We start from the raw sequence: 57,671 nt of genomic DNA, 5'->3' as shown, positions 1-57,671 counted from the left end.
TCCGAAGTATGTCTTTGTGCCAGGAGGAACGGAATTACTTGTATTGGTAGATCGAAAAAATGGATTAGAGATTGATGTACAAGCTACTACTACTGAAACCAATTTTAATTGGAAAGAAGTAATTCCTGGCCAAGATTTTTCGGAGTTTTTGGAGCAAATAAAATTCCCATCTCATGCCCTCATTGTAAAAAATAGTTCACCAGATTTTTCCCAATTGGAGAAGGGGATCAATAGTTATGAAAGCTTGTATATGGTAGTCGATCAATTTCTCCAAAAGTATGGCAAATGTATATTAGAAACGGATATGAGGGCAATGCATAATCCAACTCGGATGAAGCAAATAGAAAAATTGGCCCATCAGTTGGTTGAAAAAATGAAGGTCCTTTGTCCTACTTGTGCGTTTCCAGGATACTCTATTACCGATTTTCAATCGGGTCTACCGTGTTCACTTTGTCAAAAACCGACATCCTCCATTTTGAAAGTGATTCGCCAATGTAAAAAATGTGGTTATCAAGAGGAGAATTTATATCCAGATTTGAAAGAGTTTGAAGATCCGATGTATTGTGATTTCTGCAATCCATAAGTAGATGTATTGGTAAGTTTAAACTCAATTTTTCTAAACATTTTGGACAATTTGTACGTTGCTTTTATTATGGAAAATCAACTACTATTTCTTAAGCAAGAATTGGAAGAGGAACGAAATAAGCTGCTTTCTCATCCGATATACTCAACCATCAATGACATAGAAAGCCTACGAAAATTCACACAAATTCATGTGTTTGCTGTTTGGGACTTTATGAGTTTGTTGAAATCACTTCAAAATAGTTTGACTTGTACTCAAGTCCCGTGGCTTCCTGTTGGTTCAGCTGATACTCGATTTTTAATCAATGAAATCGTGTTGGGAGAGGAATCGGATGTGGATGAATTTGGCCATAGGATTAGCCATTTTGAACTTTATAAAAACGCGATGAATCGCCTTGGGGCATCCACCGAGTGGATTGATGCCTTACTTACGTGTATCCAAGAAGGGAATAACATTGAGGAGGCAATTCAATTAACAGCTTTACCACCACAGGTTAGAGCTTTTTTAGTGTACACTTTTGAGATTGCCATACATGCACCCGTTCATGTGAAAGCAGGAGTATTCACTTTTGGCCGAGAGGACTTAATTCCTGATATGTTTCATCAATTGTTGAAAAACTTGTATGAAGTTTCTCCTGAGCAAGTATCAACTCTTAGATATTATATGGAAAGACATATAGAGGTTGATGGAGATCATCACAGTCATTTGGCCATGGAAATGCTTAGTCATTTATGTGGAGATGATGACTTTAAATGGAATGAAGTGTTGGAAGCCTCGAGGAAAGCTTTGCAAATGCGGGCTGTACTCTGGGATTCTTTGCTTTAAGTCCTGAATGCTATTTTTTATATGAAGGGATAAGGGGAATTATTGAATTATTTCTCCTAATTTTAAACCTATTGAATCTTAATGATTCAATAATAAAAATTGACCCTACCAAGTTAAACTATGCTCTATTTTCAAAAGAACGCACTGAAATTTGGAGAATCAACGGCTTTGTTGTCCGGTTCCCAATCCCATACTTATACCACACTCATTGAGCATTCAGAAAAAGTCGCTAGTGTTTTACTTGAAAATGAGTCAGATTTAAATCAATCTCCCGTAGCTTACATGGTTGAACCGGGTTTGGACTATGTGGTTTCTCAGTGGGGTATTTGGTTAGCAGGTGGGATAGCGGTTCCCGTGGCATTGGCTCATCCTTTAGAATCCATCAAATACATTTTGCACGATACGGGCGCCAAGACCTTTATCTGTTCCGCAGCATATAAGTCCCTGCTTAAAGATTTTTGCGAGGCATCGGGCATTCGATTATTGGTTTGGGGAGAAATGCCTGCATTACATCAGAGAAGCTTACCCACTATTGATGCAGAAAGGGGAGCCATGATTTTATACACTAGTGGTACTACCAGTCTACCTAAAGGTGTATTGAGTACCCATCATGGGATAGAAAGTCAAATAAAATCCCTGGTAGAGGCCTGGAAATATACTGCTCAGGATCATACTTTATGCGTGCTTCCCTTACACCATATTCATGGAATAATCAATGTGATATCTGCCACTTTATATGTGGGAGGCAAAGTGGAGTTCCTAGCTCAATTTTCGGCAGAGGCTATTTTTGAACTATTCAAAAAAGGAGATTTAAATGTCTTTATGGCTGTTCCTACCATCTATTTTAAATTGATTGCCTATCTAGAAACTAGGTCAGAACAAGAGAGAATGGAATTAAAGAAGTACATGCAGGCATTTCGACTCATGATTTCGGGATCTGCGGCGCTACCAGTTTCGGTCATGGAAAAATGGGAGGCATTAAGTGGTCAGCGCTTGTTGGAAAGATATGGGATGACAGAAATAGGCATGGCAATCAGTAATCCGTATGAGGGAGAAAGACGGGCTGGACATGTGGGTATGCCTTTGCCTATGGTACAGGTGCGGCTTGCCAATGAAGAAAATATGGAAGTGGTGGGTGAGCCAGGAGAAATTCAAGTAAAAGGGCCAACAGTTTTTAAAGAGTATTGGGGCAAACAGCAGGCCACCGAAGAAGCCTTTACTTCCGATGGTTGGTTTAAAACCGGCGACGTGGCAGAGGTCCAGGATCATTATTATCGCATATTGGGCAGAAACTCTACTGATATTATTAAATCAGGAGGCTACAAATTATCAGCTTTGGAGATAGAGGAGGTTTTACGGACTCATCCAAACGTTGACGACTGTTCGGTGGTAGGTTTGCCAGATGAAGAATGGGGTGAGGTTGTAGCTGCGGCTGTGGTATTGAAGGTGGAAACTAGTTCAGAGGATTTAAATACATATATGCGAAGTAAAATGCCTGCTTATCGTGTTCCTCGAAAATATGTATTCTTGTCTGAGCTGCCTAGAAATGCCATGGGTAAGGTGACCAAAAACGACTTGAAACCCTTGTTTATAAAATAGCTTTTAGTAACAGGTAAAATACGCTAGGACAAAGCAAGCAGCCTAAACCCGTGTAAAAAGTCGCTGTTAAGGCTCCATAAGGGACTAGTTTTTGGTCTGTGGCGGCTAAACCCGCGGCTACTCCGCTGGTAGTTCCCATGAGTCCTCCAAATACCATGGCGGAATGCGGATTATTTAATTGAATTTTTGAGGCAATGAGCGGGGTGAAAATGGTTACGGCAATGGCTTTTACTACACCTGTTGCCACGCTTAATGCAATTACATCGGAGCTTGCTCCTAGGGCGGAGCCTGTCACGGGACCTACAATGAAAGTCAATGTTCCTGCACCAATGGTACTTAAACTTTCTGCATCATGATAATCAAATGCCCAACCCACCAAAACTCCTAGTACAAATGAAACCACTAAACCTAAAATCAAAGAAATTACACCTGCTTTTCCAGCTTGAATAATGACAGGAAAACTTACACCGAGTGCCGTAGCTACAATGCAAAAATCACGGAACATGGATCCTCCGACTAATTTAAAACCACTGAAAAATGCAATATCGGCAATTCCTTTTTCGCCCCCACTTTGCACCCCCCCATAATAAGCTAAGATTAATCCTATTAAAATGGCGATGGCAGATCCTGGGATTTTTTTTCGAAGAATTCTTGTGGAAATTTGTTCTGAAATGAGCATGATGATGGCAATCACCATGAAACTGGTAATCATACCATTTTTTTCGAAGAAAGAAATGATGTTCATTCGTTGGTAGTTTTAATGGTGGAAATGAGCGGGACTAAAGCAAATCCTAGCACCACGATGAGAATTCCAGCCACGAGGGGAAGAATACCATGATTAAATGCCAATAATGCATTTTGGCTGGCCGACATGGCTACAATAACAGGAATATATAAATTACTCCAAAAGCCAATTCCGTCATCAAAATTACCTTTAATCCAATGCTTTTTTTGAAAATAATTATGGAGTAAAACTAGTGTTAACATCGCGAAGCCCACTCCACCGACGTTGGCTTGAACCCCAATAAATTCTCCGAGAAAATCTCCAAATAATTGGCCAGCTAGATAACTTAAAGCCAATAAACCTAAACCATAAATAAGCATCATCAATAGGGTATAAAAACGAATATATGAAATTTTGTAATAACCTTAAACTATCTGTTTTTGCTTATTTGAATTGTTGCAACCATTGAAGAGCGCTTTCCTCCCGACTAAAGCTTTTGATAGGAATTGGTGGTTTTTGGAATTGAAATACCATTTTCATGATTAATTGTGAAAGCCCAGGTGCAGAAACCATGGCCATAGCTTTATATACTTGGGATAATTGTTCTCGGGAGAATTGACGGGTTTCTTTGTCGGGTACAGGGGATTTACACAAATATATCAGCAAAGGCATGGCTTGGTTTTGCGTAATCTTTTTAACTAATTCAATATTTTCTTGAATCAATGGTACCGTTCTTTTGATAGGTTTAGATTGAGAAAATAGAATGCCGTCTTCAATCCAATAGTCTGCGATTTCGCCAGAAAAGATATGTATATGGTCTTGTTGATTTTTCATATGTATTCAGGAGAATTTATTCCTGAATATAAACAACTTTAGGAAATTAAATATTGGCTAAATATTCCTTAGGTAATAAGCCTGTTCTTTTCTTAACAGCGGAAATAAAAGAGGTTCTTGAGCCAAAACCCAAAGAATTTCCAATGTATTCAATGGAATATTTATCGAAATTTTGATCGGTTAATCGCATGATTTTTAAATACTCAAAGCGGGCATCATTCACGAATTCATTAAAATTTTTATCAAATTCCTGATTTATCACAGTTGAGACTAAATAAGCGGGAACGTTGATTTCCCTAGATAAATCAGCTAGACAATAACCGATAGTAGTAAATGGGTGATTTTCTCTAAAATGTGTTTCTATGGAATTTAATATACTGATTCCATGATAATGGCTCACATAAGTAATATCATCATTTTCAACGCTTTTTTGATCAGTGGTGAAGGTAGTATTTTGTAAAGACTTAACAGGTTCATCCATTTGAATCCAGCCAATCATCCCATATAGAATTTTAGGCTGGGTAAACAAATAAATGCATATGAATAGAATTTCACAGGAAATCACAAAAACAATCATTTTTGCCAAGAATATACCTTTGATAAATTGAAGAAATGTGATGATAGCTACCAACAATGTACCAATAAAAATAAGACCCATACTTACCCATAAAAACCGGTAAATTTGTTTGTTTCTTTCAATTTGAATTTTTGATTCAAATATTTTTTTGCGTCTTCTTAATAATAAAATTAATGCAGCAAACATACTGATTAGTAATACGAGGATTCGTATTATGGGTAGCCATCCTGGAGGCAATAGACCTTCTGCTTCTTGTATAAATTCAATGCGATTACTCAACGCTCTTTTTACAATCACAAGTTTTTCCGCTCGACTTAAAATATCAAATGGAAGGCGATGAACCTGATATAATAGGGCAGGAATAAACATAAATGAATCTTTCCAGTAGAGCTTGTAAGATTGATTTAAAACTGTTCTTACATATAAATAAAATAATGGTCCTATGCAGAATGCGGCCCAAGTATATGTTTTAAAGAATTGTGGGTAATCATACAAGATAGTAGATAAGGTTAGGCTATTACCCACGGTTAAAATCACCAAACAAAACAAAATGGCAGATAGAATTTTTGAGCTTAAAGTTGCAATGTCTTGTCCGAAAAATAATATTATACTAACGACTAGCCCAATACTAGACGATAATATGGTAAAAATAAATAGTGGTAAATCAGCCATTGGTCGACAAAAAATGCGTTGCAAAGATCGATGCTATTTTAGTTTTTAGTGGCCAAATAAAATATTATTAAGTATAGCTTTTCAAAGGCTAGATATGTTTTTCCCTTTATATTAATTTTTCAGTACGACTAAATAAGTACTGAAAAACAAGTTTAAACAGGTTATTGCTTGGGTAAATTTAACATGTTCTGATTTTCAAATTTTTCTTTATGTTGTTCATAATCCTGAAAGATGAACATGATGAATTTTTACACCATATATTTTTCAAACAATTTTGTAATTCGATAAGTTATCAAGCTTAATGAATTTTTAGGCTATCTTAAAATTGTGTGTCATTATTCAGCAAACTAGAAAAAATATCAAGGGCATATGAGCTTAAAAAGCCCTAATCAATTAATCACATTATAATTATAGAACACAGGTTTGGAAATCCTTTGGCTAATAGCTGAGGGGTTTTTGGTTTATAAGGATAATAGATTTTATTGTCGTTTTAAATAGATTTTTTGGTAAAAGAAATTCAAGCTTTTAAAATCAGGTAATTTTATCATGTTAACTTCTTTGTCAAGCCGTATAATATCAAGGTTTTGGCTGCTAAATCTTTGCCAACTGGGTAAATTTTTAGAATTAGGATTAGCAAATTTTGCAAAGTTGATCCAGTAGGAAGACATGGTTTTTTCCAATTGGAAATCGGCTTTTTCCCACGGACGATTCACCAGATGTAAGGTGCTCAAGGCGTAGGGGACTTCAGCTGTGTGAAATGCTTTGAATTTTTTATATTCTCCGTAGGCAGGTACCACCCTCGTGAATCTGTACACATATACGGGGTTTCCATGATTACTTTGGAGTGTAGCAAGTATGTAATTAGGGGCACCAAATACTAAGTCCCTGGATAAGTTTAGTTGGGATTGCACTGCTATGGAATCATTACTGCCAGGATAATGTGTCAATAGTTCTTGGGCTAAAGAGCCGTATTGTTTTTCTATATCTGAACGGTATTCCTGGGCTTTTTTAATTGGTCCCATAACTAGTCCTTCATCCTCATTCCAGCCTGTAAGCAAAGGAACTTGGTGCTGTTTTTTCTGATTGAATATCTGTTCGATACTTTCAGGCATGAAATATCCATCCACGATAATGACATTTCGTGCAGATGCTTTTTTTAATAATTCTTCGGCTGGAATGGCTCTCATTTGATCTATTTGGAATAAACCTAAATTGTCCATCGTTTTTTTACCTATTTCCTCTGATTCTTTAAGGCTAGGCATAGCTTGGCTTGAGCTAAGTGGATTTCTGGGCAATAAGCCCGCACCACTTTCTGCAATGGCCTTGTGAAATAGGCCTTTCGCCAGTGGTGATGCCATTAAGCTAACAACAGCAAAGGAACCGGCAGATTGACCTGCAATGGTCACATTAGTAGGATCACCTCCAAATTGAGCTATATTATTTTTAACCCATTGTAATGCGGCGATTTGATCTAATAGACCATAATTACCCGATGTTTTCATGGGCGACTCTTGGCTCAGAGCAGGATGAGAAAAAAAACCGAAAATCCCCACTCGATAATTAATGCTCACATACACGACCCCCTTTGAGGCTAAATTTATCCCATCGTAAATTGGAACCGAACTGCCGCCAGAAGAAAATCCACCCCCATGTATCCACACCAACACAGGTTTTTTATCTGTCTTTTTTTGTGCATTGGTCCAAACGTTTAAATAAAGGCAGTCCTCTTGTATGGGTTCTTTAGGTATTAGAAATTCCTCTGACCACATGTAAAATGGGCTGGGTGTTCTTTGCATGGCACTAGGACCAAAGGCTTGGCATGTTTTTACTCCTTCCCAAGCAGCCACTGGCATGGGGGCTTTCCAGCGTAAAGGGCCTACAGGAGGAGCGGCAAAGGGTATGCCCTTAAAGGATTTAACCCCATTTTTCTCTACGGTTCCTTGTATATAGCCAGGTGCAATCTTAATTTTTGTTCCCACCGGTTCATCTTTAAACGAAGCATGTGTTTTGGAGAAACAAACTGACAGGAAATAGAAGAATAGTAGAGCAATTTTTTTCATACGAATAGTTCTTTGGGGGCTTATTGTAATTGAATTTCTAATGGAATGGCTAAATGAGAATTTCCCCATTAATTGAATTCAACAAAGCTTTACACACTTATATATTATCTATAAAAGGCTGGCTGTAATGACGTTTTCCAGTGGCTTTATATAATGCGTTTGCTAAGGCCGCAAAAACAGGTGGATAAGCAGGTTCTCCCATACCACTAGGATCTAGTTCATTTTTGACAAAATGGATATTCATGGCTCTAGGAGCTTCATTCATACGAATCATGCGATAAGTATCAAAGTTTTTATGTTGGGGAACACCATTTTCCAGGGTCATTTTTCCAAATAACGCCGTCCCTATTCCGTCTACAACACCTCCTTCTACCATATTTAATGCTCCCGTAGGATTAATGATGATACCGCAATCAATGGCACTGTGCACTTTCTGAATAATAGGCAATCCGTCTTTTATTTCTAATTCAATGACGTTTGCGGCATACGAATCATGGCAGAAATATGCAGCCACCCCCACTTTTTTAGTGGATTTTATACTATCCCAATTGGACTTTTCTTTCACTAATTTTAATACCCCTGCATATCTTTTTGGTTCATATTCGTTATTTTTTCCAACAGGTTTTTCCTCGGCACGTTTTAGCAATTCCAATCGAAAATCGATAGGATCCTTACCTGCTAATTCTGCTACTTCATCTAAAAAGGATTGTTCAGCAGCAGCCATAAAATTTGATCTTGGTGCTCTGAAAGAGCCAACGGTAATATTGGAGTCAATCGTCCAATCTTCTGCTAAATAATGATCTACGGCACCAGCGGGGAAACGATTGGGGTAAAGAGGGGATTCTGGAATTCCACCCGCTTTCACATGGAAAGCAATCAGGTTATTTTGTGCATCCAAACCAGCTTTAAAAGTAGCAGAGTAGGTGGAGCGATAAACCCCAGAAGTCATATCGTCTTCACGGCTATACATTAATTTGACAGGCGCTTGTACCTTTTGAGAGATTAATGCGGCTTCTATCATCCAATGCGCATAGGAGCGTTTACCAAATCCTCCTCCCAAACGAGTCATTTGGATATTGATTTTCTCTAGCGGAAGACCTATTCGAGCAGAAAGAGCCTGTTCTGTTAATTCAGGTTTTTGAAGGGGGCCAGATAAATGAGCGGAATCCGCTTTTACATCAGCAAAAAAATTCATTGGCTCCATGCAATTATGTGCCAAATATGGCCCATAATAGGTTCTTTCTACGATTTTTGCTGCTAGTTTAAAGGCTGATTCTACATCTCCGTCTTTTCGTCTCACGGTGGCAGCTTGATCTTTTTTAGCTGCCATTTGGGCCAGATGCTTCGTGGTATTTTCTAATCCAGCAGGAATGTTTTCAACCATTTTTCGACCCAGCATATTTCTGTTTTGAGAATACGCTTTTGCTTCTTGCCATTCTACCTGCAAGACTTTTTTAGCTTGCATTACTTCCCAAGTGGAGTTCCCCACGATGGCAACCACCTCATTGAAACTGATGGTATCAAAAAAGGCCTTTTCATAGCCGTCTTGGAACACTTTAATGGGGAATATATCTTTGATTCCTCTCATCTTACGCGCCTCGGCATCTTGTATGGATTTTAATTCCAAACCAAAAGCCGGTGGATGAACAATCATGGCATAGAGCATACCTTTTACTTGCGTGTCAATTCCAAACAAAGGCTTTCCTGTGACAATCTTTTTTAAGTCGACATTTTGTTTGGATTTCCCTATGATGGAAAAATCTTTGACCGACTTTAAAGGTATATGTTTAGGGACAGGGATTTGGGCCGCAAGACTAGCCAATTCACCATATTTCGCGGATTTCCCACTTTTTTTATGTTGTAAATAACCAAGGGAAGTACTTATTTCTTCTATGGGTACTTGCCATTGTTTAGCAGCAGCTTCCATCAACATTCGTCGGGCTGTCGCACCTGCTTGTCGGAGAGGCATCCAGCCTTGATGAATGGCTTGGCTACCTCCGATGTATTGTCGAGTAAAATGTTTGGTATCTAAATCCGCTTGAATGACTTGCACCTGTTTCCAATTCACATCCAATTCCTCTGCTACAATCATGGGCATGGAGGTTTTTACCCCTTGGCCACCTTCAGGATTTGGTGACATGATTTGAATGATGTTATCTGAAGTGATTTTTACAAAACCGTTGATTTCATGCGGAGTTTTTGGCGTATCAATGGTAGATTTTCCTGAGGAGGCAAAACTAGAAAAATGGGTAAAACTTAACATGAATCCTCCTCCGCTTAGAGCGGCAGATTGCAAAAAGGATCTACGGTTTAGTTTTTCCATGATGTCAAGTCGGTTAATTTGGTAAAATATAAAGGAATGTAAACGGGTAATCAACGCTTAATTTAACCCTTTATTTTTTAGAAAATTATGTAAAAGTTCAGCTATTTCCACATTATTCAAATCAGAAAAAGGGAAGTGGTTTTTTCAAAATTTTTAAAATAAAATTTAGAGTGTTTCATACGATTAATGTTTGATTTGGTGAGTATCCCGAACACTACTAAATGTTAAGGCTAAAAGCTTCCAATCTTGCCCATTTTTTTGATATACTTCCGTTACGGTAAATTCATTAACTGCAACTTGTTCCCTGACTACCGCATCTAAGGTAATTCGATTCCATACGATGGCAGTATTACCAAAAAGCTCCACAGCGGTATCTTTTACGGTAACTTTTTTATACCATATTCTACCTGTTTTGATGATATCTAATTCTTCTCCTTTTTTCCAGGTACCACTCATGTGTACGAATTTTGACTTTTCATCAAATAATTGGCTCAACTTTTCGACGTCTTTATCAGCCATCCATTGCCATTTATCAAGGGATAGTTTAATAAGATTTTGTTCTTCATTACTTTGCTGTGCCATGGCTAATTGTGTAAATAAAACGACAAAAGAGAAGGTAAATACGATTGATTTCATAAGATTATGTAGATAGATGTTAACTGAATATTTCAATACAAATTTCCATGGAATAATTATTAATTAAGGATATAAACTACTGAATTTTCTACCATTTTTACTCATTCTGATTTATAGTGAAATCAGCTATATATGAAACAGTTACATTTGGAATAAAATTGAAAAATATGGAAAAGGTATATGCCATCAATCAGATTAGTCAGTACAATTCAGATAATAATCACGTCACATTACATCCTTTAGTGAGTGTCATTGATTTTTCTAAAGCTAATCTTCGCGATTGGGGTCCAGATGTTACCCGAATCAAATTTCAATATGGCTTATATTGCATTTATTTAAAGGATGTTAAATGTGGAGATATTGTGTATGGTCGTCATACTTATGATTACCAAGCTGGAACTCTCGTCTTTTTTGCTCCTGGCCAAGTATCTGAATTTGAAATTCCTGGAGGTCCATATCAACCTAAAGGCTATGGATTGATTTTTCATCCTGATTTGGTTCATGGAACGTCTTTAGCTAAGTCCTTACCTTTATATCATTTTTTTAGTTATCAATCCAATGAAGCCTTGCACATTTCCGATGCGGAAAGACAGGTTGTACTTGATTGTTTATCCAAGATTGAGTTTGAATTGAATCAAAGAGTAGACAAACACAGTAAGAAATTAATTACTGCGAACATTGAATTGTTTTTGAATTATTGTGAACGTTTTTATGATCGCCAATTTATTTCCAGAGAGCACGTTAACCAAGGGATATTAGCCAAATTTGAGGAGCTATTAAATACGTATTTCTTATCGGAAAAGCCACAAATTTTCGGTCTTCCATCGGTGGCCTATTTTGCGGATCAATTACATCTTTCCGCGAATTATTTTGGCGATTTAATTAAAAAAGAAACGGGGAAATCTGTAAAGGAATTAATACAAAATAAATTAATTGATGTGGCCAAAGAACGAATATTTGAAGGAGAAAAGTCCATCAATGAAATTGCGCATGATTTAGGATTTAAATATCCACAACATTTTACTCGAGTATTTAAACAACATGTGGGAAATACACCATTACAATTTCGCCATTTGAATTAATTAACACATATGTCTGTTGTAACCTTAAACAATGGAGTTAAAATGCCCATATTAGGTTTTGGAGTATTCCAAATACCTGATGCATTCACTTGCGAAAAAAGTGTCAGTGAAGCTATCGAAGTGGGTTATCGCTCCATCGATACCGCAGCGTCCTATGGAAATGAGGTCGCTGTGGGATTAGCTATTAAGTCGGCAGGAGTGCCCCGCCTAGATTTATTTATCACTACCAAACTTTGGATTCAAGGAAATGGCTATGAAGGTACATTAGCGGCTTTTGAAAAATCTATGCAAAAATTGCAGCTTGATTACCTCGATTTATACTTGATTCATCAACCTAATGGGGATGTTTTTGGCGAGTGGCGAGCCATGGAAAAGTTATACCACGAAGGACGTATCCGAGCGATTGGAGTTAGTAATTTTCAGCCAGACAGAATCGTGGATTTAATGAACCATACCGATGTGGTTCCAGCCGTTAATCAGGTGGAAACGCATCCATTTCAACAACAAATTGCGAATCAACAATTTTTAAATGAGTGTCAAATTCAAATAGAATCTTGGGGGCCATTTGCCGAAGGGAAAAATGGGATATTTGAAAATCCACTTTTGGCTTCCATTGCACAAGCTCATGGGAAGTCGATAGCCCAAGTTGTTTTGCGTTGGCTCATTCAAAGGAGTGTGGTGGTCATTCCTAAAACGGTTAATCGAAATCGGATGGAAGAGAATTTTCAAATTTTTGATTTCAGTCTGACGGATGAAGAGATGGTTTTGATCCAGTCTTTAGATACTAAGACCAGTAGTTTTTTCGATCATCGCGATCCAGCGATGGTTAAGTGGTTAGGCACGAGGAAAATTGAAAATTAAGTTGTTTGATTTCTGTAATTATTACACGTTCCAATTGAATACATTTGTACACTTTTTATACATATCAAACCATGATAAAGAAATTCACCTTACGAATTAACAAGAAAACCTACACCGTTGAGGCAGATGAAAATATGCCACTTTTATGGGTATTGAGGGATGTATTAGATTTAAAAGGAACCAAATATGGTTGTGGTGTCGGTTCCTGTGGAGCATGTACGGTACATTTGAATGGAATTGCAGTTCGTTCCTGTCAATTACCTATTTCATCATTAGCCAACCAGAATATTACAACCATCGAAGGTTTGGCTGAAAAAGGAGATCATCCTGTACAAAAAGCATGGTTGGATTTGGACGTAGCTCAATGCGGTTATTGTCAAGCGGGTCAAATCATGAGTGCGGCCGCTTTATTAAAAAGCAATCCACGTCCTAGTGAAGAGGATATTGACAATTTTATGTCAGGTAATATTTGTCGATGCGGTACCTATACGCGTATTAAAAAAGCTATTCAACAAGCAGCAGCTAAGAAATAATATGAAAAAGACAGAAAATACATATAGCAGACGCTCGTTTTTGAAAGTTTCTTCGCTTACGGGTGGCGGATTCATGTTAGGAATCTCTTGGATGGCTAGTGCCAAGCCAGAAGAAAAATTAGCGGTCATGGAGGTTGAACCTATCTGGCAAGAGTTAACTAGTTACATTAAAATTACGCCAGAAAATGTGATTAAGATCTACTCTCCTAACCCAGAGTTTGGGCAAAACGTGATGACGTCTATGCCCATGCTAATCGCAGAGGAATTGGACGTTGATTTTAAAAGTATTATAGTCGAGCAAGCCAGTTATAATCCGGCGCTTTTCAACCGTCAATTTACAGGAGGAAGCCAGTCGATCCGTTCCGCATGGAAATTATTACGTACGGCGGGGGCATCGGCACGACAAATGATTTTGACTGCAGCTAGTCAGGCATGGAATGTACCCGTATCGGAATTGACTACATCTAAAGGACAAGTGAAACATGCGTCAAGTGGGAAAACTGGAAGCTATGGGTCATTTTCTACTGCGGCATCCAAATTACCTGTGCCTAAGGATATTGTATTAAAAGCAAATAAAGGCTTTAGGCTTTTGGGTACTCCTCAGAAAAATGTGGAAGGAACTAAGATAGTTCATGGCAAACCCTTGTTTGGTATGGATTATACAGAAGCGGGCATGCTCATTGCCATGACGGAGCGTCCGCCGGCTTTTGGTATGCGCTTGAAATCGTTTGATGCCACAGCTGCCAAAAAAATGCCTGGTATAGTTGATGTATTTACCATTCAGGTTTATGAGCCTAATCAAAAATTGGCCATGTTTGATACTCGTTCGTTCAATGAGGTCATAGCGGTGGTAGGCAAAACTACTTGGGATGTTATGAATGCCCGTAAAAAGTTGAATGTAGTTTGGGAAAATGCCCCAGAAACCAAAGAAATAGTGAATAACCGGGAGACTATTGTTCCAGGGGGCTTGGAAAGTTCAGCAAAACACTATGCCGATATGTTGGCTATGGATAAAAAGCCAGGTCGTGTAGAGCGTAAAGATGGAGAGCCTGAAAAAGCATTTGAGGCCGCCAAGCATATCATTGAACGTACCTATACAGCTCCATTCTTGGCCCATAACATTATGGAGCCTACCAATACTTTTGCTCATTTTCAAGGAAATAAAGTGAGGTTTGTGGCACCAATTCAAGGCCCAGATTTTATCGCTAATACGATAGCAACTCGTTTAGGTATTCCTAAGGAAAACATAGAGATAAATTTGGCTCGTATGGGTGGTGGATTCGGACGTCGCGCTTATGGACATTATATGGTGGAGGCAGCCTTAATTTCCAAGCAAGCTAATGCCCCCATTAAATTAGTGTATAGTCGCGAAGATGATGTAAGCGGTGGTATTTATCGTCCAACTTACCAGTTGACATACCGTGCAGCATTTGATGAAAACAAACGATTAACGGCAATTCACATCAAAGGAGGGGGTATTCCAGAGTCCCCTTTGCATGCTAATCGTTTTCCAGCTGGAGCTTTGGACAATTACTTGGCAGAAAGTTGGTCCATTCCTTCCAACATTACCATTGGAGCATTTCGTGCGCCCCGCTCGAACTTCAACGCCGCAGCGGAGCAGTCGTTTTTAGACGAAATTTCTGAATACATGGGTAAGGACCCCATCGCTTTTCGATTGGAATTATTACAAAGAGCCAAAGATAAGCCCGTAGGTAAAAACAATGATTATGATGCATCCCGTTACATGGGAGTATTAGAATTGGTACGGGATAAGTCGGGATGGGGAAAACCAGAAAATGCAAATAAAAAACGTGGTGTAGCGGCTTATTTCTGCCATAATTCTTATGCCGCACAAGTGATAGACCTGCATGTTAAAGATGGTCAGGTGATTGTGGACCACGTAATTTCTGCTGTAGATTGCGGAGTGGTTGTAAATCCCGAAGGCGCCAAAAATATGGCAGAAGGTGCAGCGATTGATGGGATTGGGAATGCTCTATTTGGGAATTTAACTTTTACAGAAGGTCGTACGGATCAAAAGAATTTTGATACGTATCGGATGATTCGCCATCATGAGGCTCCAAAGAAAATAGACGTACATTTTGTTGCCAATGAGGTAGACCCAACAGGTCTGGGAGAGCCTCCTTTCCCTCCAATTTTTGGCGCAATGGCAAATGCTATCTATCAAGCCACGGGTAAGAGATTGTACAAACAACCTTTTGGAAACCAAATTGGATAAAAATAGAAAAATTGAAAGCCCGTCAAACTAAAATTTGACGGGCTTTTTTATAGCTATTTTGAATCGTCTAAAAATTGAAAATCAACAAGAATATGGTATTATCGTAATCTAGATCTACGATTATGATTAAACTACCAAAGAAATGCATGCATTGGGCTTTATGTCTAGCCCTAATTTTGGCCTCTCATTCTCTACTTGCTCAAGCCAGTAATCCTGTTCTAAAGCTTTTTCCCGCAGGAACAGTGCTTCATGCAAACATCCCATTTGCGAAGGATACCTTGAAAAAACATTTACTCGATATTTATTTGCCTGCAAATTCCACAGGTAAAATTCCCTTGGTGGTCTTCATTCATGGAGGCGGCTGGTTGGTCAATGATAAATATGCGGACATGGGTTATATGGGCAATACTTTAACCGCATTGATTAATCGAGGATTTGCTGTAGCTTCCATCGATTATCGTTGGGCTAGTCAAGCCATCTTTCCTGCTCAAATTCAAGATTGTTACCAAGCCTTGACTTTTTTGGTAGAGCAAGCTGATACATACCATCTGGATAGGAATAAAATAGCTGTGATGGGATTTTCTGCGGGGGGGCATTTGGCTTCCTTAGTAGGTTTAGCCAATAACAATAAGGTCTCCGAGTTTTTTATGGATGGCAAAGCAAAGAAATTCAATATCAAAGCCGTGGTAGATTTTTATGGACCATCAGATTTAACTAGCTTGGAAAGTAGCGATGACTCTAAAGCTCCTGAGGCTATATTATTAGGAGCGGTGCCTGTGGAGAGACCAGATTTAGCCAAAAAAGCTAGTCCAGTGAGTTACGTTGACAAACTAGATCCCCCATTTCTTATAATTCATGGAGAGAAAGATAAAACTGTCAAAAATAAACAGTCTAAGCTTTTAAGTGGATGGTTAAGTACGGTAGGTGTTATGAATGAACTCATCATTGTCAAAGACGCACCGCATTTTGGGCGAATGTTTGATACGGAAGAACTAAAATCCAAGGTATTGCAATTCTTGGAAGGGGCTATAAAGCCTTAGTTTACTCGCCTAAATAGATGATTAAAATTATAATTAAGCCCAACGCTCCAAAGTAAATCATCTCCTGCTAAAGCTGAGCGGAGTTTTTTACTAAAAATGCTGGTTAAAGTAAATGGACTTTTATTTTTGGAAATGATGAGTGTACCACTCAGGTAAGTTCCGTCTACTCCATCCATATTGAGGTAAAAAAACTGAGGAATGACTGTGGCATTCCAGTTTTTATCCAAGGATAAATGGGAGAAAATGGTTTTAAAAGATAAAAAAGTGGTGCTTTGTGTCACGTCTTTGCTTAAGCCAGCGGAGCCTAAATAATTAAATCCTAGAGATATATTTTTATGAATGGAAAGGGTGGGAGTTGCTTCCCAAGCAAAAAACCTTTGCGCCTTTAAATACGTGGTATTTACTCCGTTTACGTTGGCTTCTTCTGAACGAAAAACAAAGGCTGGATGTGCCCCAACACTCATTTTGAAGTTTTTTTGTTGGATCGCTTTATATCTCCACCAAAGCACAAAGGCCCAAGGTTTACCATTCATAGCAAAGCGGAACATAGGGTCAAAACTTAAGCGCCCTTTTCCAATAGATAAGTCAAATAATACTGCAGGTTTACCCAGTGAAAAGGAAGGAATTAAGGACACACCGTTGTTGGTGGCGGTAATCTGACCAGCAAAAAAAGAGGGTGTTTTAGTTGTATCAGTTTGAGCAAATAAATGGTTTACACTTACTAGTAAAACTAGCAAGAGAGTGGTTGTAAGTTTCATGGGGGTTATTAAATGGAAATACAAAGGTCGGCTTTTTTTCAGTTAAATGAAATTATGGTCTTAATTTCCCTGCTTTGAAGGGATAAACAAGCTTAATATTCCATAAAAATGGTTTAGATCCTTCTACCTTTGATTCAAAGGTTTTATTTATTGTCGATTTAAATATTATTGGAAAATCACTCATTCTTAAGCTAAACTCTGAAGTCAAATAATATCCCTCTTTTCCGTCGATGTTCAAGTAATAAAACTGTGGAGTAATCCCAACGGTAGCTTTTTTACTTATTTTAATTTCTGAGATGTCGATGTATAAGGTGACAAAGTTTAGAGCGTTTAAAGTAGCTGGGTTTAATCCATGAGATCTTAAAAAATATATTCCCATCGTTAAGTGTTTGGATATTTGATACCTAGGGAATAATTCTAATACCCAATAGCGGTCCGTTTTTTGAATTTGAAGTGAATCTTGGGTCCTTGGTAGAGGGATAGATACAAAATTGAGGCCTAAATGGGTACCAACATTCATACTAAATTTTGATTGCTTGGGGCTGAGATTATAACGAAACCAAAATAAGGAATACCAAGGTTTTGCCTCTAATGAGAACGCCAATTCGGGATCAAAACTAAATCTACCTTTTGAAATGGACATGTTAAATACTGAAGCAGGTTTTTCTAATGAGAAGGAAGGCACTATGGATATTCCATTATTCGTAATCCCTATGGAACCACTAATTTGAGTAGCTTTGTCATCTTGTAACTCTTGAGAATATAAGGAAAGAGGTTGAGTTAATAATAGACAAAATAGATATACAATGGCATTTTTCATTTCTACTTAAATTGATTTAAATTGTAAAATTAGATCAGTGCAGTTATAAATGGCTGATAAATTTTACGGTAATACTTACCATTTTACAGGTGTATGGAACAAAGGAAGTTTGAAGAGGAAAGTCGTATCAGAAATATGGATTCTGTTGATTCATTTAATAGGTATAATGATCATGAGACTATAAACCCTTGGATAAGTATATTAGATTTTTCTAAAACTACTCCTAAATTCCGTGAGTGGATAAGAATGGGCTTTTACTGCATCATGTTGAAAGATATTCACTGTGGGGATTTAAAATATGGTATTAGTCAATATGACTATGATGCAGGAACGCTCTTGTTTTTTGCGCCTAATCAAATTTATAAAGTGGATAAGGTGGGAACTCTGTCCGTTCCTCAGGGATTATGCTTGATATTTGATGAGGAATTAATTCGTGGGACTTCCTTGCACAAGCAAATTCATAATTATTCCTTTTTTTCTTATGAGCATAATGAAGCCTTGCATGTAGATGAAGAAGAAAGGAATAATTTGGTCGATATTTTGGGTAAAATTAATCAGGAAATCAGCCCTAAATTCGACAGTTTAAATAAGCAAATAATTATTAACCAAATTGAACTTTTATTGGCTTATTGTAGTCGATATTATCAAAGACAATTTACAAGTAGACAGCCCTTACATCAACATATTTCTGATAAATTTGCAGAATTGGTTAGGGAATATATAATGACTGGTAAATCTGACGATTATGGCTTGCCAAGTGTCCATTATTTTGCAGAAAAATTACATTTATCTACCAATTATTTAGGGGATATTATTAAGAAAGAATCGCATCAAACGCCGATGGAAATGATGCACCAAATTATGATTGATCAGGCAAAAGAATTATTGCATGATTTTGAGAAAAATATTAATGAAGTTTCTTTACAATTAGGATTTAGCTATGCGCCCCATTTTTCCCGATTTTTTAAAAATAAAGTCGGAATAACTCCCTTGGATTATCGACGAAATTTGAATCGATGATTTTTATCTCATATGTTTATGGGATCCATCGCAAGTGGGCATTTTTTGGGAAAGGCCACATATACAATCCCCCAAACCTTTGCCCATCAGTATTCGTCCCTTATTTTTTTCAATACGCGCCAATCTGGTAGATTCTTGTTTTGCCTCGGCAAAATGAATTAAATACATCCTTTGTCGGCCCGGACTTAATTTGGCAAAGGCCGATTTAAGAGCTTCATCTTCCATCATGGCTTCTTGAAACTCTTTGGGAACCGCGTAGTCTTCTATTTTTTTTAGGGCGACCTTCTCGCCGGATTTCTCTACCTCGATTGCCTCTTTTATATAGGCTTTAATCAATGATTCTTTCGACAGAATATCATCGATATTTCGGAATCGAATTTGCCGACTTGATTGGGTATTTTCTCCTGGTTTAGTAAATACCTTTTCGGAATCTTTTAGAAGCACCCCTTTAAAAAATAGGATGGCGAAGTATTCTTTAAAACCTTGTAGAATGACCAAATTAGAATTTTCAAAAGAATAGCAAGGAGAACCCCATTTCAAATCCTCGTCTAATTCCATTTCCAATAATAAACTTCTAAGTAAGCTTAATTCAGCCTGCCATTTATTTAGTTGGACTAAAAAGGCATCTACTTTTGGACTCATAAAATGATCATTTTTTCTAAATTAAAAAGATGTTATAACAAGTCCGATTGATACAATTAACTAGCAAATTATTTGTAGGAGAGTCCATGTCCAAAGGAGAATAATCCATAATCTGGTCCTTCCATATAACCAGGCACATCGGATTTATTTTCCTCTACGACTTTCATATTTTTAGGGGTGCTAAAGGGCATTTTTCCACTAGGGTTAAATTTACCTGTAATAATATCTAACAGGGCATCTTGTGTGGTTCCAAAAGTGGCAAGCAGGGAATGGGTATTTTTATGGTCAATTTCCTCAATGACCCAAGGATTGGTATAATTAATGGCAACGATCGTCGGTTTGCTATTAATCAACTCATTGACATGTGCCACATCAATCCGATTAGCGGATAATCGCAAATCAATTTTTGTACCTTGAGAACTAAATAGGCCTCCTCCATTGGGAATTAGCCATACCACAATCACGTCAGCGTTTTCTTTACGATCCACAAATTCCAGGTCTGGATAATTTGGTTTAGCGACTTTGATGATATCTGAATTTCTACCCGTATTAAAATAGGTCTCGAAATATACTTTGGTTTTCTTTTTAAGCGGTAATACCTGTTGGTCATTGCGCAAAAGAACGATAGATTTGCGTAAGGCCAAGTTGGCCAATTCAGTCGATTTTTTATCTCCTATGATGGAGGAGGCGGCCTGTACGTCCACGTAGGGATTTTCGAATAAGCCTAGTTCAAATTTTTCTGTTAATAATTTAGCGACCGAATGGTTGATTCTTTCTTCCGTAACCATGCCTTTTTTAACCGTTTCTAATAAGGTACGAGGATCAGCGGCTCCTGAAAATATATCAACGCCCGCATCAATAGCCTTTTTATATCTTTCGGGAATAGTTAAATTTTCTACTCCCCAAGGCATCATTTCAATAGGACCTGTATCTGAATTGATGATACCATGAAAGCCCAATTTTTTTTGTAATAATTCGTCAATCATCGCCTTATTGTAGGAGAAACCCACTTCTTCAAATTCTTTGCCTTTAGGGGCAGAATAATAAGGCATAATAGCAGAAGTACCAGCAGCTATGGCTGCTTTAAATGGCTTGACGTGGTAATCAAACATACCTCCCGGATAATGAGCAAACTTTCCCCAATCAAAATGAGAATCTTGTCCATCTACTTGAGGGCCTCCACCTGGAAAATGTTTTGTGGTCATGGCCACGGAATGTTGACTTAATTTTTTCCCCTGAAACCCAAGAATGATTTCTTGAATCATGCGGGAAGTTAAATCCGCATCTTCCCCAAAAGTGCCTTCTACTCTTTGCCAACGAGGTTCTGTGGCAAGATCTGCCATATACATGTAGCCTTTTCTTAAACCTACTGCCTTCCACTCTTTGGCGGCAATCTCTGCAAATTGACGGGTAAGATTGAAGTCCCTCATGGCGGCTAAGCCCAATTCTCCTGGCCATTTAGAAAATGCGGTAAGCCCTACACTCAATCCAACGGAGGCATCTGTGGTTACGTGATTTCTTGGATTGGATGCAACAATGGCCGGAATTCCTAGACGGGTTCCTTCACACAATGCTTGAAGGTTATTTGACCATTTGGCCATAATTTCCGGGGAAGCATTGGCACGTAAAATGAAATGTCTCAAGTGAAATTCTTTCACACCTTTGCTTGTTCCTGCTGCCGCCATGTTGGGAGCGCCCAATGGTTTTCGGGTGAACATATTGGTGTTTTGAATTAAATCTTCCTCATTAAAGCCGTCATTGATAGGAGTAGCCGGGCCAGCGGAAGGCGCCCCTCCAAATACATTATCACCTCCCATGCGGGTAGTGCTGATGAGCATAAAACCCACCTTTTCTTCTAAGCTCATTTGAGAAAGTAGATCTTTTACTCTGGGCCCCACAGGTAAGCGCCAATCCTCATAAGGGTCTAGCTTCTTGTTCTTATTTAAATCCTTAAACTGCAGTTTTTCTATCTGAAGGATATCCAGGTTTTTATTCCCCAATGGTACCTGTTGGATTTTTTGTTGAGCTTGAATTTGACTGTTGGATAGCAATACTAGAAAACCAACAAGGATTGAGTATGAATACTTTGATTTGAGCATGGGTAGGCTGTTTTTGAGTAAAAGGAGTAAAAGGATGATTTCTAATCGCTTAAGCGTAAGAAATTTTATAATTATTGGAGGGGTTATCATTAATTGGAAGCTTTGTCAGGTATATTAAAATTCGCTTCCTATATTGTAGCAATTAGATACAATATAGGCTACAGGTCTTGTATCATCACTGAATAATACAAATCATATGAAAAAATGGATCCTATTATTGAGCTTATTCTGGATGCAAATTCCATTGAAAGCTCAGCCACCTCGTCCTCCAGCTACGCCCAATGATACATTAAAATCTGTGGAATATAGAGTAGATGGACGTCTCACTTTTCGAATCTATGCGCCAAAGGCCAGTCAAGTTACGGTAACGGGAGACTTTGCTAAGGAATATGGTCCTAAGAATTTAGTAAAAAATGAAATTGGGGTTTGGACATATATTACTCTGGAGAAGGTAGTGCCTGATATTTATACCTATGATTTTATAGTGGATGGCGTCAAAACTCTGGACCCTAAAAATACCTTGATTAAAGAAGGAGAAAATGCGTATTCCAATCTCATAGAAATCCCAGGTGCTGCCTCTAAATATGCTTCTTTTCAGGATTTTCCTCATGGTAAATTGGAAAAGGTTTGGTTTCATTCAAAAGTAACGGGTAAGACTACACGTTTTCATGTATACACTCCACCAGGCTATGAGAAAATGAAAGAAAAGTTACCAGTCTTGTATTTACAACATGGTGGAGGCGATAATGATGCATCTTGGTCCAGCGCAGGCAGGGCTCATATTATTATGGATAATTTATTAGCCGAGGGAAAGTGCAAACCCATGCTAGTTGTTATGCCTATGGGCCATCCATCAGCAGGTTTTTATATGAATCCAGGATTAACGGAAGACCCCTATTACCGACAGATGTTTGAGGAAATCATGCCCCTTGTCCATTCAAAGTATGCAGTATATACGGATCGATGGCATACCGCTTATGCGGGGCTTTCCATGGGAGGTTTGCAAGCATTGAACATGGCTATTTTCGCCCCGGAAAAATTTGGCTATGTATTGCCTTTGAGCACTGGATATTTTCCTCCTCAGATTAAAATGCTTGAGGAAAAGTATGCTTCAGCTTTAAAGAATCCTGAAATCAATCGCTTAAAATTATTTTGGATTGCTATGGGAGGAGAGAAAGACATTGCCTACAATAATGGCTTAGCTGTTAATGCCTTATTTGATCGATACGGCATTAAATACCAAACAAATACCTATGATGCAGGTCATACTTTTATTACTTGGCGTCATAATTTAGTTGAATTTGCACCTTTACTTTTTAAAGATTAATGACATGAAAAAAACACTATTACTTGCGTTGGGTTTAATTTGGGCAAATGTCAGCTTTGCTCAAGTAAGTTCTTCAAAACACCTTCCTATTATAGATGTGCATGTACATGCGATGAAGGTTAATCCAAATTTTGCATCTGATATGTCGCCCTGGTTTTTAAGTAATATGCCAGGTACAGATCCTAATGAACCCATGCCTAAATTTTTGAGTGCAGATGGGGCTATCATGTTGAAAGCCGCTAAATCCGATCAGGAATTTCAGGATGAATTAATGAAAACCATGAAACGCTTGAACATGACCATTGTGGCTTCAGGAGACCCTCAGGTGATTCGCAATTGGAAAAAAGCAGCAGAACCAGGTAGGGTAATTCCTTCCATTGGTTTTAATTCCGCTAATGGAATATCTGTTCAGGCATTTGAAGATTCATTGAAAACAGGATTTTATAAGGTGGTAGGAGAGGTAGGTCTTCAATACCAAGGCTTATCTCCTAGCGACCCTTCGGTGGATAAATATTTTGAAGTAGCTGAGCGTTTGAATATCCCAGTGGCTATACACATGGGAACGGGAGGAAATGGCATGGCTAATTTAACATCCCCTAAATACCGAGCCTCTTTAGGGAATCCACTTTTATTGGAGGATCTTTTGGCTAGACATCCTAAATTGAAAGTATGGGTCATGCATGCCGGATATCCAATGATCGATGAAATGATTGCTTTGATGGGGGCTAATTCACATGTGTATGTAGATCTGGCAGGAATGATTTGGAGCTATCCATTAGAAGAAATCCATCTCTATTTGAAAAGATTGGTGCAGGCAGGTTTTGGCAAGAGAATTATGTATGGCACGGACTTAATGGTATGGCCAAAATTATTGGAAACATCCATTGGCGTAATTGAAAATGCCAACTACCTTTCTTTTGATCAAAAAAGAGATATTTTTTTCAATAATGCAGTTCGCTTTTTCCGATTGGATCCGACTAAATACCAATAGTAAAATATGAAATAAAAAAGAGAGGTCACATACGTATGACCTCACTTTTTATGCCTTATTTAAACTGAAATATAAAGGGAAATAAAAAGCATACAATACCCGCCCAAATGATATAAACCGGTATAAAGTTGACAATACTTTTTCCTACGTCTTGAAGCTCCGATTTTTGTTGTGACGTTTTTAATAGGGCTTTTCCCACTAATATCAAGTGAATGAAAATCAGCAAGTTGCTACCCAATACGGCCATGCGGTTAGGAGTTATTCCCCATTCTATAATTCTAAAACAAATGGCAGATAAGGCGATACCATTGACGAGTATGGTCAAAATGGACAAACCCAATAAAAGCCAAATTCGGCCATGGGTTAATTCATTTTTTTCTGTTTCTACCATGGAGAATAATATAAGGGCCATGACTCCAACTAAAAGTCCATTGAAAATCAATAAAAATTCACGGTTGGTATAAGGGTCTTTTCCCGTGTAAAGCATGGCAATCAAATAGATGAACAAAAACACAAATACTATGGGTGTAAAGATTTTTGCAATGGTTGGTGAAACATTTTTTACTAAAGCAGGATTATTTTGTATTAGATAATTTCCAACGATGGGAATAGCTGATAAGCCACTAACGATCACATATTGGCCATAAATTTCTTTTATATCTAGTCCAATGATTTGAAAAAGGCCTAAGGAAATGACCGTAAATAGTCCTCCAGATAAAAGAATGATGGCGCACACGACCAATAAATCACCATGCAGACGTAAAAAATCTAATTTTTGGGAAAGAGCACCTTTCAAACCTTTATCCAAATAAGCATATGCCATAATTGACCACAGGATTAATGGAAGGTGTAGGCAGGCTAAGGTAACGGAATCAGAGGGAAAATGGGGAAGAAAATTAATGTATATGACGGATATTAAGGTGATTAAGGCAGATATCCAGATTTTTGAAAGTGGGAAATTTTGTTTCCATAAATAATAGGCACTTATCCCAGGAAAGACTACAAAAGCAATATTTCTTTGGAAGAACAAATCCTGTTCCCAACCTGTTATTTGAGGAATTTGTGAAATGATAGCGGCAATTAAAGCGGAAATTCCCACAAAAAGGATTTCATTTTTATTCCAGTTTGCTTGTGTCGTTTGATGGTAGTTTAATCTTTCATTCCAACACCGCAAATAGGCCTCATTTGGATGTTCCACAAAAACGTGCTTAAACTCTTTTTTGAAGAGTGAGGAATTAGATCGATAGAGTTTTTCCAACTCCGCTGGATTTTTTAGGTTCTGTTCTATTAAGTCTTTCATGTTCGCCACTGGGCATTTATTTGGTTAACAGATTGGGAGAATCTCCAATATTAAACGGGTAGAACACAATTATTTTAAATCCACTTGAAAACGTAAATAAGTGGCGATATATTCTAAAAGGTTAAAAAATATGTTGAATGGTAAATAAAAACAAATTAAAGGATAATACAGATTATATGATTCCTTCCCACCACCTAGAAAATACTTGATTATTCCTATTTAGATAAACCACTTCTCCAATTTTAGGAGTTATAATGGGGATTTCTTGTTGCTGACTATTTCCCCATAATAGTTTCATGGGCTCATCCCAAGGGTGTACGCTTAATTTAAATTTTGAATTATGGCCAGCAAAGATTTTTTTGGCTTGTAATTCTTGTGCCACGGTAAAAATTTCTTCTGGCATCAGATGTATGTACTTCCAAGCTTGGTTGTATTGCCCCTGTTCAATTAAAGCTAAATCAAAAGGTCCATATTGTTCTCCAATGGATTTGAAATGACTATCATAGCCGCTATCACCTCCTAAAAATAAATTATATTGATTGGTTTTTAGGACGAAAGACACCCATAGTGTTTTATTTCTTTGTATCCCTCTTCCTGAAAAATGACGAGCAGGAGTAGCGGTTATTTGCCAGTCTTTTTCCAAGGTTATGGACTCATGCCAGTCTATTTCACTGATTAGGTCGGGGGAATATCCCCAATGCTCCAAATGTGCCCCCACGCCTAAACCGCAAATGACACGCTTCACCTTGTTTATAATTTTTTGAATGGTAGCATAATCCAGGTGATCATAATGGTCATGGCTAATTAGTAAGTAATCAATATCAGGTAATTCCTCGGCAGTGAGCGGATCCGTACCAGGAAAGGAGGAATTCATCCAAGAAAATGGGGCAGCAAAGCCGCTTAAAACGGGATCGATAAGCAGTGTTTTGCCTTCTATCTGAAATAAATAGGAGGAATGTCCTAACCAAATCATATAATCTTCCGAGGAACTAATCGAGGCAAGATTAGGCTTGAGGGAAGGAAGGGCTATGGACGGTTTGGTTCTATGATTGGAACTCGTCATGACGCGAAACATAGAGCCTATTTTATTATTTTCCTCTGCAAAGGTGGGAGTGTAGGAGAGATTTTGAAATTCCCCGTTGTTGTAATGAGGAGAATTTTGAATTCGTTGAAGTCTCTTGCCTTTGGGATTTGCCCCCCAAACTTTTTTGTTCAAGGTATAGATTGAACCCAGAGAGACAGTGGTTAAAATTCCTAAATAGCCTAGCATGCGTCTTCTTTTCATCATTGGGAGGCAATTTACTGTTTTTATGAAAAGGATTTGCTGTCCGCTTTATTTACCATTAATTTGTTGCAAAATTTTCCCTTCATGATTTCACATCTATTTCAATCTAATCCCCCAATTTCTTCTTTTCAACCGTTGGATTTAAGCAAAAACAATACATTATTGACCAAGGAGATTTATCAAGATCTGGCTCAATTTTCTGCTTTTATTCAAGAATCTTTAGGTGATAAAAAATGGGGTATGGGTGGCTATTTGGAGGATCGCGCCATCTATGAAGTGTACGATAATTTTGAGACATCGGTGCAGGATTATAGAAGTATACATTTAGGTATTGATATTTGGGCGGAGGCGGGAACGAGGGTTTTATGTCCTTTAGATGGAATTATCCATAGTTTTCAAGTGAACGCAGGCTTGGGTAATTATGGTCCCACCATTATATTGGAGCATGATGGTCTAGGAGAAAAATGCTTTAGTTTGTATGGACATTTAGCCATTGCTGATTTGGAAGGGCTATTTCCTGGACAAAAAATATTGGCGGGGCAAGTGCTGGCACACTTGGGAACTTCCGCAGAAAATGGATCTTGGCCTCCCCACCTACATTTTCAATGGATTCGTGATTTGCAAGGAAATGTGGGTGATTATCCTGGGGTTTGTTCTGCTCGAGATCTAGCTTTTTATGCTCATAATTGTCCAGATCCTATGAGTATTAAACTGGATTAATAAATTAAAAACAAACGAAATTGTTGATTCATAGCTCCCTTAGACTGGAGGAATATCATTTTTTGTTCAAATCTATTCTCTTACCTTTAATCTTCAATTTAGGGAGTGGCTAGGGTAGCTAGTCGTATCGAATTATGAAAGGTAAATGCTTTGTTTTGGTTGGTTTAATCATGCCAATTTGCTTGTGGGCTCAGGAAGAGAAGGCCTCCAAATATGTAGAAAAAATCAGGAATAATGAGGCCGAATTAACGGCTTTTATGGCTCAAATGCCTAAGGGAGGAGATTTACACCATCATTTTAGTGGCTCCATTTACGCCGAGCCACTTTTGGAAAAGGCCATAAATTTAGATTATTATGTAAATCTTGAAACAAAGGCAGTCGCCAAAGAAAAACCAACCATAGGTAGTTGGGAAAAATTTTCTGTACTAGCCGCAGAGGGTAAATTGGAGTCTCTCAAAAATGAAATTTTGCGCAGGTGGTCAGTCAAAGACTACTTTCCAGGATTTTATCCATCTGATCAATTGTTTTTTGAATCATTTGATAAATATTTACCTGTATTAAATGACGAATATGCGCCTGGAATGTTGGAGTTGAAAAATCGGGCCAAGGCAGAAAATGTGAGTTATATTGAAACCATGTTTTCTCCCATTTTCTCTCAAGTGAGATTGGATGAATTAACTAGATATGATTCACAACTCAGGAATTTGGCAAGACAGTCTGACCGACAAGGGGTACTTAATCTTTTGGAGAAAATTTATGCCGAATTACAAAAACAGGAGAGTTTACAACAAACGGTACTATGGAATAATCAATTCATTCAGCGTTTGCATGATAGTTTGCAAATAGATGATGATCAATTCACCATGCGCTATCAAAAATATGTGTTAAGATTTAAGAATCCGGTGGAGTTGTTCTCCGATATTGTCATCAGTTTTATGTCGGCCCAATCCAACAAATTAATAGCAGGAGTCAATATAGTTGCCCCCGAGCATGGAGAGGTTTCGATGCAGGATTATCATTTACACATGCTTATGTTTCAATTTTGTCATCAGAAATTCCCTCAAGTAAAATATTCTTTGCATGCGGGAGAACTGGCCTTAGGACAGGTAGCCCCAGAAGATTTGACATGGCATATAAATGAAGCTATTTATACAGCTAAGGTCAATCGTATCGGACATGGAGTAGATATGCCCTATGAAAAAAACAGTTATGAATTGCTCCGCTACATGCAACAGCAACAGATCCCTGTGGAAATTAATCTTGTGTCAAATCGTTTTATTTTAAAAATTCAAGCAGATAAGCACCCCATCAAATTATATCACGATTTTCATGTGCCTTTGGTTATCAGTACAGATGATGCGGGTGTATTGCGAACCAGTTTAACCGAGCAATATGTGTTATTGGCTAAATCCTATCCGTTTTTGAGTTATTCCGACATCAAGAAAATAGTCATGAACAGTATTGATTTTAGTTTTATTCAGGAGGCGTCATTGAAGCAAAAATTGAAACAAGATTTACTAAGAAGGTTTAAAGAATTTGAGGCTAAAATTCCCTAAACCTAGACTTCGAAATAGAGAAAAGAATGATAAGAATGGAATCAATGTGGTGAAAAGGCTACTAGTTTTTCTAGGTTTTACCTTTCCGATTTTGGGTCAACAAGATTCCACTAAAAAGTCGGCCCTTCATCTGTATGCCTATGCGGAAGCGTATTATTTACTGGCTCCATCCAACACAAGCCCTTACTTAAAAGACCCCATTTTTTTTAATCATTCACAGGCCAATCAAGTAGATTTAAACTTAGGAATTCTTGGAATGGCTATCAAAAAAGGTCCTATTAATGTGCAAGTTTCGGGAATGTTGGGAACATATGCCTTAAGAAATTATGCCCATGAGCCATTGATTTGGAGGAAAATTTATGAAATGAATATAACCTATCAATTAGCCAAAAAATGGTCCATGCTGGTCGGCATATTTCCTTCACATATAGGTTTTGAATCAGCTAAAAATGCAGAAAACTGGACTCTTAGTAGAAGTTTTGTCGCAGAAAATTCTCCTTATTTTGAATCGGGAATAGGTTTTTACTTTAAACCGAATCCTGCCTGGACTTATTCCTTATTCGCACTAAGAGGATGGCAACAAATTCAGGCTTTTAGGCCAGCTTTGGGGACACAAATTGTGCATCAAGCGGCTAATTCGTGGACTTGGAATTCAAGTGGTTTTATAGGAGATGAGGGGAATGGACTTCGGCTATTCCATGATTTTTATGTGTTAGTTCCTTTATCTAAAAATCTGACAGCCATACTTATTTCGGATATTGGCTATCAAAAGGATTTTTGGCATGGAGAAGCGTTAATGATTCAAGCTATACTTAGTGATAAATGGAAAGTGGCAGGTCGCATAGAACAATTTTCTGATGAAAAATCCATTCTTTTAAACCCTCAAAATGCTATCCAATCGGCATCCATTGGGGTGAATTTTAGCCCATTCCCGAAAATATTATTGCGAACGGAGTGGAGAGTTTTACAAGCTAACAATCAAAAATCTGACGTACATTCACCTGAGTATTTGTTCGCCTTGGTGCTGGGGAAATAGTCTGAAAATTAGCGGGATACATAAACTCTTTTAAACGATATGATTATAGAAATAGCTGTTTTATATGTGAAATTGGGTCAAGAAAATCAATTTGAATCTTACTTTAAGTTAGCCAGTCAATACATCAGCGCGATTTCTGGATACATTTCACATCAATTACTGAAGTGTCTGGAACAAGAAAATAAATATATCTTAAGGGTGCATTGGCAAAATTTGGAGGATTATACCATTGGTTTTCGACAATCACCTCAGTATGCCAAATGGAAAGAATTATTGCATCATTATTATGAGCCTTTTCCTGTAGTGGAGCATTACCAAGAAATTAATTTGACATGATAAAACGCGTAGATATTATAGATTTTTTAAGGGGGCTGGTGGTCATACTGATGCTCTTGGATCATGTCCGAGATTTGTTTCATGTGCATTCCATCGATCAATCGCCAACGGATTTGGCAGTATCTCCTCCTTCGGTTTTTTATACTCGCTTGATTACCCACATTTGTGCTCCCATTTTTGTTTTTTTGGCAGGCAGTTCTGCTTATCTATTGCGGACTAAAATTCAAGAAGCCAAGCCATTTAGGAATCACCTTTTTCGTAGGGGTGCTTGGTTGATTATCTTAGATTTTACCTTGGTTAATTTCGGTTTATTTTTTGACATCAAATTTGGTTTAGTATTGGTTGATGTACTAAGTGCCATTGGATTTTCAATGATCATTCTAGGATTAGTAAATCGTTTCTCAACCCGTCAAGTTTTCTGGTTGGCATTGCTGATATTTGCTTTATGTCAAGGGGCTTTTGTAAGCCAATTAGCCTTGTTAAAACCGCTCTCATTTTTATATAGTCCTAATGCCTTTCCCTTGGCAAATGGCACCTTGTTGGTAGTTGGGTATCCTCCAGTAGCTTGGTTAGGTTTTTGTTTGTTGGGCTATGCTTTAGGGGATTATTTTTTAGGAAAAGCCCCCATAAAATTTTGGCAAATGGGATTGATTTGTTGGGCCTTATTCTTACTTATTCGATACCTTCAAATAGGAGGGGATAGTCCTTGGAAACTGGAGGCTGATGATCATTTGACACTAATGTCATTTTTGAATGTGTCCAAGTATCCGCCTAGCCTTAGTTTTGCCTGTCTAACTTTGGGAACTTTGTTTTTTCTAGCTAGTGTGTTTCCTCTAGTAAAGAAAAATTGGGTAGAATTTATCAGTGCTTATGGAAGGGTTCCCTTGTTCTTTTTTATTAGCCACTGGTTTGTTCTTCATTTGATTTTATTCGTATTGATTTTCCGACAAGGCTTTACTTGGGCTGATGTGGAATTCGGGTTTCAATTAACCCGCCCTAAAACATTTGTTGGTTTAAGTACGGCACAAGTATATGTCCTGTGGATGCTGGTTGCGGCACTTTATTATCCTTTATGTCGATTTTATTTTGGCCGACAACAAGGGAAGAAATAATGAATTAAAGCCTCCACTTGATTCCTCCATTGATCATGAAGCCATCTAGCGGAGCATAGATATCTCGGAAATTAGGATTTGATCTTGGACCGGTGTAAATGGTATCAAATTTGGTTTGTCTGACATCTAAAAAATTCTCAAAATTGATATATATTGACATGTTACTCCAGAATTTTTCAGCCATAAATCCTGTGAGCCAATAATCCTTACCCATGCTTCCATCGCTTAATAATTGTTTACTAAAATAGTAGGCTTCCAAACCAATTTTCCATTTCTTATCCAATTCATATAAGAGCACGGAATTCAATTTGTGGCGAGGAGTAAGAGGCTTTTCTTCGTAGATGTTTTTTAGATGTAATCTGGTGTTGGTATAGGTATATCCAAGGAAAAGATGGAAGTTTTGATACTCCATTTTCACATTTGTTTCAGTGCCTTTAGAATCAATATGGCCTGCTGAATTAACTAAAAATTCATACTGACCATTTCCTCGGTTTTCCATGAGTAATGGACTTTCCAATAAGGTATAAAAGAATAATTGATTGACACTAATATGTAGGTCATCCGTTAGGTAGCTTTTGTAATTAAAATCAAAATTTATGCCTTTACTTTTTTCGACTACATTGACTTTTTTATTGATGGGGAGCACATTTTGGTATTGAATTTTCTCACTTTCTTCTGTAAAAATGGTGGGAGTTTTATAGCCAAACCCACCACCTATTCGAGAACTAAATTTTTCAGAAAAACTAATTAAGGCAGAAGCTCTAGGTAAAAGTTGCCAGCCATAATCATACACATAATCACCTCGGAATCCTGTTTCTACATTTAACCATGGCAATACTTTAGCCGAGTTTTGGGCAAATAACCCCACTGTCCCTTGGGTGTAATTTCTAAGTGGAAATGCACTTACCCGAACTTCATTAAATACATCTGTCCAAGCATTGGCGCCCAAGACCCATTCGCTTTTTTCTTTAAAATTAGAGTAAGATAATTCAGAAAACGTTGCGTATTGGGTGCCGTCAAATCGGTAATTCGGAATGTTGATTTTCCGATTGAAATAGCTGACACTGTTTTTCAAAGTCAAAATTTGTTGACTTGAAAATTTATGTTCCCAAGTAAATTGTGAAGAGATGCGATTCGTCTTATTCAATTCATAGTATAAATGTTCCGACTCAATTTGGCCATCGATGTAATGCATATCCCCTCCGAGTCTATTTTCGTGGGACATATTTAAGCCAACAATAATTTTATTTTTCTCGTTGGGGTATACGTAAATTTTAGGGTTAAATGTAATTCGATGAAATTGAGGAATGGCTGATAAGTCAATTTGGGCAGGATCATAAGGTGCGTTTTGACTATAAGAGGCAAATAGGGTGGCCCCTATTTTTTGATTTCTCTTGGCATAATAGGTATTGAAATCCAGCCCCTTGGCAGAAGTCAGGTTCAAATGAAAGCGTAAGTCTTTTTCTTCAGTTGGGTTTTTGGAGATTAAATTGACTAATCCGGCTATAGCCCCTCCGCCATACAAGGTGGACGCCGAGCCTTTAATGATTTCCACTTGTTTTAAATCTAGTGGAGGAATTTGCAAAAGACCTAATCCACTGGCAGCACCAGCATATAAAGGAAAACCGTCTTTTAAAAGTTGGGTGTAGCGGCCATCCAATCCTTGAATTCGAATGGATGAGTTGGCTGATATCGCAGAGGTTTGTTGAACTTGTATACCCGTACTTTCACTTAAAAGCGTACGAATATCACCAGATTTCATATTGCTTTTTTCATTGATTTCTTCGGCACCTATAAACTCAATGCGCGTAGGAATATCATGGATAGTACGCGAGCTTCGAGTAGAGTTTACGACGACCTCTTCCAGTTCGTTATGAATTGGAATCATGAATACCTCCAATGGATTGATGGGTTTTAGCAAACCAATGGTTTGTATAAAATTTTGGTATCCTATATAAGAGATTTCTACGGTAACTAAACTATCCTGTAAAGACGGGAAAATACTGATGCCATTATTGTCGGATATTTGGTTTTGGGTATTGTTTTCTTGTGATACCCTGATACTAGCATTTACCAAGGCTTTGTTGTTTTCATCTTTGACAATTACCTGTAGGCTTCTCTGGCTAAAAACCAGAGAATGGCAACAGAATAGTATGAGAACAATTAGTATATGTTTCATCAAAGGCGAAAAATCCCTCAAAGTTAAGAGATTATATATATTTATTCGTTTGGGGCCTAATTTTAAGAATTGCCTATTCATCTGACAAGTAACAACAAAAATTTATTGAAAAATATATTAAATTTATTGTTTTTCAATAAATAATGATTCATCTTTGTCAAACAATCAACACAAAAGATGATTAAGATGAAAACAGAACGTATTTTAACAATCCTGAATGTATTTTCATGGATAGCATTTATTGGCATTTCTATCAAATGTGGAGCACTCATTTTCACCTATTCATTAAGCTTATTTAATGAACAAGTGGCCAAAGATCTTTATGAAGGATTGAACCTATATGATTTGAAAAAAGAAAGTTTCTTGGCTTACACTTTGACGCTTTTTTTACAAGTGGCTACTTTAGCCATCAAAGCTTATGTGGCTCAGCAGGTAATTCAGGTCCTGTCAAAAATTAATTTGAAGAGTCCCTTTGACATGGAAGTGGCTCAACGAATAGAAAAAATCAGTTTCCTGATTTTGAGTATTTGGATTATTTCCTTGGTGTCGATGCTTTATCAGGAAAGTTGGGGCTTAGCCAAAGCGGATTGGAATGGAGGTGAAACCTTGTTTCTTTCTGGCTTGGTATTTGTGTTTGCTCAGATATTTAAAAAGGGAGCTGAAATTCAATCTGAAAACGAATTAACCGTGTAGTTATGCCTATTGTAGTAAACTTGGATGTGATGATGGCTAAACGAAAGATGTCATTAAATGAGTTATCTGAAAAGGTGGATATTACCTTGTCCAATTTGTCCATTTTAAAAACGGGGAAAGCCAAGGCCATTCGTTTTAGTACCTTGGAGGCTATTTGTGAGGCATTGAATTGCCAACCTGCCGATATATTAGAATATCAGTCTGAATAGAAAAAAGGGGGGAATTTATATCAATAAACCCGCACTGGCTTGCAGCGCATAAACAGTTTTAAACAGGTAGGCCTTTAAATCCAGTAATTTTTCTGAGGCCTCTAATGCCTTGATTTCTCGGCTGTTTATGAGAAATAAGCTGGACTCCCCTTGAGCGAATTTCGATTCTTCCGCCTTGGTTAAGGCCGTGTAACTCGACACGGCTTTTTCTTGCGTTTGAATTTGTTTTTTTAGTGTCTGAAATTGATTGAAATAGCTATTAATTTTAATCTGTATTTGTTGCTTTTTCTGCGACAACAAGATGGTTTCTTCTTCGATTTTTAGCTTTGCAGATTGGTATTCACCCCTACCTAAAGATAAGCGAAGCGGCATTTCAAATTTTATTCCAAAGCGATAATTATTAGTAAATAAAGCCGTGTTCACAGAGGTGGCTTTGTCTTTCATTAGGTGGTTATATTGCAGATCAATTTTGGGCAATAAACTCTGAAATTTTAATCTCTTTTCCACATTCAATCCTTCAATTTTAAATTGATAAGCCTGAATTTCAGGATGAAAGGAATCAACTTTTTCTAGGATGGATTGCAAGTTCAAATCGAAATTAGAAAATAGCGTATAATCACCCCAAACCTCGGCAGGTAAAATGTCCTTATGGAGAGTTAATGGACTATTATTTTCTTGCCACAAGAAGGCAGATAATTGTAAAATGGCATTCTCATAATCCAAGGATTTTGCCAAAAACTGGTTATCCAAATACATGAATTGCGTGTTGGCTTCCAGGGTATCCACGGCAGGTCGATCTCCTAGTTCTACGCTTCTTTTCACAAAATCAATTCTTCTTTTGGCGGCATCTAGGTTTTGACGAGTGACATTCAATACTTGATAACATTTTAGCCAATGCCAATAGGCTTCCATGGCATCTGAGAACAGTTGATTTAATACGACTCTTTGTTCTGCAAAAGCCATTTGATTCATTAACTTGGCTTGTTGCAAAGCAGCCCTCCTTTTATCCATCAAAAGGTTTTTGGCAATGGGAACTTGAATTCCTATGTAACTTGTTTGTCCAGTCGTTTGACTAGGGTCAAGTCGGTCTCCTTGCAAATTTTCAATACCAGAATTGACTTCAATTCCGTACCAGGTAGGGATATTTAATTCTGGAGAATTGTATTGGTAATAGCTAGTGCCATCCAAGGTCTTACTGGTAATGTAGTGTTTAAGGATGGGGTCAAACTCCGCTCGAGCTTGAAGGATTTGAGCATCCGTTTTTTTAATTCCAATCTGGGCTTGGCGAGCTACGGGATGATATTTCTCCACTATCTTTAAGTAAGCCTCTGGGTGCAAAGTTTTATTCTGTCCCCAACTTAGGTGTGCCAATAACAGTAAGCCCAAGCCCACGAATCTACTTTTCATATGCAGCATTTTTGTCGTTTTTGGCTTGGTAAAAATCAGGTGGGAATCCGTTGATATTTCTCCATAATTCATACCAAAGCGGAACATCATTTAACAAGATGATACCTTTAACACCAGCACCAATTTTGATCTGTTTCGGCCATTTTTTATACCGAGCATCTTCCTGTACAATCACACGAAATAAACCGTTGGGATTAATCGCATTTTCAACCACCAAAATCTTTCCCGAAAACGTTCCATAACTTTGTTCTGGCCATCCGCCAGCAAATACGATGGCCGGGAATCCATCAAAGATAAATCGGATGGATTGTCCAGGCGCAATCAGTGGAAGGTCTACTGGTCTAACAAAGACTTCTACGGCATAATTGGGACTTTGCGGAACGATTGTGAGTAGTTCCTCTCCATCTTTGATGATTTCCCCAATACCCGCTTTTTTTGATTGGATGACTTGACCTGATTGAGGTGCCAGGATATAATACATCCCATTCCTGATGGAATAATTAGTAACCTGATTGCTTAGTTTGGCTACTTCTCCTTTATTCGTTTCAATTTGTCCTAAACTTTGTAAACGTTCACTATTCGCCTTGTTGATTTTCTCTTCGTATTCTTGATCTACACTTTTTAGTTCAATCTGCGTATTACTAATCTCTTGGACCGTTTGATTTACCTTGTTTTCAGCTGCGATTTTTTTAGCTATAGCGTTTTGAGCTGTCACATTTCGCTGTTGAAATTGGGTTTGAGAAATAAGACCTTCCTTGTACATCTGCTGGTAGCGATCCAACTGGTCTTTGGCCAAATTTTGTTCATTACTTGCTGCCGTAAATTCCGCCTTCTCCGCTGTAATCTTTTGATCTAACTGCCTAAGTTTATTTTCCAATTGACTTTTTTTCAAGCTTTTAGACTGCCTTAAGTTGGCTATTTGGGCATCCGTGGCTTGTACTTTCTGAATATAATATTCCAAAGAACCTTTTTTGGCATTTAATTGGTCCTGAGTTCTGGCTATTAAATTGGGGTCAAGGTAATCTTCTTTAATCTCCGTAATTTTTACCAAGGTATCGCCTTGATTCACTACATCTCCCTCTTTTACTCTCCAATAACTGATTTTACCGGCAATCGGACTATAAATTTTTTGAGGTTTTTGTTCTTGGTATAAGCTAGTGATATTCCCCTTGGTTTGAATGTTTTGTGTCCAGGGTAAAAAGATGATGGCAATGCTTAAAATCAAGAGACCTATAAACCAAAATCGGATTTCGGTGCTTTTCCCTTGTTTGTATATAAGATTAAATGACTTGAAGTTTTCCATATTACAGGTTGATTTGTTGATCCGCGGCGCTTACAAAGACTGGGTCATTGGAAACAATGATCGTGGTGGCTTGATTCGCAGGACTTAATAAATAGGATTTAAGTTTTTCTGCGCTGGCTTGGTCTAATCCATTCCAAGGCTCTTCTAACAACAATAAGTTTTTACTTCCGCATAGGGCTCTTAGCAACAATATCTTTTTGATGATGGTTTGAGGGGTCTTTTTACCAATTGGCTCAATGACATGATCAAAACCCTTCGGAAAATGCGCGATGAAATGTTCGAAACCTAATCGCTTGGCGGTTTCAATGATGAGTTCAGGACTTACCTCTTCTTGGCCCAGGCTAATGTTTTCCCAAACCGTTCCACCGAAAATCTCTTGGCCATGCAAAAGCACGCCCGTTTGTTTCCTTAAGCTTAGCAGATTGTAGTTTTGGACAGGTATGTGATTGATTAAAATGGACCCCTTGAAATTTTGATAATTTCCGGTAAGTAAGCGGAGTAACATGGATTTACCAGCACCTTCTTGACCTAGCACAGCAACTTTTTCTCCTGGTTTGATGTGCACCGAAAAGTGATCAAATATTTTGTTTTCAGGTTCAAATTGAAAACTCAATTGCTTGAGTTCAATTTCCAAACCCTTATTGGAATGAAGCTCCAACTGCCCCGAAGACTCCATGGGACTTTCTGTGACACTGGCTAATTTTTCTAATCCAGTAATGACATCATAAGCACTATCCAAGCTGGTGATCAATTTCTCCACCGCCCCAATGACCATTAATATAACAATTTCGGCAGCAATGAATTCTCCCAAGTTCAATTGTTGGTTTAGCAAAAGGTAGGAACCCAAGGAAAGCATGATGATTGTCAACACCACCTTGAAAGTGACTAAGGTTTTGTACTGAAATAGCAATACATGGAAATGCTTGGTTCTAGCTAATAGATACTTGCTTACATTGACATCCGTCTTCTTGATATTCAAGGAAAAACCCTGACTGAATTTGAAGGATTTTAAGGTTCTACCTATTTCACTAAAAAAGCTAGCCACACTGTATTTGTGGTTGGACTCTTCGATACTCGTTTGGATACCTACCTCACTGGTGACATATAATATGAAACCAAGCATCAATAAAAGAACTAAACTAAAAACGATAAAAAATGGGTGATATAAGGATAATAAAATCGCTCCAAAGATGATTTGTACACTCGCAATCGGGATGTCTAAAAGTAATTTGGCAAATCCTTTTTGGATGTTGACGATGTCGAAAAAACGAGATACTTTCTCAGGGATGAAATACTTATCATTTTTCATTAAATCCATTTTGGGGATTTTGACGGCGAAATCATAAGAGTATTGAGTGAATATCCGTTGCTGAATAGCCTCGATAATTTTCATTTGGTTGATTTGGAGTAGCCCTACTAGAAACACTCCCAACACAATGAAAAAAATCAATATGTAGATGGAAGTGACCATGGTGGCACCCAAGACAAAACCAATGATGGATTGAACGCCCAAGGGGAGACTTAAATTGACTAATCCACTCACGATAGAAAACAAATAGATGGAGGTAACCTCTTTTTTGTGATCTGCCAGTAGCTTAACTATTCGGTCAATAGGGTTCTTTTTTGACATATAATTTATATTTCGGGAGCAAAAATAAACACTTTTTTAAATAATAGTATTGCTATTACGAATAAAATAAAAAAATATTTTGTGATAGTCTTTATATATTTTATGTTTGTGAAATTTTTTTTCAGATATGGATTATTCATTGAGTTTTAGAGTCAATAGTAAAATCTATTTGCGCGATCCAGAAAGTTCAGAATTGGGCAAGCAGATGGTGAAACATGCCATTGATTTAATCTTTGAATTGGGTTTTGAGCATTTTACATTTAAAAAATTAGCTTCTGTTATGAATACGACAGAGGCTACGATTTACCGATATTTTGAGAATAAACATCGCTTGTTACTTTATATTTTAAATTGGTACTGGTCATATATGGAATACTTAGTGGTATTTCAATTAGAGCCTGTCACAGATTCCAGGTCCAAATTGGAAAAGCTGGTGGAATTATTAACTCGAGACCTTCCCGAAAGTGCGGGGCAAACAGACTACAATAAAAATTATTTACACCAAATAGTCATCGCTGAAAGTAGTAAGGTTTATTTAGTGAAAGAAGTGAAAGAAATTAATCAGCATGAAGTTTTTAAGCCTTATAAAGATCTCTGTGAACGGATTTCCCGTTTGATTCAGGCTTATGATCCTTCCTATTTATTTCCTCATTCTCTCAGCAGTACCTTGATTGAAACCTCTCATTCACAATTATTCTTCAGTATGTATCTACCCAAATTGACGGATTGTGGTACTGAAAACAAACAAGTATTTGTAGAAAAATATTTGAAAGATCTACTCTTTACTCTATTGAAAGGTTCTCTATAAATTCTTCCGAGCGACCAGTCAAATACTTTTTCCCAATTATAAATAAGACTACATTGGCTATAGTGGCACAAAACACCATGATAATGGCCATGGTAAATGGAGTGCCATCAAACAACAAACCTAATAGGGTAGCACAAATGGATCCCCAGGCCATTTGCAATGCCCCCATCATGGCAGAGGCTGCCCCTGCCCCTTCATGAAATGGCTGTAAGGCCATGCTGATAATGTTGGGAAATAACAATCCCTGGCAAGCTAAAATGCAGAATAGGAGGAAAATATTCATTTGAATATTAATTATACCAAACTTGGAGAGAGTGGCAAGTAAAATTCCCAGCAATAATTGTAGGGGTAATATGAATGAAAGAACCTGTTGGCTTGTGAAGCGTTTTAACACCCAATGGTTGAATTGACTTGCCCCGATGATGCCTGAAGCGACCATGGCAAATATCCAACCAAACTGCTTTTCGTCCGCATGATAAAAATTCAAGAACGTCAGTGGTGCCCCTGAAACAAAGGTAAAAATACAACCCGAACCGATGGCCCCTGCGGTGGCAAAGGTTAAAAATTGCTTTTCTGCAAAAAGGGACCGATAGGAGGTCAAAATAGTATCCAATTTAAATGGTCCTCTCGGATGCTTATTAATTTTTTCAGGAAGCCAGCTTCGAATTAAAAATATGATGAGTAAGGTGATAATTCCCAACAGGATAAAGATGATATTCCAATGGGTGATGGTTAAAAGTAAGCTTCCCAAGGAAGGAGCTAAAATGGGAGAAACCCCTAAAATAAGGATCATCAAGGAAAGAATTTTGGGCCTTTCCGATTCTTTAAAGGTTTCTCGAATGATTGCATTGGGCGCTACCATGCCTATACTTCCTCCAATGGCTTGAAAGAATCGCCAAGCGATTAATTGTTCTACCGTATATGAGAACGCAGAACCAAAGGAGCTAACCACATAAATACTTAAGCCCACGTACAAGACATTTTTTCTTCCAAAATGGTCCAACACAGGGCCATTGACCAATTGCCCCAAACAAATTCCCAAAAAGAAGCTGGATAAAGTGTAACCCATTTGCTCTTGCGTACAATGCAGAGCTGCTGCCATATTTTTAAAGGCAGGAAGGTACATATCAATCGACAGGGGACCGATGGCTGATAAAATTCCGAGAATTAAAATAATTTTAGTCCGGTTTGCCTGCTTTGACATGTGGTTGGGTATGTGTGTGTAAAGGGACGCAAAATTAATCCCAAAATATGATTTTAAATAGTTTATTTTAAAAGAATAATGCTTTCGTTAATTTCCGAAGTATTCAATTTAAATTCGTTCTTGCTTCCTAACCAGATTCTATGATAAATAGGTATGAGTTAGATTTATCGAGTGATTAATATATGAAAAACCTGTTGGCGGGCATTTTGTTTTCTATTTTATGGTCTTCCGCCGCTGTTGCGACTAAATTAGGCATACAATCTGTTCATCCTTTTATACTCGCGAACTTTCGACTCATCGTAGCAGGTATTAGTTTACTACTCTTCTCCTACCTTTTTTCATTCAAAAATCGACTTGTCCCTAATGGAAAGGAAATCAAACAATTGGCTTTATTTGGTCTCTTAAATTCCACTTTATATTTGGGCGCATTTGTATTGGCCATTAAATATATTAGTCCCGGAATTGGAAGTTTAGCCACGGCTACAAATCCTTTATTCATAACCCTTTTTTCTGCTTTATTTCTTCAGAAGAAACCCAGCAGTAAAGATTTGATAAGTTTAATGTTGGGTTTAACAGGCATCCTCATTGCCTCCTTTCCCCAAGTACATCTAGAGGGGGAAGTTGGGAAGGGTTTACTTATTTTAATTGCTGGAATCATGACCGTTTCTTTGGCCACGGTCTATTATGTTCAAACTTCCTGGTCCTTAAATGCCCTAGTCATTAATGGCTGGCAAGTTTTCCTAGGAGGGATATTTTTACTGCCTTTTACCTTGTATTTCGCGGATTTTGATCAGGCTAATTTCGATTTACGATTTTTCCTTTCTGCCGCTTGGTTAATATTTCCAGTTTCCATTTTAGCCATTAGACTCTGGTTCTATATGATTGATAAGGACCCCATCGCCGCCTCCATGTGGATATTCCTATGTCCTGTCTTTGGATACCTATTTGCTTATTTCTTCAGTGCGGAACCCATATCTATCTTTACCATTGTGGGGACCTTAATGGTGATGCTGGGTTTATATGTAGGTAAAAAACAAAGTTCCAATGCATAGAAATCAGTTGATTTTTTATACCTTTTCAAAAAAATATTCCTGTGACTACCAATCGATTAGAAGCTTTCAGTGATGGCGTATTGGCTATCATCATCACTATTATGGTATTGGAGTTAAAAGTACCCCACGGAGCAAGCTTCCAGGCTTTAGAGCCTTTGATTCCTAAGTTTCTCTCCTATTTATTCAGCTTCATTTATGTGGGCATTTATTGGAATAATCACCATCATTTATTTCAGGCCATTGAAAAAGTAAATGGGAAAGTCCTTTTAGCCAACTTATGCTTACTTTTTTGGTTATCACTACTTCCGTTTGTAACCGCATGGATGGGAGAAAACCACTTCGCCGAAAATACGGTGGCCATGTATGGATTTGTACTTTTTATGTGTGCTTTGGCCTTTTTATTGTTGGAGAAAATGGCGGTGAAACACGAAGGAAAGGAATCCAATATTGGTCAAGCCTTGGCAGACCGATGGAAGGAAAGGATATCTACCACCGGGTATTTTTCAGGAATAATTTTAGCCTTTTTTTATCCAATTGTCAGTTTAATCATTTTTTACGGCATTGCAGTTTTATGGATAATGCCCGATTCAAGGATTGAGAATACCTTGAATCAACAAGCTGACAAATAAAAATAGACCATAATTTCTCTTTTGATAAGATTACAAGGGGTATTGGTCTCAATTTTTAGCGCTATTTGAAAGAGGAATTTACATTTGATTTTTAATCTACTATACTCTTATACACATGTTAAAACGTCGACAATTTATTCAAGGCTCCGCTAATACCTTGCTACTATCTTTGCTTTGGGGAACTAAAGATTCTCTATTGGCTCAATCAAGTTTGTTGCAGGGGCCAGCATTTACCTGGAAGGAATTGAGAGGAGGGATTTCACTGTTTAGTGAACGAGGAGGCACCATTGCCGTACTGAAAAGTAAAGATGGATATGCCGTGATTGATACTCAGTTTCCGGAACAATCCCAACATTTAATCGATGATTTGAAAAAGCAGTCTGATGATAAAATTCAATTGTTAATGAATACGCACCATCATGGTGATCATACCGCTGGGAATATTTCATTTAAAGGGCTAGTAAAGCGTGTCGTGGCGCATGAAAATTCCTTGAAAAATCAGATAGCGGCAGCGGAAAAGGCCAAGACACAGGATAAGCAGTTTTATCCAACAGAAACTTTTCAAGATACATGGACTGCCAAAATAGGTAAAGAACGTATTAAAGCGTATTATTTTGGTCCAGCCCATACGAATGGAGATATTGCCATTCATTTTGAACATGCTAATGTGGTTCATTTGGGGGATTTATTCGGTAATAAGCGCTACCCGATCATTGACCGAAGTGCTGGGGCAAGTATTGCCAATTGGATACATGTCAATGACAAAATTCAGAAGCAATTCGACAAGGACACCATTTTTACCTACGGGCATGCTTTTAACCCAACGGAGCTTACTTGTAAGAAGGAAGATTTGTTGGCATTAACGGATTATTTGGAAAAATTAATCATTCATGTTTCATCTGAAATTAAAAGTGGTAAAACAAAGGAGGAGGTGATGAAGTTAACGGCAGTAAATGGAGTTCAAGGGATGAATGGAGACTTCTTAAAGAACAATTTCCAAATGGCCTATGAGGAATTAACTGAAAAGAGTTCAAAACAATAAACACACATATCATTATGAAAATCAATCCATTATTCAAACCATTACTTATTCTAGTAAGTATTTTGTCTTTCACGACAATTTCTATGGCGCAGGACGCTCCTCGTCCGCCACAGAGTCCTAAGGTAACCGCAACGGGGACGATTGGAAAAGCCAATGTTTCCATTGTGTACAGCAGTCCATCCGTTAAGGGTAGAAAAATTTGGGGAGAACTAGTTCCTTATGGAAAAGTTTGGAGAGCAGGGGCTAATACCGCCACCATGATTGAGACAGACGCAGATGTGAAAGTAGGAGATAATATGCTTCCCAAAGGTAAATACAGTATTTACATGTTGCCAACAGAAGGTGATTGGCAAGTTATTTTTAATACAGAAGTGGGCCAATGGGGCATTAAAAGAGGAGGGGAAACTACTCGCAACCCAGAAAAGGATGTGTTTACTATTTCGGTAAAGCCAGGTAATTCTGAATTCAAAGAGGCCTTGGAATATAAGGTTGTTCCTTCAGGAATTGCTTTTGGCTGGGAAAATAAGAGTCTATTAATTCCAGTAAAATAAATTCATTTCTTGAATCAGGTAAAAGCGGTCTTTGTGGCCGCTTTTTGTTTTTATGGGAATGTATAAATCATAATATTTTATCCTAATTTGTATTCACTCAACAGCTAAACACACATGAATAAGAAAATCATCCTTTGTTTTTGGGTAATACTTTTTTTCTCAGCTCCCATATTAGCTAAGGACAAACCTGCCTATCGATTATTTAATGCCCAAGGGAGGGAAGTGTCTTATCATAAAATGATCAAGCAATTACAAAAACAAGACGTGGTGTTAATCGGGGAGTTACACAATAATCCCATCAGTCATTGGTTGGAATTGGAAATAATTACATCCTGCTTTTCGAAGCGCAAGCTGGTTTTGGGAGCAGAAATGTTTGAACAAGATAATCAAGGGGCTTTGTCGGCCTATGTAGCTGGAAAAATCACCGCCAAGTCACTAGATTCTTCTGCAAGACTTTGGAAAAATTATAAGACGGATTATGCACCTTTAGTGAATTTCGCCAAAGAAAATCAATTGAAATTTATTGCCACCAATGTACCCAGAAAATATGCTAGCATGGTATCTAAGGGTGGTTTTGAGGCATTGAATTCATTGACAAGCGAAGAAAAATCGTGGATGGCGCCATTGCCCATTCCTTACGATGCTAACTTACCTGGTTATCTAAAAATGTTGAACATGATGCCTGGTCATTCCACGCCCAATATGCCTAAAGCACAGGCTTTGAAGGATGCGACGATGGCTCATTTTATAGTGAAAAATTGGGAAGAACCTCAGCTTTTTATCCATGTAAATGGTTCGTATCATTCTGAAAATTATGAAGGGATCTCCTGGTATCTGAAATTGGCAAAACCTACCATTAAAATTGCGACCATTGCTACGGTAAGTCAGAAGGAAATTAAAGTGTTGACACAGGAAAATAAGCGTATCGCTGACTTTATTATCTGTGTGGAAGACGATATGACAACAACTTATTGACTGGGATATTCAGTCTAGGGATAATTCTATTGATCTCAAAAAGGATGGTCAGCTTACACGAATATCTCACCGACCATATACAACACGCAATTTCCACTGATAGTCACTCGGTCTCCCTTAAGTTCGCAGGATAAATCCCCTCCTCGAGGAGAAAGTTGTTTAGCTGTTAATTGATTTTTCTGTAGTCTTTTGGCCCAGTAGGGTGTCAATGTCGTATGCGCAGAGCCTGTGACTGGGTCTTCATTAATTCCTGACTGTGGACCAAAAAATCTAGATACAAAATCTACTTCATTTCCCGGAGCGGTAATAATGATTCCTCTAGCTTGCAGCTTGGCGATTTCTAAAAAATTAGGGGCCATTTCTGCAACTTGCTCTTCCTTCTCATAGATGAATAAAAAATCAGTTTTGCCACGGTAAACCTGTTGAGCCACTTGATTTAAACCTTGAAAAGATGCCCAATCGAAATCAACAGGCTGCACCTGATCTGCAGGAAAGTTTAAAGTCAGTAAATCTCTTTGCCTTGCAACCCGTAATTCTCCACTTCGTGGCGAAAAGAATATAATTTCATCAGTATCTGTTCCTAAACAATGAAACAGGACATGTGCAGCTGCCAAGGTAGCATGACCGCATAGATCCACCTCCACGGTGGGTGTAAACCAACGTATTTCGTAGTGCTTGCCCCGTTTGACAAAAAATGCCGTTTCTGCTAGGTTATTTTCTGCGGCAATTTTCTGCATGATATCATCTGCCAACCATTCTTCTAAGGGACAAATGGCAGCAGGATTTCCGGCAAATAATTGATTCGTAAAGGCGTCTACTTGGTACAGGGACAGATTCATGCTTCCTAAATTAATCCCCCAATTTATGCATTCTCTAGGGAAATTAACTTGCCGGGCTTAGCTAAATGCCATAAAAGAGCCCCGAAAATATCGGGGCTCCTATTTATTCGAAAACGCTTACGAACTAATTAGATTTAACTAGTTGAAATAACTCCTTGTCCAATTGTGGCTTAACGGTGCAAGTATTATCGAAGTGCATGGTTGAGGTATTTGTTGCATTATAGGTAGGCCAATTCGGTAACCCTTTGTGGTTTGGATTGCCTAAACGAGCAAAATTTATCCAAGCTTGGCTCATTTTGTCGGCTAAGGCATAGGCTTCTTTGGTACCCCCAGTCATTTCTTCACAACGCGCGATATTGTTGAAACAAAACGGCAATTCGATGCAGTGAATGGCCTTGTACTTACCATCCATCACCGGAGATTGCCAAGTAAACAAGTACATATAAACGGGAGCACCTCCAGCAAGGGCCGATTTAATATTTGCCTGATCTACCGCACCCGGTCTGAAACGGGTATCCACATCCATTAAATCTGTGGGTTTGGTATCGGCAGGATATGCCTTGCGTACTGCCGCTTTGTAGGCTTCAGCCTTGGCGCCATAAGTTTTTTGCAAGTAGGCTTCTACTTCTGCCATGGAGGCATCATGGCTAATGCCAGAAAATAAGGTTGGCATGAATTCATTCTTCACTGTTCCAATCATCAATGGGACATTTTTAGAAAGCTCCATGGCTTCTGCGGACATCGGTTGGTAAGGTAAAAGGTTCGGGTCTATGCTAGGTCCCCAGCTTAATCCAAAACCTCCAACAGCTTTACCTGCAGCTTTTAGTTGTGCAGAAACGGCTTGCAATGCTTTCTGACCCGCCGATGCCAATACGGGGAATGGTACTTTTTGTAAACTATCTACCTTACTCTCATCAATATGTAAAATGTTTAATACCTCTTTGGTGATGGCTTGAGTGACCGATTTATCCATCATATTAGTAGTGAATGCACCACTTTGGTTGATGGCTTTGTGGAATAGCCCTTTAGCAGATGGCATGGCCATCAAGGTATTTACTTTAGCTCCACCACCCGATTGGCCAAAGATGGTCACATTACCTGGGTCTCCTCCAAACTGACTGATATTGTTTTTAACCCATTCCAGAGCAGTTTTCATGTCTAAAATGGAATTGTTGGCCGAGGTCTTATATTTTTCCCCATAGGCAGATAAGTCTAAATAGCCCAAAATATTCAGGCGATGGTTGATAGACACGACCACGACATCTCCTTTTTTGGCTAAATTTTCTCCATCATAAGAGGGTAATTCTTGTGAAGAACCTGAGGTAAATCCTCCTCCATGAATCCAAAATAATACGGGTCTCTTCTTCCCATCATTGATGCCCGGAGTCCAGACATTTACACGCATGCAGTCCTCATTAGGATAACCCCAAGAGTGATTATACACAAATTCTGATTCGTCAGCCACCTGTGTGGTTGGCGTCATTAAATAGGCTACTGGGCCATAGCTCAAAGAACTGCGAACACCGTTCCATGGCTTTGGCTTATGTGCCGTTTCAAATCTACCAGCCTCCGCGTATGGAATTCCTTTGTAGGTATAAATACCCCCATGAACATAACCTCTAACCTTACCAGCATCTGTGGATACCACAGCTACATTTTGCCCTGTGGTCACTTGAGCATGTACAGACAGCCCACCAAGGAGGAATAGGCCTAAAATTAAACTAGCTTTTTTCATTGTTGTATGTATTAAATTATAGAGTTTCTACCCTGTGGAATCAAAATGAACGAAAGATATCTTTGTATCAAATTGATAATTTAGCCAAATGTAGTAAAATATTTTGATTTTCTATTTTTTAGAAAATGACTTTGATAAAAACTGTTTCTTCTAAAAATTTGTCAATAACTTAGTAAAAAATATTTTCTTGAAATCCTCTAAACATATACCCCAACTGACCGTTGATTGTGTGATCTTCGGTTTTCATCACAAAAAGCTCAAGCTCATATTAAGCAAATTGAAGCTTGAAAAGGATATTTACGCACTTCCCGGGGGATTTGTATTACAAGAAGAAGATATTGAAGACGCAGCCAAAAGGGTATTGTTTGAAAGAACGGGGATAGAAGATGTCTATTTGGAGGAATTGGGGACGTTTGGGCGGGCTAATCGAATTTCCGATGAAGATTTTCAATTATTCTCCCACCTGGCCAAGGAATTATATCCAGATGTGGAGCCCCCCATCAATGAGAAAAATCAAAAAATGCGCTTAGTAAGTATTGCATATTATGCTTTGGTTGATTTCGAAAAGGTCATTCCTAAAAAAATTGACTTAGATGAAAGCTGCGATTGGTATGATAGTCAAGATCTGCCTCACATGATATTTGACCACCGTGAAATGGCCGAAAAAGGGCTTGAGGTACTTCGGGACAATCTGGACAAAAAATTGCTTTTCAACAACCTTTTGTCTGAAACCTTCACCATGAGGGAGTTGCAGGAATTGTACGAAACGGTTTACGATAAACCCTTCCCCGCCAATAATTTTCAGAAAAAAATCTTGGATTTGAATATCTTGGAAAGGTTGGACAAAAAATTCACAGGAGCTAAAAGTAAAGCCCCATATTTGTATCGTTTAAAATCAAATCTTTCCAACAAAGGGTAATGTATTTTCTGAGAAATTAAATTTTATATTTACCCAAACTAAGCTATTTCCCATGGGCAAATTTTATCCATCTATCTCTAAGGCTCATCAAGATTTTATAGAAAAGCAGCACCTATTTTTTGTTGGTACTGCACCATTACGTGATGACGGACGTGTTAATGTATCTCCGAAAGGTTTGGATTCGTTTCGAGTGATTAGCAAGCAAACGGTGGCATATATGGACCTTATCAGTTCAGGTAATGAGACCTCAGCCCACACCCTGGAAAATGGAAGAATAACCTTCATGTTTTGTTCTTTCGATAAAACCCCCAACATCTTGCGCCTTTATGGTAAAGGTTTCACGATATTACCTAATTCCCCACTTTGGGATGAATATGCACCGCATTTCAATTTGATTTCTAGTACCAGGCAGATCATTGTTGGCAACATAGATTTAGTTCAAACTTCCTGCGGATACGGTGTTCCTATGTATGATTATCAAGGAGAACGAGATATTTATTTTACTTGGAGCGAACAAATGGGTGCAGAGAAAATGGAAGAATATATGCTAGAAAATAATATGAAAAGTTTGGATGGATTACCTACTGATTTAGCCAAAGAGAAATTGAAATGATCGATCCATTATTTAAGAAACTTGCTTTTAAGCAACAGTCCGAAGTACTTGTTTTGGGAGCGCCGGCATCCTTCCAATTAGCCTTGGAAAAATTACCAGAGGAATCTCGAGTAATTAGCTCATTGAATCAAGTAGATCAAGTGAACTATGCTTTAGTTTTTGTTACCCAAAAAATGGAAATTCAAGAATTTGCCAAATCTGTGCAACAAAAAATCGTAGGAGATGCGACCATTTGGATGTGCTATCCCAAAGGAAGTTCCAAAAAATATCGTTGTGACTTTAATCGTGATCAGGGTTGGGAACCCATGGGGGAGATCGGATTTGAGCCAGTAAGTCAGGTGGCTATAGATGAAGATTGGTCGGCCTTACGCTTTAGAAATGTACATTTTATCAAAACTTTACATAGAAATCCTCAATCCATCATGTCAGAAGAAGGAAAGGCAAGGATAAAGTAAAGTTTTCCATTTTCTTTCTTTGCTAGTAAAAAGCCTACATCGGCTTTATTTAACCTATGAAAATTCTTCCATCATCCGTAGTATTCCTTCGTTTTTTCGTTTTTGTTTTGCCTCTTTGGGCTATTTCATTTTCAGGAATTTCTCAACAAATAAACCGTGGCGCACAAGTTTTTGAAATGAACTGTGCTAGCTGCCACAATTTCAAAGAGGATGGAATTGGCCCCCAATTAGGCGGTCTAAAAGGAGTAGTTGATAAACAATACCTGATAGATTTCATCAATAATCCCAAAGGTATGATTGATGCGCAGGTGGCGAGAGCTCAAGATAAATTCAAGAAATTCAAATCCTATATGCCAGGCTTTAATCATCTGGATCCTCAGGATATACAAGATGTGATTGCCTATATTTTAGAAAAACCTGCACCTAAACTTCCTAATACCAAAGGAAAATTAGCGCTGGAAAATCCCATTGTGCCTAAAATCGCTTTTTCTGGAGAAACAATTAACCTGAAAAAGGTCATTCAATTCCCTATTACAAACTCGACCGAGCCTAAAACCAGGATCAATAAAATGACCTTTCATCCCATCACCAAGGATCGTGTTATTTCGGATTTACAGGGAAAACTATACCTATTGAATTCAAAAAATGAATTAAGTGAGTACTTAGATATTTCAAAGTACTTTCCGCATTTTACCAATAAACCGGGAATGGCAACGGGCCTCGGTAGCTTTGCTTTTCATCCTCTTTTTGCTCAAAATAAACTCTTTTATACGACCCATACAGAGCCTGAAATCAAAGGCCCTGCCGACTTTACTTACGGCGATAGCCTTCGTGTGAAACTGCAATGGATTATTACAGAATGGACGTTGGATGATGCGAAATCCGCTACCGTTCAGGGGAAATCGCGAGAAATCATGCGGGTTAATGTGATTGATCAAATCCATGGCATGCAAGAAATCACTTTTAACCCTTATGCCAAAGTCGGGGATCAAGACTTTGGATTGCTGTACATTGGAATGGGTGACGGGGGAGCTTTGGAACAAAGGCGCGGTTTCATTCCCAACAACATCGAACATGCTTGGGGGAAAGTGCTTAGAATAGATCCCTTGGGAAGAAATAGCCAAAATGGGAAGTATGGCATACCTGCCTCTAATCCATTTGTTGGTAAAAAGGGCTTGGATGAAGTCTTCGCTCAGGGATTTCGAAATCCTAACCGTATTTCTTGGCTCAAAGACGGGAGAATCATCGTGTCAAATATTGGCCAAAGAAACATCGAGTCCTTGTACCTTTTACAAGCAGGTAAAAACTATGGTTGGCCTTTACGTGAAGGCACCTTTGCGATTGATCCTAGCTCGACAACCAATACCGTTTATCCACTTCCCAAAGATGATGCCAAGATGGGATATACTTATCCGATAGCCCAGTTTGACCATGATGAGGGAAATGCCATGATGGGCGGATTTGAATATACCGGAAAAGCTATTCCTGCTTTGCGAGGAAAATATATTTTCGGGGAGATTGTTCGGGGACGAATATTCTATATCCCCATTTCTGAAATCAAGGAAGGAAGTCAAGCGCGCATTCGAGAATTGAAGCTTCGTTTGGAAGGTAAGGAAGTAACGCTAAAGGAATTATCCAAATCTAATAAAGCGGATTTACGTTTGGGACAGGACGCGCAAGGAGAGTTATACATCATCACCAAGGTGGATGGAATGTTATATCAAATAGTTCCCAATGAGTAGCAGGTATCAACTAGGAATGTGCGGAAAAAACGATTCCATCATTTTTTTCCTCTTCCCAAATATGCCAAGGCGAATTTGATTGTATGTAAGAGAAAAAGAGTAATATTGAACCATATTGAAATTCTCTAATTCAAAAATAAATCTAGCTATGATCAGAAAAGCAAATGCCGTTTGGCAAGGAACCGGAAAAGAAGGTAAAGGGGTGTTAAGTACCCAAAGTGGTGTGTTAAGTCATACTCAGTATTCCTTCAATACTCGATTTGAAGATGGGATTGGAACAAATCCTGAGGAATTGGTAGCTGCGGCACATGCAGGCTGCTTTGCTATGAAGTTGAGTTTCAACCTGACAGGCGCAGGCTTTCCTCCCAAAGTCTTGGATGTCCAAGGACAAATTAAAATGGAAGAAGGCAGCATTATTGAGTCTCGATTAATCTTAAAAGCCACTGTGCCAGGAATCGATCAAGATACTTTCTTGGCTCAAGTAAAAGATGCGGAGGCGAATTGTCCTATTTCTCGATTATTGAAAACGACCATCGTAGTGGATTCCACGTTGACTGTTTGATCCTCATCTCTTGCAGACAAAACAAGGATGATATCAGTAAGATTATAACTATTATTACTTTTAGAAATAGTATCACTTAAAATGGAATAATCTCATGAGAGAAAATAGTTCTAACCGCAGGAAATTTTTGCAAGATGCCAGTTTATTGTCCGGACTTGCCTTCATACCTTCCTTAAATGCACCGATCAAAGACGCAACATCTTTGTTTGTTCCTAAAGTACAGGAAAAGGTGATTGCACCCAGATTGAAATTTGGTGTCATTGGAATTAACCACGGACATATTTATACCATGGCCAATTCCATTATCCGAGGAGGAGGAGAATTTGTTTCTTACTATGCCAAAGAACCAGACCTCATCAAAGATTTTGCCAAAAAATATCCAACGGCGAAATTGGTAAAGAGTGAAGCGGAGATTTTGGGAGATCCTTCCATCCAATTGGTATTAAGCTCCATTACTCCGATTGATAGAGCGCCATTAGGCATCCGTGTGATGAAAGCGGGTAAAGATTACATGGTCGACAAACCAGGTATCATCAGCCTGGAGCAGTTGGCCGAGGTTAAAAAAGTTCAGCAAGAGACCAAAAGAATTTATTCTATTTCTTATTCGGAAAGATTTGAAAACAAAGCCACCGAAAAAGCGAGTCAATTGGCTCAAACAGGCATCATCGGAAAGGTAGTTCAAACCCTTGGAACAGGACCTCACCGCATGAGCATTCCATCCAGGCCATCCTGGTTTTTTGATAAAAAGTACTACGGTGGAATCATCACGGATATAGGTTCTCATCAAGTAGATCAATTCCTTCATTTCACTAAATCTACGCGAGGAGAAGTGGTAGCCTCGCAAGTGGCTAATCATAAATATCCTCAATATCCCAACTTTGAAGACTTTGGCGATTTAATGTTGCGTGGAAATGGTGGATCAGGTTATATCCGTGTGGATTGGTTTACTCCAGATGGGCTCAATACTTGGGGCGATGGCAGATTGACTATTTTGGGTACGGAAGGATACATGGAGGTTCGTAAAAATACCGACATCGCTTCTCCGCATGGTACGGGTAGTCATTTATATTTGGTCACTCAAAAAGAGACTTTGTACATAGATTGTAAAAATGTAGAACTTCCTCATGGAGAATTGCTGGTGAATGATGTATTGAACAGAACAGAAACCGCCATGTCTCAGGAACATTGTTTCCTTGCCACAGAATTAGCTCTCATCGCACAAAAACAAGCCACCAAAATATCTGCAAAATGATGAAAAGGAGAAAATTTATCAATAACATGGCCCTTGGGGCGGTAGGCACTTTGGGTTTTCCTACCATTGTTCCCACCCATGTATTAGGAGGAAAAGATGCTCCGAGCAATAAAATTAATATCGGTCAAATCGGTTGTGGGCGTATCGCCAGAACCCATGATTTGCCTAGCACCTGGAGGTATGACAAAGCCAGAATTATGGCGGTCTGTGACCTAGACAGAAACAGAACGGAGGATACTAAAAAACTGGTGGAAGAATACTATACTAAGAAAACGGGTCAGAGTAATTACATCGACGTGAAAATGTACGATGATTACCGAGAGATGTTATTGAATAAGGACATTGACGCGGTGATGATTAGTACCCCAGACTTTTGGCATGCTCAGCCTGCTATGGAGGCAGCTCTAGCGGGCAAAGACATTTACCTTCAAAAACCTACTTCTCTTACCATCAAAGAAGGCCGCCAATTAGCTGAAGTCATCAAAAAAACAGGAAGAATTTTGCAGGTGGGAACCCAACAAAGATCCACAAGCCAATTCCGCAGAGCTGCTGAATTAGTGAGAAATGGACGGATTGGTAAATTACATACGGTAAAAGTGGGGCTCCCAGGAGACCCAAGTGGCCCCATTGTAAAGCCAATGCCTGTACCTAAAGGCCTGAATTATGACATGTGGTTGGGCTCAACCCCTTTTATCCCCTACACCGAACTTAGCGTACATCCTCAGGTGGGTTATGACAGACCGGGATGGTTACGTATGGAGCAGTTTGGGGCGGGTATGATCACCGGCTGGGGACAGCATCACTATGATTCTGCCGCCTGGGGTATGGATACGGAATTAACAGGCCCCCTTTCCGTGGAGGCCGTAGCCGAATTCCCTAAATCGGGAGTTTGGGATGTGCATGGCGACTTCATGGCGAAAGCAGAATATGCCAATGGCATCACCATGTATACCAGCGGAGGCTTCCCGAATGGTATTCGTTACGAGGGAACGGAAGGTTGGATTTTTGTGTCGAGGGGTGACTATTCCGCAACGCCAACAGACCCAACTTCTAAAGTAAGAGCTAAAGCGCTAGATGCTTCCAATCCCGCTATTTTAGATTCTGTCATTGGAGAAAAGGAAATTCATTTATACCATTCTGATGAGCAGCATGGCAACTGGTTGGATTGTATAGAAACTAGGAAAGAGCCTATCTCCCCGATTGAGGTTGGTCACAGAGCATGTACCGTTTGTTTAATTACCCATGTAGCTATGAAATTACCGCGTAAGCTGTATTGGGATGCTAAAAAAGAACAATTCGTGAACGATGCGGAGGCTAATCGCTTTTTAAGTCGGACTCAAAGAGCGCCTTATGGTACTGACCGTATCAAATTCTAAAAGGGTAATTTACCCAAGGTTATTTCAAGGCTCCTGATTATCAGGGGCCTTTTTTTGTTGGCCCGATTGAATAGCTCAAATTATTTTAATGAATTTTAACTAAAAAAATAGTTAGAAAAATATTGTAACTAAAAAATTAGTTATACCTTTGGCTCAACAAAGAGAAAACCATGAAAAAATTAACTCAAGCAGAAGAGCAAATCATGCAGGTAATTTGGACCCTGCCAGAGGGGGGCTTTTTGAAGGATATCATTGAGCTTTTACCTGAACCCAAGCCTCATTCTAACACCATTGCCACACTGTTGAAAATTCTGGTCGAGAAGGATTTTGTTAGTATTCAAAACCCGAATCGAAATAACCTTTATATGGCTAAAGTTAGCAAACAAGAATATTCGGGTCAGCGCATAGCTGGTTTGACGGAATCATTTTTTGGGGGCTCCTACGCCAATGTGGTGTCTTTTTTAGTGGACAAAAAACAGATGTCCATTGAGGATTTAGAATTGCTGCTTAATCAATTAAAATCTAAAGGTGATGATCAATAACGCACTTTTTATCTACCTATTTAAAAGTAGCTTGATATCGGGGATATTCTATGCCTACTATGTGTTGGTCCTTCGGAATAATCGCTTCCATCAATACAACCGATTCTATTTGTTGATCAGTATGTTGTTGAGTCTAGTCATCCCAATTTTACCCTTCTCCATTTTTTCTGTAGACGAAAAGCAAATCCAAGGTGCAGGCCAAGTGATTTATCTGGTGGCAGCCTCAGCTAGTGCCCAACCTGAGCATGTCTCTTGGATCAATTTACCTTGGTTGGATTATGTCACGGGGATTATTTGTTTGATATCCATAGCACTCGTGAGCTATTTTATCTATCAAGTGTTTCGGATTTATCAATTGAAAATGCGCTATCCAAGTATTCCCATGCAAGGGATTCTATTCATTGAGACAGAAGAGGAGGAGGCTCCCTTTTCCTTCCTACAACTTCTCTTTTGGAAAAAATCAATCTCACTCACAGAGGAGCATGGGCAGGCCATTTTCAAGCATGAATTGACCCACATTCAACAAAAACACACGATCGACCGGATCATTTGTCAAATCATTACCTCGGTGTTTTGGATTAATCCGTTTAATTGGCTTATCCATCGAGAGTTACAAAATATTCATGAATTCATTGCTGACCAAGAGGCTGTGGGAAGCAATAACGTGCAGGCTTTTGCCCAAATGATTTTACAATCCCACTATGGAAATCACTTTTTGAATCCTAGTCATTCATTTTATTATTCATCCATTAAACGAAGAATTGTCATGTTAACAACATCCCAAAATACCTCATATGAATATGCCAGAAAGGTGTTGGCATTACCCATTGCCTTCCTGGCGATCGCCATATTCTCATTGCAAGTAAGAGCCCAAGAAAAACCAGAAATTTCTGCGGCTCCTAAAATCAGCATTACTGCTGTCAAAAATGCTCCGAATAAGCCCAGTAAACCCGGGAAACCCGGTGTGCATGGACTTCTTCCTCCACCTCCAACACCGCCGCTCGCCCATCCAGCCACTCCTGGAGTACCGCCCCCTCCTCCGGTTCCACCACTCTATGTTATTGACGGGAAAATTCAAAAGAATGTCCTTTTAAACCAGATTAACCCTGCCGATATTCTTTCTGTCAATGTCTTGAAAGGCAGTCAAGCCATTAGTCAGTATGGTCAGGAAGGTAAAAATGGAGTAGTGGAGATTATCACCAAGAAAAATTCCCCGGCTTCTGAAGCTAGTTCGGTGATAGAGGAACCTGCTTCATATCCAGGTGGAGCGAGTGCTTTTCAAGCATTCCTGTTGAACCACTTACAATATCCTGAGCAAGCTAAAAAAGCCAATATCTCCGGTAAAGCTTATGTCCAATTCACGGTAGAAGTAGATGGCAGCCTTTCCGACATCAAAGTACTGAGATCGCCAGGTTTTGGTTTAGGCGAGGAAGCAGTCAGAATCATTAGGGAGTCAGGCAAGTGGATTCCTGCCAAAAGCAATGATGTGTCGGTAGTTTCCCAAATAGTACAGCCAGTAGCTTTTTCCTTAGGGAAATAGCCTCCATTTTTGTGATTTCCAGCCTAAGTAATAGCCGGTGAAATTCATCAGGCTATTACCGTTTAGGAGACTACGCTTATAAGGTTTCCACTTATTGAGCTTGACTCAATGCCTGTACTTGCTGCCAAACGCCATCATCCACAGGGATGCCCTTTTGCAAATTTTCCGCTCTTGTTTTGAGAGATCTTTCGCCCGGATAATTCACTTCGCCACCTTCGGTTACAGGAGTAGAATTTCGAAGTTGAGCTATGGTATGTTCCAATGCCTCATCTATGAACTTTTGATCATTCATTTTTAAGGGATCAATCGCAATAAAAACTTGGGAACAGCCTCCGCAGGCGCCCTTGCCCACTAAATCGATATCGGCGGTGGTTCTTCCTTTGGAGAGGATGGCCGAAAACAAATCCAACATGATGGCTAAGCCGGAGCCTTTCCAATATCCCGTCGGTAAAATTCTTCGTGTAGCTTCTATGGGAGTGGGCTCATCCGTCAGGTTCCCGTCTTGGTCAAATCCTCCTGGATAGGGTAATTTTTCATTTTTTAATCGGGTGGTTTCCAGTTTTCCATAGGAGTATTGCGACATAGCCATATCAAACACTACATGTCCTTCTTTTCTGGGAATGGCCATGATGAAAGGATTGTTGCCGATGCCACCTGAGGTAGCACCCCATGCCGGCATGCAGGATTCGGTATTGGTCCAACAAATGGCCATGAAGCCCTTTTCAGCAGCTTGCCAGCCATAGGATCCACCCCGCATCCAGTGGGTGGTATTATGTAAAGAAACCAATCCCAAGCCATATTGCTTGGCAATTTCCGTAGCCCTGTCC

General features: G+C 38.6%; 54 protein-coding genes (2 of these 54 cut by a window edge). 33 read left to right on the top strand and 21 right to left on the bottom strand.

Going from position 1 to position 57,671, the window contains the following annotated elements; genetic code table 11:
* From ESB04_RS07650 to ESB04_RS07640, 3 genes are all read left to right on the top strand, one after another.
* Window positions 1–583, top strand: the 3' portion of a protein-coding gene (locus ESB04_RS07650) for a DUF6671 family protein (protein ID WP_129027146.1). The gene continues 269 nt to the left of window position 1, outside the view; 583 of the gene's 852 nt are visible here — the last part of the coding sequence; its start codon lies off the left edge, out of view; its stop codon occupies window positions 581–583.
* Window positions 584–652: 69 nt separating this feature from the next.
* A complete protein-coding gene (locus ESB04_RS07645; RefSeq protein ID WP_129027145.1) occupies window positions 653–1,408 on the top strand; it encodes a DUF3050 domain-containing protein in 756 nt (251 codons plus the stop codon).
* Between the two features lie 120 nt (window positions 1,409–1,528).
* Complete coding sequence (locus ESB04_RS07640; RefSeq protein WP_129027144.1) at window positions 1,529–3,007, top strand: acyl-CoA synthetase; 1,479 nt, start codon at window positions 1,529–1,531, stop codon at window positions 3,005–3,007.
* Here ESB04_RS07640 and madM read toward each other — a convergent pair.
* The 7 genes from madM to ESB04_RS07605 form a co-directional block, all read right to left on the bottom strand.
* Window positions 2,997–3,752, bottom strand: coding sequence for a malonate transporter subunit MadM (gene madM, locus ESB04_RS07635; RefSeq protein WP_129027143.1), 756 nt, complete (start codon window positions 3,750–3,752; stop codon window positions 2,997–2,999). The genes ESB04_RS07640 and madM overlap by 11 nt on opposite strands.
* Window positions 3,749–4,114, bottom strand: coding sequence for a malonate transporter subunit MadL (locus tag ESB04_RS07630; protein WP_235832198.1), 366 nt, complete (start codon window positions 4,112–4,114; stop codon window positions 3,749–3,751). Before ESB04_RS07630 ends, madM begins: the two co-directional genes overlap by 4 nt.
* A gap of 61 nt (window positions 4,115–4,175) precedes the next feature.
* The gene (locus ESB04_RS07625; RefSeq protein ID WP_129027142.1) at window positions 4,176–4,565 is read right to left on the bottom strand and encodes a DUF7793 family protein; all 390 of its coding nucleotides are present in this window, start codon (window positions 4,563–4,565) and stop codon (window positions 4,176–4,178) included.
* 46 nt (window positions 4,566–4,611) lie between these two features.
* On the bottom strand, window positions 4,612–5,814 hold the full coding sequence (locus ESB04_RS07620) for a helix-turn-helix domain-containing protein (protein WP_129027141.1): 1,203 nt from the start codon (window positions 5,812–5,814) through the stop codon (window positions 4,612–4,614).
* A 479-nt stretch (window positions 5,815–6,293) separates the two neighbouring features.
* Window positions 6,294–7,874, bottom strand: coding sequence for a carboxylesterase/lipase family protein (locus ESB04_RS07615; RefSeq protein ID WP_129027140.1), 1,581 nt, complete (start codon window positions 7,872–7,874; stop codon window positions 6,294–6,296).
* Between the two features lie 97 nt (window positions 7,875–7,971).
* Window positions 7,972–10,197: a xanthine dehydrogenase family protein molybdopterin-binding subunit gene (locus ESB04_RS07610; protein ID WP_129027139.1), complete on the bottom strand. Its 2,226-nt coding sequence runs from the start codon at window positions 10,195–10,197 to the stop codon at window positions 7,972–7,974.
* Window positions 10,198–10,380: 183 nt separating this feature from the next.
* Window positions 10,381–10,833 carry a nuclear transport factor 2 family protein gene (locus ESB04_RS07605; RefSeq protein ID WP_129027138.1) on the bottom strand — a complete coding sequence of 151 codons (453 nt, stop codon included), beginning with the start codon at window positions 10,831–10,833 and terminating at the stop codon, window positions 10,381–10,383.
* Window positions 10,834–11,000: 167 nt separating this feature from the next.
* On the opposite strand from ESB04_RS07605, the gene ESB04_RS07600 reads away from it, so the two are divergent.
* The 5 genes from ESB04_RS07600 (at window position 11,001) to ESB04_RS07580 (ending at window position 16,585) form a co-directional block, all read left to right on the top strand.
* Entirely contained in the window at window positions 11,001–11,915 is a 915-nt protein-coding gene (locus tag ESB04_RS07600; RefSeq protein ID WP_129027137.1) for a helix-turn-helix domain-containing protein, read from the top strand.
* A 9-nt stretch (window positions 11,916–11,924) separates the two neighbouring features.
* Window positions 11,925–12,776, top strand: coding sequence for an aldo/keto reductase (locus tag ESB04_RS07595; RefSeq protein WP_129027136.1), 852 nt, complete (start codon window positions 11,925–11,927; stop codon window positions 12,774–12,776).
* Window positions 12,777–12,847: 71 nt separating this feature from the next.
* Complete coding sequence (locus tag ESB04_RS07590) at window positions 12,848–13,309, top strand: (2Fe-2S)-binding protein (protein ID WP_129027135.1); 462 nt, start codon at window positions 12,848–12,850, stop codon at window positions 13,307–13,309.
* Window position 13,310: 1 nt separating this feature from the next.
* Window positions 13,311–15,545, top strand: coding sequence for a xanthine dehydrogenase family protein molybdopterin-binding subunit (locus ESB04_RS07585; protein WP_129027134.1), 2,235 nt, complete (start codon window positions 13,311–13,313; stop codon window positions 15,543–15,545).
* 122 nt (window positions 15,546–15,667) lie between these two features.
* Window positions 15,668–16,585: an alpha/beta hydrolase gene (locus tag ESB04_RS07580; RefSeq protein WP_235832197.1), complete on the top strand. Its 918-nt coding sequence runs from the start codon at window positions 15,668–15,670 to the stop codon at window positions 16,583–16,585.
* Here ESB04_RS07580 and ESB04_RS07575 read toward each other — a convergent pair.
* Entirely contained in the window at window positions 16,582–17,343 is a 762-nt protein-coding gene (locus ESB04_RS07575) for a hypothetical protein (RefSeq protein ID WP_129027133.1), read from the bottom strand. The two genes, ESB04_RS07580 and ESB04_RS07575, sit on opposite strands and share 4 nt — an antisense overlap.
* Window positions 17,344–17,395: 52 nt before the next feature.
* The gene (locus tag ESB04_RS07570) at window positions 17,396–18,163 is read right to left on the bottom strand and encodes a hypothetical protein (protein WP_129027132.1); all 768 of its coding nucleotides are present in this window, start codon (window positions 18,161–18,163) and stop codon (window positions 17,396–17,398) included.
* Between the two features lie 93 nt (window positions 18,164–18,256).
* Between ESB04_RS07570 and ESB04_RS07565 the strand changes: the two genes are divergently transcribed.
* A complete protein-coding gene (locus ESB04_RS07565; RefSeq protein ID WP_129027131.1) occupies window positions 18,257–19,183 on the top strand; it encodes a helix-turn-helix domain-containing protein in 927 nt (308 codons plus the stop codon).
* A gap of 3 nt (window positions 19,184–19,186) precedes the next feature.
* On the opposite strand, the gene ESB04_RS07560 is transcribed toward ESB04_RS07565, so the two are convergent.
* A complete protein-coding gene (locus ESB04_RS07560) occupies window positions 19,187–19,825 on the bottom strand; it encodes a DUF1801 domain-containing protein (RefSeq protein ID WP_129027130.1) in 639 nt (212 codons plus the stop codon).
* Between the two features lie 68 nt (window positions 19,826–19,893).
* Window positions 19,894–21,924 (bottom strand): glycoside hydrolase family 3 protein, encoded by a 2,031-nt coding sequence (locus ESB04_RS07555; protein WP_129027129.1) that lies wholly within the window; start codon window positions 21,922–21,924, stop codon window positions 19,894–19,896.
* A 196-nt stretch (window positions 21,925–22,120) separates the two neighbouring features.
* Between ESB04_RS07555 and ESB04_RS07550 the strand changes: the two genes are divergently transcribed.
* Window positions 22,121–23,251 (top strand): esterase, encoded by a 1,131-nt coding sequence (locus ESB04_RS07550; protein WP_129027128.1) that lies wholly within the window; start codon window positions 22,121–22,123, stop codon window positions 23,249–23,251.
* Between the two features lie 4 nt (window positions 23,252–23,255).
* On the top strand, window positions 23,256–24,242 hold the full coding sequence (locus tag ESB04_RS07545) for an amidohydrolase family protein (RefSeq protein ID WP_129027127.1): 987 nt from the start codon (window positions 23,256–23,258) through the stop codon (window positions 24,240–24,242).
* 55 nt (window positions 24,243–24,297) lie between these two features.
* Here ESB04_RS07545 and ESB04_RS07540 read toward each other — a convergent pair whose 3' ends face one another.
* Complete coding sequence (locus ESB04_RS07540) at window positions 24,298–25,542, bottom strand: hypothetical protein (RefSeq protein WP_129027126.1); 1,245 nt, start codon at window positions 25,540–25,542, stop codon at window positions 24,298–24,300.
* A gap of 172 nt (window positions 25,543–25,714) precedes the next feature.
* The gene (locus tag ESB04_RS07535; protein ID WP_129027125.1) at window positions 25,715–26,830 is read right to left on the bottom strand and encodes an MBL fold metallo-hydrolase; all 1,116 of its coding nucleotides are present in this window, start codon (window positions 26,828–26,830) and stop codon (window positions 25,715–25,717) included.
* An 81-nt stretch (window positions 26,831–26,911) separates the two neighbouring features.
* Between ESB04_RS07535 and ESB04_RS07530 the strand changes: the two genes are divergently transcribed.
* The 5 genes from ESB04_RS07530 (at window position 26,912) to ESB04_RS07510 (ending at window position 31,587) form a co-directional block, all read left to right on the top strand.
* Entirely contained in the window at window positions 26,912–27,547 is a 636-nt protein-coding gene (locus ESB04_RS07530) for a peptidoglycan DD-metalloendopeptidase family protein (RefSeq protein WP_129027124.1), read from the top strand.
* Between the two features lie 134 nt (window positions 27,548–27,681).
* Entirely contained in the window at window positions 27,682–29,103 is a 1,422-nt protein-coding gene (locus ESB04_RS07525) for an amidohydrolase family protein (RefSeq protein WP_205749488.1), read from the top strand.
* 49 nt (window positions 29,104–29,152) lie between these two features.
* Window positions 29,153–30,139 carry an outer membrane beta-barrel protein gene (locus ESB04_RS07520; protein WP_164969618.1) on the top strand — a complete coding sequence of 329 codons (987 nt, stop codon included), beginning with the start codon at window positions 29,153–29,155 and terminating at the stop codon, window positions 30,137–30,139.
* 39 nt (window positions 30,140–30,178) lie between these two features.
* Window positions 30,179–30,475, top strand: coding sequence for an antibiotic biosynthesis monooxygenase family protein (locus ESB04_RS07515; protein ID WP_129027122.1), 297 nt, complete (start codon window positions 30,179–30,181; stop codon window positions 30,473–30,475).
* Window positions 30,472–31,587 carry a DUF1624 domain-containing protein gene (locus tag ESB04_RS07510; protein ID WP_129027121.1) on the top strand — a complete coding sequence of 372 codons (1,116 nt, stop codon included), beginning with the start codon at window positions 30,472–30,474 and terminating at the stop codon, window positions 31,585–31,587. Before ESB04_RS07515 ends, ESB04_RS07510 begins: the two co-directional genes overlap by 4 nt.
* Window positions 31,588–31,591: 4 nt before the next feature.
* Here ESB04_RS07510 and ESB04_RS07505 read toward each other — a convergent pair whose 3' ends face one another.
* Window positions 31,592–33,766 carry a TonB-dependent receptor gene (locus tag ESB04_RS07505; RefSeq protein ID WP_129027120.1) on the bottom strand — a complete coding sequence of 725 codons (2,175 nt, stop codon included), beginning with the start codon at window positions 33,764–33,766 and terminating at the stop codon, window positions 31,592–31,594.
* Between the two features lie 186 nt (window positions 33,767–33,952).
* Here ESB04_RS07505 and ESB04_RS07500 point away from each other — a divergent pair, with 186 nt between their 5' ends.
* Both ESB04_RS07500 and ESB04_RS07495 read left to right on the top strand, forming a co-directional pair.
* The gene (locus tag ESB04_RS07500) at window positions 33,953–34,459 is read left to right on the top strand and encodes a DUF2975 domain-containing protein (protein WP_164969617.1); all 507 of its coding nucleotides are present in this window, start codon (window positions 33,953–33,955) and stop codon (window positions 34,457–34,459) included.
* Window positions 34,460–34,461: 2 nt separating this feature from the next.
* Entirely contained in the window at window positions 34,462–34,668 is a 207-nt protein-coding gene (locus ESB04_RS07495) for a helix-turn-helix domain-containing protein (protein ID WP_129027118.1), read from the top strand.
* 15 nt (window positions 34,669–34,683) lie between these two features.
* Here ESB04_RS07495 and ESB04_RS07490 read toward each other — a convergent pair whose 3' ends face one another.
* The 3 genes from ESB04_RS07490 to ESB04_RS07480 are packed head-to-tail and all read right to left on the bottom strand — an operon-like array spanning window position 34,684 to window position 39,008.
* Window positions 34,684–36,075, bottom strand: coding sequence for a TolC family protein (locus ESB04_RS07490; protein WP_164969616.1), 1,392 nt, complete (start codon window positions 36,073–36,075; stop codon window positions 34,684–34,686).
* Window positions 36,065–37,378, bottom strand: a complete 1,314-nt coding sequence (locus ESB04_RS07485; RefSeq protein WP_129027116.1) for an HlyD family secretion protein — start codon at window positions 37,376–37,378, stop codon at window positions 36,065–36,067. The genes ESB04_RS07490 and ESB04_RS07485 overlap by 11 nt, the downstream gene beginning before the upstream one ends.
* A 1-nt stretch (window position 37,379) precedes the next feature.
* A complete protein-coding gene (locus tag ESB04_RS07480) occupies window positions 37,380–39,008 on the bottom strand; it encodes a peptidase domain-containing ABC transporter (RefSeq protein WP_235832196.1) in 1,629 nt (542 codons plus the stop codon).
* A 127-nt stretch (window positions 39,009–39,135) separates the two neighbouring features.
* Between ESB04_RS07480 and ESB04_RS07475 the strand changes: the two genes are divergently transcribed.
* Entirely contained in the window at window positions 39,136–39,816 is a 681-nt protein-coding gene (locus ESB04_RS07475; RefSeq protein WP_129027115.1) for a TetR/AcrR family transcriptional regulator, read from the top strand.
* Here ESB04_RS07475 and ESB04_RS07470 read toward each other — a convergent pair.
* Window positions 39,791–41,020 (bottom strand): multidrug effflux MFS transporter, encoded by a 1,230-nt coding sequence (locus ESB04_RS07470; protein ID WP_129027114.1) that lies wholly within the window; start codon window positions 41,018–41,020, stop codon window positions 39,791–39,793. The genes ESB04_RS07475 and ESB04_RS07470 overlap by 26 nt on opposite strands.
* Before the next feature lie 182 nt (window positions 41,021–41,202).
* Between ESB04_RS07470 and ESB04_RS07465 the strand changes: the two genes are divergently transcribed.
* The 5 genes from ESB04_RS07465 to ESB04_RS07445 all read left to right on the top strand — a co-directional run bounded on the left by ESB04_RS07465 (window position 41,203) and on the right by ESB04_RS07445 (window position 45,269).
* The gene (locus ESB04_RS07465; protein ID WP_129027113.1) at window positions 41,203–42,072 is read left to right on the top strand and encodes a DMT family transporter; all 870 of its coding nucleotides are present in this window, start codon (window positions 41,203–41,205) and stop codon (window positions 42,070–42,072) included.
* A gap of 41 nt (window positions 42,073–42,113) precedes the next feature.
* Entirely contained in the window at window positions 42,114–42,701 is a 588-nt protein-coding gene (locus tag ESB04_RS07460; RefSeq protein WP_129027112.1) for a TMEM175 family protein, read from the top strand.
* A gap of 115 nt (window positions 42,702–42,816) precedes the next feature.
* Window positions 42,817–43,743 carry an MBL fold metallo-hydrolase gene (locus ESB04_RS07455; protein ID WP_129027111.1) on the top strand — a complete coding sequence of 309 codons (927 nt, stop codon included), beginning with the start codon at window positions 42,817–42,819 and terminating at the stop codon, window positions 43,741–43,743.
* A gap of 14 nt (window positions 43,744–43,757) precedes the next feature.
* Window positions 43,758–44,294 (top strand): DUF2911 domain-containing protein, encoded by a 537-nt coding sequence (locus ESB04_RS07450; RefSeq protein WP_129027110.1) that lies wholly within the window; start codon window positions 43,758–43,760, stop codon window positions 44,292–44,294.
* A 114-nt stretch (window positions 44,295–44,408) separates the two neighbouring features.
* On the top strand, window positions 44,409–45,269 hold the full coding sequence (locus tag ESB04_RS07445; protein ID WP_129027109.1) for a ChaN family lipoprotein: 861 nt from the start codon (window positions 44,409–44,411) through the stop codon (window positions 45,267–45,269).
* Between the two features lie 53 nt (window positions 45,270–45,322).
* On the opposite strand, the gene ESB04_RS07440 is transcribed toward ESB04_RS07445, so the two are convergent.
* Entirely contained in the window at window positions 45,323–46,108 is a 786-nt protein-coding gene (locus tag ESB04_RS07440) for a PhzF family phenazine biosynthesis protein (protein WP_129027108.1), read from the bottom strand.
* A gap of 124 nt (window positions 46,109–46,232) precedes the next feature.
* Window positions 46,233–47,843, bottom strand: a complete 1,611-nt coding sequence (locus ESB04_RS07435) for a carboxylesterase/lipase family protein (RefSeq protein ID WP_129027107.1) — start codon at window positions 47,841–47,843, stop codon at window positions 46,233–46,235.
* A 187-nt stretch (window positions 47,844–48,030) separates the two neighbouring features.
* Here ESB04_RS07435 and ESB04_RS07430 point away from each other — a divergent pair, with 187 nt between their 5' ends.
* From ESB04_RS07430 to ESB04_RS07390, 9 genes are all read left to right on the top strand, one after another.
* Window positions 48,031–48,762 (top strand): NUDIX hydrolase, encoded by a 732-nt coding sequence (locus tag ESB04_RS07430; protein ID WP_235832195.1) that lies wholly within the window; start codon window positions 48,031–48,033, stop codon window positions 48,760–48,762.
* Window positions 48,763–48,814: 52 nt separating this feature from the next.
* Window positions 48,815–49,375 (top strand): pyridoxamine 5'-phosphate oxidase family protein, encoded by a 561-nt coding sequence (locus ESB04_RS07425; protein ID WP_129027105.1) that lies wholly within the window; start codon window positions 48,815–48,817, stop codon window positions 49,373–49,375.
* A complete protein-coding gene (locus ESB04_RS07420) occupies window positions 49,372–49,830 on the top strand; it encodes a hypothetical protein (protein WP_129027104.1) in 459 nt (152 codons plus the stop codon). The genes ESB04_RS07425 and ESB04_RS07420 overlap by 4 nt, the downstream gene beginning before the upstream one ends.
* Before the next feature lie 56 nt (window positions 49,831–49,886).
* Window positions 49,887–51,572, top strand: coding sequence for a PQQ-dependent sugar dehydrogenase (locus ESB04_RS07415; RefSeq protein WP_129027103.1), 1,686 nt, complete (start codon window positions 49,887–49,889; stop codon window positions 51,570–51,572).
* 148 nt (window positions 51,573–51,720) lie between these two features.
* Complete coding sequence (locus tag ESB04_RS07410) at window positions 51,721–52,134, top strand: OsmC family protein (RefSeq protein WP_129027102.1); 414 nt, start codon at window positions 51,721–51,723, stop codon at window positions 52,132–52,134.
* Between the two features lie 94 nt (window positions 52,135–52,228).
* Complete coding sequence (locus tag ESB04_RS07405) at window positions 52,229–53,386, top strand: Gfo/Idh/MocA family protein (protein WP_129027101.1); 1,158 nt, start codon at window positions 52,229–52,231, stop codon at window positions 53,384–53,386.
* Complete coding sequence (locus tag ESB04_RS07400) at window positions 53,386–54,762, top strand: Gfo/Idh/MocA family protein (protein WP_129027306.1); 1,377 nt, start codon at window positions 53,386–53,388, stop codon at window positions 54,760–54,762. Before ESB04_RS07405 ends, ESB04_RS07400 begins: the two co-directional genes overlap by 1 nt.
* Before the next feature lie 170 nt (window positions 54,763–54,932).
* Entirely contained in the window at window positions 54,933–55,304 is a 372-nt protein-coding gene (locus ESB04_RS07395; protein WP_129027100.1) for a BlaI/MecI/CopY family transcriptional regulator, read from the top strand.
* Window positions 55,294–56,844 carry a TonB family protein gene (locus tag ESB04_RS07390; protein ID WP_129027099.1) on the top strand — a complete coding sequence of 517 codons (1,551 nt, stop codon included), beginning with the start codon at window positions 55,294–55,296 and terminating at the stop codon, window positions 56,842–56,844. The genes ESB04_RS07395 and ESB04_RS07390 overlap by 11 nt, the downstream gene beginning before the upstream one ends.
* Before the next feature lie 91 nt (window positions 56,845–56,935).
* On the opposite strand, the gene yiaK is transcribed toward ESB04_RS07390, so the two are convergent.
* Window positions 56,936–57,671, bottom strand: the 3' portion of a protein-coding gene (gene yiaK / locus ESB04_RS07385; RefSeq protein ID WP_129027098.1) for a 3-dehydro-L-gulonate 2-dehydrogenase. The gene runs 284 nt beyond the window's last position; 736 of the gene's 1,020 nt are visible here — the last part of the coding sequence; its start codon lies off the right edge, out of view — the gene reads right to left on this strand; it ends in the stop codon at window positions 56,936–56,938.

The organism is Aquirufa rosea (genome assembly GCF_004118285.1).
In the GTDB taxonomy this organism is placed as follows: Bacteria; Bacteroidota; Bacteroidia; order Cytophagales; family Spirosomataceae; genus Aquirufa; species Aquirufa rosea.
The sequence above is the reverse complement of the archived record's forward strand: the minus strand, read 5'-3'. Positions and strand labels throughout refer to the sequence as shown.

Coding starts and splice junctions, on each gene's coding strand:
- ESB04_RS07465 (WP_129027113.1), top strand. CDS start 41,203: ATGAAAAACCTGTTGGCGGGCATTTTGTTTTCTATTTTATGGTCTTCC.
- ESB04_RS07530 (WP_129027124.1), top strand. CDS start 26,912: ATGATTTCACATCTATTTCAATCTAATCCCCCAATTTCTTCTTTTCAA.
- ESB04_RS07500 (WP_164969617.1), top strand. CDS start 33,953: ATGAAAACAGAACGTATTTTAACAATCCTGAATGTATTTTCATGGATA.
- ESB04_RS07645 (WP_129027145.1), top strand. CDS start 653: ATGGAAAATCAACTACTATTTCTTAAGCAAGAATTGGAAGAGGAACGA.
- ESB04_RS07470 (WP_129027114.1), bottom strand. CDS start 41,020: ATGTCAAAGCAGGCAAACCGGACTAAAATTATTTTAATTCTCGGAATT.
- ESB04_RS07390 (WP_129027099.1), top strand. CDS start 55,294: ATGATCAATAACGCACTTTTTATCTACCTATTTAAAAGTAGCTTGATA.
- ESB04_RS07580 (WP_235832197.1), top strand. CDS start 15,668: ATGATTAAACTACCAAAGAAATGCATGCATTGGGCTTTATGTCTAGCC.
- ESB04_RS07570 (WP_129027132.1), bottom strand. CDS start 18,163: ATGAAAAATGCCATTGTATATCTATTTTGTCTATTATTAACTCAACCT.
- ESB04_RS07510 (WP_129027121.1), top strand. CDS start 30,472: ATGATAAAACGCGTAGATATTATAGATTTTTTAAGGGGGCTGGTGGTC.
- ESB04_RS07515 (WP_129027122.1), top strand. CDS start 30,179: ATGATTATAGAAATAGCTGTTTTATATGTGAAATTGGGTCAAGAAAAT.
- ESB04_RS07485 (WP_129027116.1), bottom strand. CDS start 37,378: ATGGAAAACTTCAAGTCATTTAATCTTATATACAAACAAGGGAAAAGC.
- ESB04_RS07405 (WP_129027101.1), top strand. CDS start 52,229: ATGAGAGAAAATAGTTCTAACCGCAGGAAATTTTTGCAAGATGCCAGT.
- ESB04_RS07605 (WP_129027138.1), bottom strand. CDS start 10,833: ATGAAATCAATCGTATTTACCTTCTCTTTTGTCGTTTTATTTACACAA.
- ESB04_RS07440 (WP_129027108.1), bottom strand. CDS start 46,108: ATGAATCTGTCCCTGTACCAAGTAGACGCCTTTACGAATCAATTATTT.
- ESB04_RS07395 (WP_129027100.1), top strand. CDS start 54,933: ATGAAAAAATTAACTCAAGCAGAAGAGCAAATCATGCAGGTAATTTGG.
- ESB04_RS07495 (WP_129027118.1), top strand. CDS start 34,462: ATGCCTATTGTAGTAAACTTGGATGTGATGATGGCTAAACGAAAGATG.
- ESB04_RS07455 (WP_129027111.1), top strand. CDS start 42,817: ATGTTAAAACGTCGACAATTTATTCAAGGCTCCGCTAATACCTTGCTA.
- ESB04_RS07555 (WP_129027129.1), bottom strand. CDS start 21,924: ATGCTCAAATCAAAGTATTCATACTCAATCCTTGTTGGTTTTCTAGTA.
- ESB04_RS07600 (WP_129027137.1), top strand. CDS start 11,001: ATGGAAAAGGTATATGCCATCAATCAGATTAGTCAGTACAATTCAGAT.
- ESB04_RS07540 (WP_129027126.1), bottom strand. CDS start 25,542: ATGAAAGACTTAATAGAACAGAACCTAAAAAATCCAGCGGAGTTGGAA.
- ESB04_RS07585 (WP_129027134.1), top strand. CDS start 13,311: ATGAAAAAGACAGAAAATACATATAGCAGACGCTCGTTTTTGAAAGTT.
- ESB04_RS07575 (WP_129027133.1), bottom strand. CDS start 17,343: ATGAAACTTACAACCACTCTCTTGCTAGTTTTACTAGTAAGTGTAAAC.
- ESB04_RS07560 (WP_129027130.1), bottom strand. CDS start 19,825: ATGAGTCCAAAAGTAGATGCCTTTTTAGTCCAACTAAATAAATGGCAG.
- ESB04_RS07410 (WP_129027102.1), top strand. CDS start 51,721: ATGATCAGAAAAGCAAATGCCGTTTGGCAAGGAACCGGAAAAGAAGGT.
- madM (WP_129027143.1), bottom strand. CDS start 3,752: ATGAACATCATTTCTTTCTTCGAAAAAAATGGTATGATTACCAGTTTC.
- ESB04_RS07625 (WP_129027142.1), bottom strand. CDS start 4,565: ATGAAAAATCAACAAGACCATATACATATCTTTTCTGGCGAAATCGCA.
- ESB04_RS07545 (WP_129027127.1), top strand. CDS start 23,256: ATGAAAAAAACACTATTACTTGCGTTGGGTTTAATTTGGGCAAATGTC.
- ESB04_RS07525 (WP_205749488.1), top strand. CDS start 27,682: ATGAAAGGTAAATGCTTTGTTTTGGTTGGTTTAATCATGCCAATTTGC.
- ESB04_RS07435 (WP_129027107.1), bottom strand. CDS start 47,843: ATGAAAAAAGCTAGTTTAATTTTAGGCCTATTCCTCCTTGGTGGGCTG.
- ESB04_RS07535 (WP_129027125.1), bottom strand. CDS start 26,830: ATGATGAAAAGAAGACGCATGCTAGGCTATTTAGGAATTTTAACCACT.
- ESB04_RS07475 (WP_129027115.1), top strand. CDS start 39,136: ATGGATTATTCATTGAGTTTTAGAGTCAATAGTAAAATCTATTTGCGC.
- ESB04_RS07480 (WP_235832196.1), bottom strand. CDS start 39,008: ATGTCAAAAAAGAACCCTATTGACCGAATAGTTAAGCTACTGGCAGAT.
- ESB04_RS07420 (WP_129027104.1), top strand. CDS start 49,372: ATGATCGATCCATTATTTAAGAAACTTGCTTTTAAGCAACAGTCCGAA.
- ESB04_RS07490 (WP_164969616.1), bottom strand. CDS start 36,075: ATGAAAAGTAGATTCGTGGGCTTGGGCTTACTGTTATTGGCACACCTA.
- ESB04_RS07640 (WP_129027144.1), top strand. CDS start 1,529: ATGCTCTATTTTCAAAAGAACGCACTGAAATTTGGAGAATCAACGGCT.
- ESB04_RS07445 (WP_129027109.1), top strand. CDS start 44,409: ATGAATAAGAAAATCATCCTTTGTTTTTGGGTAATACTTTTTTTCTCA.
- ESB04_RS07615 (WP_129027140.1), bottom strand. CDS start 7,874: ATGAAAAAAATTGCTCTACTATTCTTCTATTTCCTGTCAGTTTGTTTC.
- ESB04_RS07565 (WP_129027131.1), top strand. CDS start 18,257: ATGGAACAAAGGAAGTTTGAAGAGGAAAGTCGTATCAGAAATATGGAT.
- ESB04_RS07590 (WP_129027135.1), top strand. CDS start 12,848: ATGATAAAGAAATTCACCTTACGAATTAACAAGAAAACCTACACCGTT.
- ESB04_RS07415 (WP_129027103.1), top strand. CDS start 49,887: ATGAAAATTCTTCCATCATCCGTAGTATTCCTTCGTTTTTTCGTTTTT.
- ESB04_RS07630 (WP_235832198.1), bottom strand. CDS start 4,114: ATGATGCTTATTTATGGTTTAGGTTTATTGGCTTTAAGTTATCTAGCT.
- ESB04_RS07400 (WP_129027306.1), top strand. CDS start 53,386: ATGAAAAGGAGAAAATTTATCAATAACATGGCCCTTGGGGCGGTAGGC.
- ESB04_RS07425 (WP_129027105.1), top strand. CDS start 48,815: ATGGGCAAATTTTATCCATCTATCTCTAAGGCTCATCAAGATTTTATA.
- ESB04_RS07550 (WP_129027128.1), top strand. CDS start 22,121: ATGAAAAAATGGATCCTATTATTGAGCTTATTCTGGATGCAAATTCCA.
- ESB04_RS07505 (WP_129027120.1), bottom strand. CDS start 33,766: ATGAAACATATACTAATTGTTCTCATACTATTCTGTTGCCATTCTCTG.
- ESB04_RS07450 (WP_129027110.1), top strand. CDS start 43,758: ATGAAAATCAATCCATTATTCAAACCATTACTTATTCTAGTAAGTATT.
- ESB04_RS07595 (WP_129027136.1), top strand. CDS start 11,925: ATGTCTGTTGTAACCTTAAACAATGGAGTTAAAATGCCCATATTAGGT.
- ESB04_RS07620 (WP_129027141.1), bottom strand. CDS start 5,814: ATGGCTGATTTACCACTATTTATTTTTACCATATTATCGTCTAGTATT.
- ESB04_RS07610 (WP_129027139.1), bottom strand. CDS start 10,197: ATGGAAAAACTAAACCGTAGATCCTTTTTGCAATCTGCCGCTCTAAGC.